The organism is Antarcticimicrobium sp. (genome assembly GCF_029212575.1).
GTDB lineage: Bacteria > Pseudomonadota > Alphaproteobacteria > Rhodobacterales > Rhodobacteraceae > Antarcticimicrobium.
On the sequence record NZ_JARGPK010000035.1, the window covers coordinates 1 to 55,778 of the forward strand.

Here is a 55,778-nt window from a genome sequence, read left to right on the forward strand (position 1 = left end):
AGGTCTGCGGGGGCGGTGTTGCCGGGCGCCTAGCTGTGAACTCTCAGCAGGTTGTTCATCCGGTTCGGAGTTAGGCTGCAATCGCCAAACTCCAGCCGAGGACCCCGAAGGATGAACAACCCGCACCAGAATGCCCGCACCGCCATTCATAGTCGAGACCTGATCGTCGACCGTCATCGGCAGGGCCGCCCGGTGGCGGTGATCGCCGCGGAGTTGGGGATTTCCACCCGTACGGTCTACAAGTGGCTGCGCCGGTTCCGGCAGGGCGGTCGGGGGGCGTTGGCAAATGCGTCAAGCGCTCCGGCGCGCTGCCCCCGTCGCCTGGCGCGGCACCGGATCGCGCTGGTTCTCTACCTGCGCAGGACGTACCGGCTGACGGCCGACGACGACGGCACGGCCAACGATGAAATGGCCGCCTATTATGCGCGCCGCGCACGGGGCGGTCTGGGGCTTATCATCAGCGAAGGCACGTTCTTCAACGACAAGTTGGGCTGCGTCGCCTATCTCAACCAACCCGGCATCGCCACCGACAAACATATCGACGGCTGGCGCAAGACAACCACGGCCGTGCATGCCTGCGGCGTTCCGATCATTTGCCAACTCATGCATGGCGGCCGCGTCAGCGCCCCCCGTTGCCTGCACCAAGGGCAATCCCCTGTCAGCGCCAGCGATGGCCAGAGCGACGGCTTCGTTCTCTACACCAACTCCGGCGCGGAAAAAGATGACCGCTTGCTGCAGGGTGATTGGCCGACCGTGACCTTCCCGCCCTGCCATACCCTGACCATCGCGGAAATCGAACGCAGTGCCGACGGTTTCGCAGACGGGGCGGCGCGGGCTGTCGAGGCCGGTTTCGACGGCGTCGAAGTGCACGGCGCCAATGGCTATCTTTTGTATCAGTTCATCGACCCGGACCTGAACCGGCGTGACGACGCCTATGGCGGAACGCCCGAACATAATGTCGCCTTCGCCAAGCTGGTCTGCCGCAAGGTGCGCGCAGCGATCGGGCCGGACAAGATCATCACCCTGCGACTCAGCCAGGACGGCGTAGACAGTTTCACCGGTGCCTGGGCCGGCGACACCGCCTACGCAAAGGCGGTCGGAGAAGCGCTGCACGATTGTGAAGCTGACGCCCTGCACTGGTCCAGTTTCGACTGGCGCGACAACCGCGATCCCAAATCCGCGGACCCGATCCCATCGATCCTATCTGACGCCTCCGACAAGCCCATCATCGTCAACGGCGGAATCACTAACGGCAAGAGCGCCGAAAGCGCGCTCACCCGGGGTCAAGGCGCGATGGTTGCGGTGGGTCGCCCGCTCTTCGCACGTCCTGACTAGCCGCACATCATTCGTTCGGGCGAAGCCTACGACTGGATGGAGTTCGACAGAAAATACGTGATCAGACCGAGTTATGACTACACCCTCGGCTATCCGGCCAATTTGCGTGAATTTGCCTGGACACCAGACCTCTCGGTGCGGCGCGACCCTGACTGGATGGGGTGATCGGAAAAACCAGGCGTTCGAACGGCGTTGATTGCGTGGGCCTCCCCCCCCCTGGGGAACATGACCCCCAGCAATTCGCATCAGTTGCCGATGGCGCGATGCGTTTTTGGGACCGCCCCAGAAATACCCCGGATTTTCGGGGGGGGGGTCGCCCATACGAGGGCTGAATCGCCCTGTTTTATTGACTCCGCCCCACGCCCCATTTTCTTCGGGAGGCAGGGGCCAGAGGTTCGAACCCTCTCACTCCGACCATAAAAACAAGGGCCGCGAGGGGGGCTTTTTCGCTTCTCGATCCGCCGGCATCTGGGGCGCGCCTCAGAAATTCGTGGCGCCCAAGTCAATCCGCCGCCGCTCTCGTCCCGGCGTACTTCGAGTGAATGTCCTGGACATCCCCGGTTTGAACGCGACATCCCATCCCCGTCGCCCGAATCCTCCAGCCGCATTGATGGCGGTGATCCGTTCGTTCGACACATTCCGCTTGACCTTGTTCTGCGGGCTGTCGTTTCCTTTGATTTCCAGGGCAGGGTTGATGCCATTGGCAAGACGGATCGGAAAACCCGGAACGTATCGCCGTCGGGATCCGGCCCACATGCAGCAGACTGTCCCCCGTCAGCGCCGCCGGGACCTCTGAATTGATTTCACAACAGAAGGTTTCTGGCTCATCGTGGCGTTCGCGAACGTCCCGATACATTGGACGAGGCTGCCTTGGGTGCCGCCAGCGAGTTTCAGCCCGGGTTCGCGTCGCCTCACGACCCGGCCAGCCAGTGGAGGGCGTAAAGGGCCGGCTTTCTTCAGCGCTTCCGACACCGGCCTGATCGACACGGATCATGGTGTGATCGTGGATGTCGAAGCGACACCTGCAAAAGGATCACGACCGGATCCGCTGCAATGGTTACGACGCCGTCTTGCATCGCTCCGCGGACGCATTCACTGTTTCCCGCCGGGAAGAACGGACGCCTTTGCGAGAGCGTTCAAGGGGTAAACCGCGGTCCTGTCCAATTTCGAATAAGGCAGGTCGTTGAGGTTTGAGGTTCCCCAGTCCGGCGTATCGACGATGATAATCTCCTCGGCGATATCCTCGTAGACTGCGCGGAAGTGGGTTTTTGAGCGCAGGACGATCACTCCGAAATCGCGCGGGTTCAACCCGAAAATCGTAAAGGCGTCTTCGTCGACGGCAAATGCGAACCGGCTGACCAGGCTGACGATGATCCCGTCGATGTCGATCAAGGCCGTATCGCCCAGATCGACCGCCTGACCTGTCAGCATCGGGCCCGAGATCCGGTATGTCTTGAGGCCGGTTTCGATCACCTTGCATCGCACCTGCAACCGTTTCCCGGCGCGCGCCGACGACCAGGCTCCGATGTGAAGAACGGTTTCCTGTCCCGCACCGGCGGAGATCGCCGCGCGCACCGCCGCCTCGTCCCAGATGAATGGCACTGCGACTTTCTTGACGCCCTTGTCGATCAACGCCTTCAGCAGGTGGGTGGAATCGTTCATGCGATCCGCGTGCTCCAGCAGCACGATCGGGGCCCGCGCATATTTGGCCTTGATGGCCGCGTAATCCACAGCGTCCGCAAGTGAATACACCGGGGCCGGGGCGCTCAGGGCGCGCCTCTCGCTCCAGATCGTTTCGGCCAATCCCTCGGCGATCGCGTCGACCTCGGATTGACCTGTTTCGCCTACAACGATCACCGAAAAACCGGTGTCTTTCGTGTCCGCGTAGGAAAATCCCGCCATGACGGAAATGTCCAGCGCGCCTGGCGCCTCGTCTTCGATCCGAGCCGCCTCGGCCATGATTGATGCAAGCGGGTCAAGATTCGTGGCCGAGAAAACGCTGGGCAGGATTAGTGGGGGCTTGGCGATGGCCATCGAAACCCTGTCCGGCCCGGCGAGCAGGCGCGACATCCAACCCACCGCCCGCTCACCGGTCTGCCCCATATCCACATGCGGCGATGTCTTGTAGGCGACGGCGGCGTCCAGCAGCGCGACCGAGGCCGGGCTGATGTTGCCGTGATAGTCGAACGCAACCACCAGCGGCAGATCGCCGATCACGCGGCGAATGTTCTCGATGAAGAGAAATTCGACATCGGTATGGGACGGGCTGACCGCCGCACCATGCAGGTGCAGGATGACGCCCGCCAGATCCCCGCGCACCGCTTCGAGCGCCGCGCATATCTCCGCACAATACCGTTCCACGGCCTCATCCGACGCCGGGCCGACCGCCCCCTGGTAGGCGTAGACGATCGGCATCAGGTCCAGACCCGCGGCCGCGCCGGCCTTGATGACGCCGCCGGGAACGGTGTTGGTCCCACAATACCGGCCAAAGATATCGGCCGCACGCGCGGCCGAGGCGTCGAACATGCCGTAGGTCGCTTCCTGCGTCAGGAAGCTGACGGATTCGATATGGAACCCGGCAAAGGCGATGCGCATGAAAGTCTCCTTGAGGTTTAAATTGATCCTGTGCGTCAGATCAGGCCGGGGCGCGGCCCGATCCCGCCAGCTTGCTGATCAACGCCAGACCGGCGCAGGCGAACGCGCCCAGCCCCGCCACGACCGGATTCGGCCACAGGCAGGCAAGCGAGGCTAACCCGATCACGACCCGCAGAGGGCGTGTCAGCGGGCTCAGGAAATAGCCCGAGAACGCCGCGCTCAGGAACAAGGTGCCCACCGCCACCGCACCGACCGTCGCGACCACCTGGACCGGGCTGCCCTGGCCCAGAAGCGCCGGGTGGAATACGAACAGAAACGGCATCAGATATTTGATCGCGGCGAAGCGCACCGTGTGACCTGCGACCTTCAGCCAGGGCGCGCCCGCGATATTCGCGGCGACAAAGACGGCGCCGCAAACCGGCGGCGTGATCGCCGAAAGGGTCGCGAAGTAGAACAGGAACATATGCGTGGCCAGAGCGTCGATCCCGAGTTTCCTGAACACCACGATCACCACCGAAACGGCCAGGACATAGGCCGCGGTCGTCGGGATGCCCATCCCCATGATCATGACGACGACCGCGGCCAGCAGCAGCGTGGGAAGCAGATGGCCGCCGCCAACGGCGAGGATCAGGTTCGAGAACTTGATCCCGATCCCAAGGTATCCGATCACCCCGACGAGAATGCCGGCGGCGACGATCAGCGCGGCAAGCGAGATGACGGCCTCTGCCGAGTCGGCCAGAGACGCGATGATGCCGGCGGATTTGGCCCGCATCTCGGACAGGCTGCGCGACAGGCCGAGATAAACCAGGATCATGCAGACCACGGTGTAGAGAACCGACAGGTAGATCGATTTCCCGGTGACGATCATCCCGATCAGCAGGGCGAAGGGGATGGTGATCGGCCCCCACACCCCGATGGGCAGAAACTCCTGAAAACTCGGGATCTCCGCCTGCGGCAGGGGTTCAAGATTTTCCCGGGCGGAGTCGAAATGCACGGCCGTCAAAACGGAGAAATAGAACAAAAGTGCCGGGGTGACGGCCAGAAGCATCACCGTGCCGACGTTCATCTCCAGCATTTCAGCCATCAGAAACAACCCGGCGCCCATCAGCGGCGGCGTGATCTGACCGCCCGATGAAGCCGTTGCCTCGATCCCGCCCGCGACTTCCGGCCGGTAGCCGAGGCGTTTCATCATCGGAATGGTGACAGAGCCCGTCATCGCCACATTGGTCACGGAAGATCCGGTGATGGAGCCCATCAGCGCCGAGGAGAGGACGGCGATCTTTGCCGGCCCGCCCCGGTATCGGCCGCCAAGAAACATGGCCAGCCGCATGAATGTATCGCTGACGCCGGTCGCCAGCATCACCGCCCCGAGCATCACGAACAGCAACAACATGCCGGTAAAGATGTCGGTCAGCATGCCCCAGACGCCATCCGTCGATAGATAGAGCATTTCGATCAACGATTGCGGTCGCGCGCCGCCGTGGCCGAGCGTTCCGGGAATGCGATCTCCGAATAGTGCATAGGCAACGAAAACAGCGATAAGGACGGTGAATGCCAATCCGATAGACCGGCGCGAAAGCTCTGCCGAGGCGACGACCATCACGACGCCCAGCCCCCAGTCCCGTGGGCCGGGCTCGTAGTCGTCGAACATGATCGGCCAGTAATGGATGAAAACGTTCAGGCAGGCCGCCCCGACCGCCGCTATTGCCAGCCAATCATACCAGGGGATGCCGCCGCGATCGCGGTCTCTGGCCGGAATGACCGCAAAGCCCATTGCGAAACAGACAAAGATGATAAGCGCATATTGCCGGATATTGGGCAGTTGCCCGAAATAGGTCGTGTAGGCGACAAACCCGAAAAGGGCCAGCGTCACCGCCTTCAGGATGCCGCGGCCCGCCGGGCCGAGCCGGTGCAGGTTGGCTTCTGCGGCCTCATCCTCGTTCGGAAACTGGGGATTTACGTCGATATACTGCGCGCCAGCCATGCGGGCCTCTCCTGGCTTGGGTCATGGCTCCCCGGACGGCGGTGCCGAACGGAGAGCCCCTGTCATTGCCGCACGCGTGGCATGCGGCGCAGCGTTGGTTACAAAAGAGGGTGGCTTACTTCATCTCGGGCGGGATCAGCGCCTCGGGCACATCCAGCCCGATCTCGCGGTAGAAGCGCACCGCACCGGCGTGCAACGGCGTCGCGGATTTATCGATCGTTATCCTGGGCAGATCGCGGTCGCCAAGGCCGGGATACGCCACACGCTGATCGTCGATCCTGTCCCACATCCCCTTGGTGATCTCGTATCCGGTTTCTTCGTCCATCTCGCTGGTCGCGACAAAGCCGATCCACATGACATTCACGTCATAGGAAGGGGCATCCTTGACCACACCGGCCGGAACGGTGCCGAAATCGATCCATGGCATTTCCGCCTTGATCCCGGCTTTCTCCTCCTCGGTCCAGCCGATCGGCCAGAGCGGGGTGGTAACATTCAGTGCGGCCGTCGCCCCGTCGAGCGTCTTGCCGCCCATGGTTTTCATCTGGCCAAGGCACCGGCCGTCCTGAATCGCCTTGATGGAGGCCTTGCTGTCTGAAAGCTGGATATCCGGCGCAAGCCCGGCGGCCTTCAGCGATCGCAGCATCACCTTCTGGGCGGTCGCACCCGGTACACCCGCGTTGAAGCACTTGCCATTCAGATCCGCCATGGTCGTGGCGCCCGAATCCTTGCGTACCATGATGTTCTGGAACGACGGAACGGCCCACCACAGGACACGGTATTTGTCATAGCCATCGGCGATGGCATCTTCGATCAGGTTGGCGGAAAACCCGGCAAAATCCATCTCGCCGCGCTGCATCGCCTTGTCGTTCTTGGCAAAACCACCCAGCGACACGACAGTGACGTTGAGGTCGTCGCTGGCGTCGCTGACCGCTTTTGCGATGGCCGTGTAATAAGGGTAAAATCCCGAAGTGGTCGTTGACCCACCCATGTTGAGCTGGGTCGTGTCTGCCATGACGGCCGTCGACAAGCCGGCCACGAGGGCAATGCCCGAAAGCCCCGAGATGAGGGAATGCATGGTCATGATCTGGGTGTCCTCTCCTGTCTGCGTGGCGGCCTGTGTCCGGCCGTTCCGTTCTGTGCAGGCGGAGGATTGCGCCAATGGGCCCTGCAGTCTATTGCATTAAATTAATGAAATAATGCAAAATTTGCATGATACGGGCTGACCGGGCCCGACACGGAGGAGCCGGCAAATGCGCCTGTCGACGCTGGAATGCTTTGTCATCCTGAACGACATGGGCAGCTTCCATGCCGCTGCGAATGCGCTGAACCTGTCACAGCCGGCGCTGAGCCGGCGTATTTCGACGCTTGAGGCCGACCTCGGGGTCAAATTGCTTGATCGCAAGCAGAAAAAGGTGACGCTGACCCCTGTCGGTGTCGAATTCCTCGAAAATGCGAAGCAAATCGTGGCGTTGAACGACAAGATGGTCAAACGCACGCGGGAGGTTGGCGTCGCCACCGGGCGGACCATTTCGGTCGGGACGATACCGTCGCTGATCGAACCGCTGGTCATCCCGGTGGCCCGGAACTTCAGCGCCCGATACAAGCTGGTGCGCCTTTCGGTGCATGAGGCGAATTCCGATACTGTGGTGAAATTCGTCGCGAACGGAGATGTGGATTTCGGGATCGGCATCGCCATGACCCGGCCCGAAGAAACCGAGTTTGTGCCTTTGTTTTCCGAGCCACTTTGCGTCGCATTCTCCAACAACCACGTTCTCGCTCAGGAGGACCGGATTGGGTGGAAAGTGCTCGAGGACTTCCCCGTCTCTTACAACTCCTCGAGCAGCGGCAACTGGCTGCAGATCCAAAGCGCCCTGAGATCGCGAGAGGTTTACCCCGACTGGCGCCATGAGTGTCTTTCGTTGATGGGGGTCCTGTCCTTCGTCGCCACAGGATCGTCCATTGCCATTCTGCCCAAGTCGCTGGCGATTTCGGATCTGACCAAGTCCCTGACATTCAGGGAAGTACCCGATGTTCCCATCGAACGACAGATTGGCGTTTTCTACAAACCGACACGCCGGTCGATCGACCTGGTCGATCGGTTTCTGACCATGATCCTGTCGACAGCTGCCGAGCCGGCCTTCCTGCAAAGGATCGGATCAAAGCCTTCGGGCCGATACAGGAAAACGCCACCAGACCGGCAGCCTGAATAGGGCGGCTTCCGGCAGGTTCATCTCTGGCTTGCAACCTGTCCGCCGGATCGAAAGGGCGATGGCTCCCCAGTTGAGATCTGTTGCGCAGACCCTGAAGGGGGTTCACCCGGTGAGGCCAGTAGGTTCGATCCGGGCCAATCGCCGACAGCCACCGTCAGGGCAACGGGGGGCCGGATCCAGTCAATAGAGGACAGACTTCACACATGCAGGTCAAAGGCTTCGATGATCGGCAAGGGTAAATGCTGTGACCATGCGGCAGTCCTGCGTCGGGAAAACAGTGCCCCACATTGTTTTCTGATCCTCCTCACCTTCTTCAAAACCAAACAGGCCGAGCTTATCTGGCGGCGGTCATGGGCGGCGCTGGAACAGGATCACCAGCAACGCCAGCAGCGACGATCCCAGCATCAGGAGCAGCGAGACGGAGTTCAGAAGGGGGGTTGAGCCTTCTTTCAGCCGGTCGAACATGGCGATGGTCAGCGGCGCGTCGGAGCCCACCAGCATCAAGGTGGTGTTGAAGTTCTCGAAGCTCATCAGAAAGGCCACGACCACCGCGCCGATCATTGCCGGGGCGAGGAAGGGGAGCGTGATCGTGCGCACCGCCGTCAACCGGTCCGCCCCGAGGTTCAGCGCCGCCTCTTCCAGCGTGCGGTCGAACTTCTGCAGCCGGGCCGAGATCACCAGTGTCGCAATCGTCGTGATGAAACTGAACTGCCCGAGGATCACCAGCAGCAGGCCGGGGCGCAGTGCCTGGATGTCCATTTGCGCCAGATCCCAGACGCCGTTGGCCAGCGTCGACGAGAACACGAGGATCGAGATGCCCAGCACGATGCCGGGGATCACCAGCGGCAAGAGCATCAGCACGTAAAGCAGCCCCTTGCCGCGGAAATCGTAGCGGTTGAACAGGAAGGCGTTGGTGGTGCCGACGCCGACCGAAAGCACCGCCACGCAGACCGCGACAAAGGCCGAGGTGCCCACCGCCCGCAGGATGCCGCGTTCGTGAAAGACGCCGATCTGCGGGCGCTCCTCGCCAAAGAACCAGTTCCAGGTGAACCCCTCCCACGGCAGCGAGGGGAACTGGCTGTCGTTGAAGGCGAAAACCGCCACCACGGTCAGCGGCAGGGCGAGGTAGAGAAAGAACAGTGCCACGTAGCCGCCATAGACCAGGCGAAAGGCGCGGGATTGCGGGATTGTCGGGATCATTCGGTCACCCCATCGTTTCCTTCAGCGTCCGCCCGGTCAGCCGCAGCATCCCCCAGACGATCACGGAAGACAGCACCAGCAGCATGAATCCGAACGCGGCCCCCAGTTCCCAGTTCGAGCGCACGATGAACTGGTTGTAGATCATCTCGGTGAACCACAGGCTGTCCTTGCCGCCCAGCATTGTCGGCGTCAGGTAGTTGCCCAGCGACAGCATGAAGACCACGATACACCCCGAGACGATGCCGGGCATGGCATGGGGGATGATGATCTCGCGCAGGACCGACAGGCCGTTGCCGCCAAGGTCGTAGCCCGCCTCGATCACACTGTCGTCGAGGCTTTCGAGCGTGGTCACCAATGGCACCACCATGAACAGCATCGACGTATAGACGAGGCCGACCATCATGGTGGCATCCGTATAAAGCAGTTCCACCGGCTGATCCGCCAGACCCGTCCATTGCAGCAGGTTCGACACGATGCCGGTTTCGCGCAGCAGGATCATCCAGCCAAAGGTCCGCACCAGTTCCGACACGTAAAACGGGATCAGGCACAGCATGAAGAGCACCTGCTGCAATCGCCCCTTTGCCATCTTGGCGATGTAATAGGCCACCGGAAAGGCGATGAGCAGCGTGATCGCCGTGGCCAGCACCGACATGACCGCGGTGCGCCAGAACGTGCGCAGGTAGAGCGGCTCTGTCAGGGCTTTTTTGTATTGCGTGAGGCTGGTCTCGTAGACGCCGAAGCTGACGCGTTCGCGCAGCGAGATCAGCAGCATGTCGACATGCGGAATGAGAATGAGCAGGCCGAGCCACAGCACCAGCGGTGAAAGCAGCAGGATGAACGCGATGCGGGACTGGTGGCGCATCACGCGGCCCCGAAGCAGGCGGCCTGATCCGCGGCCCAGCCGATATGCACCGTGTCGCCGCGTTTCAGCGACGCGAATTCGCCCGACTGGGGGAGGGTGACCTCCAGGATCTCGCCCGCATCGTCCTGCACCAGCACGCGCGAGGCCGCGCCGTTGAACAGGAGGCTGGTGACGGTACCTTTCAACTGGTTGTCGAAACGCGACAGCGCCTCGGCGCTGCCGGCAAGGCGGATCGTTTCCGGGCGGACGAAAATCTCGGCGTTGTCGCCTTCGGACAGGGCGGCCCCGGCGGCGCGCATGGCCAAACCGGTATCGGTGCGCAGTTGCATCACGCCGCCCTCGGCCCGCTCGATGCGGCCTTTCCAACGGTTCGATTCGCCGATGAACCCGGCGACAAAGGGTGTACCGGGCCGATAGTACAGATCCTGCCCGCTGCCGACTTGCTCGAACCGTCCAGCGTTCATCACGGCGATCTGGTCGGACATGACCAACGCTTCGGACTGGTCATGGGTGATGTAGACGAAGGTGGTGTCGAACGCGGCCTGAAGTGCTTTCAACTCCACCTTCATGTGCTCGCGCAGCTTCAGGTCCAGCGCGCCAAGCGGTTCGTCCAGCAACAGCACATCCGGCTCCAGCACCATGCAGCGGGCGATGGCCACGCGCTGCTTCTGCCCACCGGACAATTCGTCCACCTTGCGCCCGCCGATCCCCGGCAGGCCGATGCGGTCGAGCGCCTCGTCCACCTTGCGGTCGATCTCGTCTCTGGACATGCCGCGACGGCGCAGACCGTAGCCGATGTTCTCGGCGATGGTCATCATCGGGAACAGCGCCAGATGCTGGAACACCATGTTCACCGGTCGCTTGTTCGGCGGCGTATCCAGCACCGAGCCGCCCTTGATCCGGATGTCGCCCGAGGTCGGGTCGAGAAAGCCCGCGATCATGCGCATGATCGTGGTCTTGCCGCAGCCCGAAGGCCCGAGGATTGAAAAGAAGCTGCCCGGCGGCACCGAGAAGGAGACGTTGTCGACAGCCGTGGTATCGCCGAATCGCTTCACGAGATCGACGCACTCCAGATCAGGGGTCATGTGTATTCCGTAAAAGGGGGCGGCACCTGGCAAAGGGTGCCGCCCGGATGGTCAGTTGGCAGCCTGGACGCGGTCCAGCACTTCGCCTTCGATGGTTTCCAGCCCGGCGGGGACCGGCGGATACCACTTGATGTTGTCGATGGCCTCTTGCGGAAAGCTCGCCTGATACTTGGCCTTGAGACCGGCCTCGGCGAACTCGTCTGCCCCGGCAGAGGCGGTGAAGTTGCCTGCCGCTGCGGTGATCATGGCCGCGATTTCCGGCTGCATCACGAAGTTGATCCACGCATAGGCGACATCATCGGCCTGGCCCTTGGCGGGCAGGACAAAGGTATCGATCCAGCCCAGGGCACCGGATGCGGGCGCGACAAAGGTGATGTCGGCGTTGTCGTCGTTCAGCTTCCAGCCGCCGGTATCCCACGCCATGGACGCGGTCACCTCGCCCGAGCGGACCAGGTTCATCAGCTCGTCGCCGCCGCCCCAGTAGGTTTTGACGTTGGCCTTGCACTCGACCAGCTTGGCCTCGACCTTGCCCATGATCTCCTTGTATTTTGCCTCGTCGCCGTAGGCCGCAAAGGGATCTTCGCCCATGGCGAAGGCAAAGCCGATCAGGGTCGGACGTTTCAGGCGGTAGGACACCTTGCCGGCGACAGCCGGGTCGCAAAGGTCGGTGTAATCCTTGACGATGTCTCCGGCCTCGGCGGTGTTCATTACCAGGCCGGAGGTGCCCCAGACATGCGGCACGCCATAGACGTCACCCTTCACCGTGGTGTTTGCCATCGTGGCCTTCAGCATGGACGGGATGAACTGGTCCTGGTCCAGCTTCGAGACATCCATCGGCTTGTAGATGCCGAATTCCATCTGCGGGCCCATCACGCGGTCCTGCGAGGGCTGCGCGAGGTCGAAGCCGCCACCGCCGGTTGCGCGCAGCTTGGCGATCATTTCCTCGTTGTTGGATTTCGTCACTTCGACGGTGTGGCCGGTCTGTTTCTCGAACATCGCCACCACGTCATCGGGTGCGTAGCCGCCCCAGGTCAGAAGGCGCAGCGTGTCAGCCTGCGCAATGGAAGCGAGACCCGCCAGCAGGGTGCTGGCCAGCAGAATGGTTCGGGTCATGGGGTGTCCTCTCTGTTGTGTTCTGTGATTCCGGAAAGAGTGCTCGCATTGGACCAAATGGTCAAATTATAGTTCAACGCGAAACGCCTCGTTTTCACACGATATTGCGAAACCGATGTGACAACCCGGAGAATCTTCGTTCGTCCTGCACCACTTGCGTGGAAATCGCACGTCGCATGGTTGTCAGGCGGAACCATCGCACCGGGCCGGGCTCACCGCAAAGCTCGCCCCTCTCTGCCATGATCCCGTCGAGGCGCGTCTTCGGCGATTGGTCCGAGACAGGGGGGAGGTCGCCCCATCCCTGGGTCTCTTTCAAACCACAGCGATGATCCGGCGCAGCCCGATCCGATCCAGGGGGCAAACCCAAAAGGGTCATAAGGGATATTGACGCAAGCGCGGGCGCGGGACGCTTTATGCGTCGCCGCCGGCTCAGGTCGGCTCCCTCTAAGGTGCGACAGGCGAATTACCAGGAACGACCGCACCGCCGGGGCTTGCAACCGGGTTGCCCTATGCCTCAGGGTTCGACAGTAGACCACAGCGGATCGAGTCCATCCGGTGCCTCGCCTCACAGGCAGCCGAACGGGGCCGGAGGGACACGAGGAACGGAACCCCAGCAGAGGGCCGGCGCCCCTGAACATGCGAAAAGGTAGCGGAGAACAATGGCCGAGGCGAAAACCTACACGTACCAATCGATTGCGCGCGCCATCCAGGATCATGGGATCGACACCATGTTCGGCCTCATGGGGGACGCGAACCTGTTCATGGTCGATCACTATGTCCGCGCCTGCGCCGGCACCTTCGTTCCGGTCGCCTTCGAAGGCAGCTCGGTCCTGATGGCGCTGGCCTATTCCCATGTGTCCGGCCGGGTGGGCGTGGCCACCGTGACGCACGGCCCGGCCCTGACCAACTGCACCACCGCCCTGACCGAGGGGGCGCGGGGGCATATCCCGATGGTGCTTCTGGCGGGCGATACGCCGGTCATGACGCCGCAGAACCTGCAGAACATCGATCAGCGCGAGTTGGTCAAGGTCACCGGCGCCGGGTTCGAGCAGATCCGCGCGCCCGAGACCGCGGCCTATGACATCGCCCATGCGTTCTACCGCGCCCGGGTGGAGAAGCGGCCCATCGTCGTGAACATGCCGTCCGATTTCATGTGGCAGGAAGTGGCCCATGAAAAGACCGTGTTCCAGGCCTTCGACGCGCCGGCCTATGTGCCCGAGGGCGACGACCTCGACGCGGCCATCGGCATGATCGCCTCGGCCAGGCGCCCGGTCATCCTGGCCGGGGCCGGGGCGGCCGGGGCCCGCGACAAGCTGATCCGCCTGGCCGACCGGCTGGAGGCGCCGCTGGCCACCACGCTCAAGGCCAAGGGGCTGTTCAACCGCCACCCCTACAACATGGATATTTTCGGCACGCTCAGCACCCCGGCGGCCTATGAGGTGATCGCCAAGGCTGATTGCGTCGTCTGTTTCGGCACCAGCCTGCACTATTTCACCACCGACAAGGGTGCTCTGATGAAGGGCAAGCGCGTCGTTCAGATCAACAACAGCGTCCCCGAGGTCAGCAAGAATTTCCACCCGGATGCCGCGCTTGTGGCCGATGCGGGGCTGACCGCCGACAATATCGTCTATTGGCTGGACGAGGCCGAGATCGCGCCCACCGCCTTTACCGGCGAGCTGGACATGGCGGAACTGACGGCGCACCCGGCGGGACAGGCCGAGAAATCCGCGCCCGGCTACGTGAATTTCGTCTACGCGCTGGACCGGCTCGAACAGGCGCTGCCCAAGGATCGGGTCCTGACAACCGATGGCGGCCGCTTCATGACCGAGGTCTGGTGCCGGGTGTCCGCGCCCGATCCGCACAGCTTTATCGTCACCGCGAATTTCGGCTCCATCGGCCTTGGCGTGCCTGAGGCGATCGGCGCGAGCCTTGCCGCGGCCGGCCGGCCGGTCGTGCTGTTCACCGGCGATGGCGGCTTCATGATGGGCGGGGTGAACGAATTCAACACCGCCGTCCGCCTGAAGCAGGACCTGATCGTCATCGTCTGCAACGACTCCGCCTATGGCGCCGAGCACATCCAGTTCCTCGACCGCAGCATGGACCCCGGCCTTTCCCAGTTCGAGTGGCCGCGGTTCTCGGACGTGGCGACCGCGCTGGGGGGGCGAGGCGTCCACGTTCAATCGAACGACGATCTGGAAGCCGCCGTCGAGGCGATCGAAACCCGCGACGGACCATTGCTGATCGAGCTGCGCCTCGATCCCAACGACGTGCCCCGGATGCGGCTGTGACGCCGGCCGGGCCGGCGCGCGCCCGCTTCGGGTCTGCAGCATTGTTGTCATTTCGCTGTGGCATCTGGCAGTCTGTACATATTAGGATTTTCGCATGGCGAAAGGAGCCGGGATGGACAAGAAATACGTGATCGGGGCCGCCGTCGCTGTCGGGGCGCTGGTGCTGGTGCCGGGCCTAGCCGCGGCGCTGGCCCGGGCCGGAGAGCCGCTGAAACGCGCTGCCGTGCGCAGCGGCGCCACCGCCTGGGACGAATTCCGCAAGGCCGGATCGGAAGTCTACGAACACATGGAAGACCTGGCCGCCGAGTTCCAGGCCGAGGTCGCGGCGCGCGAAGCGCAGCCCGAGGCGGCAGAGCCGGACGCGGCATCGGGCGTGCGGGATGCCGGATAAGCTGGTCACGCTGGAGTGCCACCATTCCGTGGCCGGGCGCGCGCGGTTGCGCCCGTCGCAGGAGATGGAGGCCGAGGATCTTCTGGCTCTGTCAGACAGGGTGGTCACGCTGCCCGGTATCTCCCGCGTGCTGGCGCGGCCGAACACCGGCAGCCTGATCCTTGAATTCGACGCCGATCCCGAAACCGTCTTTGCGGCAATGGAGGCGCAGGGCATCGCACGGGTGCGCGCGCCTGCCCCGCCGCCGCCGATCGGTCAGGTCGCGCAGCTCGGCATGTTGCAGGCCGACATGAAGCTCAAGCAGAGCACCAACAGCGCGCTGGATCTGAATACGTCCATCGCGCTCTTGCTGGCGGTCATCGCGGCGTTTCAGGCCAGCCGCGGCAAACTCGCGGGGCCAGCGACCACGCTGTTGATGTCGGCGCTGTCGGCGCTGGATCGCGGCGCCAGGAAATAGGCCCGCTCAGGCCAGACGGGCGGCGGCGGAAACCACTTCCCACGGGGTGTCGATGTCGCTGCGCCCCATCTGCCCGCCGCAGGCGAGATCGCGAAAGAACCGCCCGCCGCGCTCTGTCGGCAGATGCGCCAGACCCAGCCGTTCGGCGACAGCCCCAGCACGGAAATCGAACACCTCTGACAGCCGTCGGGAAAGCGCCGCGTCATCAACCCCGCCGCTGCCGAAGGTATCGACCTCGACCGAGGCCGGGGATTCGTCGCCCAGCAGATAGGAAAGTTGAACCTCGCATTCCCGCGCCAGTCCGGCGGCAATGACGCAGCGCGCGGCCTGCCGGGCGGCGTATTGCGCGCTCCGGTCGATCCGGTCGGGCCCCTTGCCACTCAGCGCCGTGGCGCTCTGCCGGCAGTGGCCCCCATAGGTGTCGTCACCGATCTTGCGCCCGGTTAGGCCCGAATGCGCCTCTGGCCCGGTGCGCCCGGCAATGGGGACGCAGACCAGGCGGGTGGCGGCGCTCGGCACCAGCCGCGCGCCGTCGAACGCGGGCTCCAGCACCTCGACGCGCAAGGCCGCCTCGATCTGGACCGGCGTCAGGTCCGTATCCGCCCCGAAGGCCAGCGCAATGGCCGGAATGGCGACCGGGCTGCGGTTCTCAAACCGGACCGCGACCTGCGCCTGCGCATCGGACGAGAGCCAGGACAACCGCCCCTCGCACCGCGCCCGGGCCAGCGCACCGCTCAGCCGATGCGCCGCCCACTGGGCAAAGGGCATGGCCTCCGGCGTGTGGTCGCAGGCGTAGCCAAAGGCAGTGGTCATCTGTGCGCGCGGTGCATCCGGCCGCGCCAGCCCGTCGGGATCGAGATCAAGCATCACCGTCGGCGCCGCAGTCCCCGAGAGGTCATAGCCCGCGTCGGCAATCACCCCCCGGGCCAGCGTGGCCATGTCGCAGGGCGGGTCCGAGACGCCACGCAGCGAAAGGAAGACAACGCCGGAGCTGATCGCGCATTCGGCCACCGCCCGTGAGGTGGGGTTCGCGAACAGACAGGCGTCGATCACCGCGTCGCTGATCTGGTCACACAGTTTGTCGGGGTGGCCGGATGTGACCGACTCCGACGTCAGGACGAAATTCCTCATGTCGCCGCCTCCTCTTCTTCGAGCGGGTGCAGGTCCAGTTCGACGCCGCGCCGGAACAGGACCGAGGCGGCGGGAAACGCCGCTGCCGCGATGGCAACGGCGGTATCGGCCGGCCCCAGCCGCGCGACCCCCAGAAGCCGGCCCAGGGGCGGTACGAAAAACGGCAGCACCGCCAGCGCGCCGGAGCCGAGCACCGCCAGATCCAGCGCGCGGTTCTCCAGCAGTTTCGTCGGGGTCAGCTTTCGCACGTCGCCGCGCTGGCAGGTCATCGTGTAAAGCAACTGCCCCAGCGACAGCGCCAGAAAGGTCATGCCGCGTGTCTCCGGCCCGGGTCCATAGCGGCTGAGACCGATGAAATGGGCGGTCAGCGCCGAGGCCGAGATCACCGAACTGTCGATCCCCATGCGGCGGATATGCTCGGGCGGAAAGATCGGCTCACCGGCCCTGCGCGGCGGGCGGTTCATCGCGTCCGGGTCGGGATCGGCCAGCGCGAGCCCGAGACCCGGCAGCACGTCGGTGACGAGGTTGATCCACAACAGCTCCATCGGGGTTTCCAGCTCGCCCGGGCCATGCACCGCCTCGACCATGCTGACCACGATTTCCGACATGTTGGTCGTCACCAGGAATTCCAGCGCACGCCGGATGTTGCGATAGACCGTGCGCCCCTGCCCGATGGCGTCGATCAGTGTGGACAGCTCGTCGTCGCGGATCACCACGTTGGCGACATCGCGCGCCAGGTCGGTGCCCGAGGCGCCCATGGCGATGCCGATGTCGGCGGCCTTGAGCGCAGGCGCATCGTTGACGCCGTCGCCGGTCATGGCGACGATGCGGTCGGCGGCCTGCAGCGCCTGCACGATGGCAAGCTTCTGGTCGGCGCTGACGCGGGCAAAGACATGCGCCTTGCGCGCCAGCCCGGACAGCAATGCCGGGTCCATGTCGGCGATCCTTGGCGAATCGACGATGCGGACCGGGGCGCCGTTGGCGAGGTTGAGCTCGCGCGCGATGGCGCCGGCGGTAGCGGACTGATCGCCGGTGATCATCACCGTCTCCAGCCCCGCCCGGTGCAGCGCGGCGATGAAATCGGGCGCCCCCGGACGCAGCGGATCGACCATGCCAAGCAGCCCAAGCCAGGTGAGGCCGGTGATGTCCTCCTCGGCCTGCGCCGCAGCCCCCTCGGCAAATCCGAGCAGCCGCGCCGGGCGCGCGGCGAGGGTTTCGTTCAATTCACCGATGATGGCGCGGTCGGCCCCGGTCAAAGCCCGCGTTCGGTCGCCGATGCGCAGGCGCGTACACCGCGCGAGCACCGCGTCGGGCGCGCCCTTGACGATCATCTGGTTCCTGCGGGTATCATGCGTGGTCGCCATCCACGGCCGATCCGGCGCCCGGGCAATGTCGCCGACACGGGCAAACCGCATTCGCAGCGCGGTGATGTCGAGACCGCAGTCAGCGGCGAATTCCAGCAGGGCGTGCTCGGTCGCGGTCGAGCCCGTGGCTCCGTCGGCGCCATATATGCCATCGTTGTTGAGCGCCGCCGCCTCGGCCAGCGGGCCCAGCGCCGTGAGATCGGTCAGGGCAACCTCGGCCAGCCCCGGCGCGGCGACGACGACGCGCATCCGGTTCTGGGTCAGTGTCCCGGTCTTGTCGAGACACATGGTCTGCAGCGCGCCCAACGATTCCACCGCGTCGATCCGCCGGATCAGGATGCCGCGCCGCTCCATCCGTTTCAGCCCGAGCGCCATGGTCGTGGTCGCCACCACAGGCAGCCCCTCGGGCACCGCCGCCACCGCCAGCGCCACCGCGTCGCGCAGCAGCCCGGCCACCGCATAGCCGCGCATCCAGCCGACGCCGAACAGCAGCCCGCAGGCCCCGAGAGAAAGATAGGCCAGCCGCGCGCCGAGCCGGTCAAGCTCGGCCTCGACCGGGGCGCGGGGGCGCTGCGCCTCGCGGCTGAGCTGGGCAATGCGGGCGGCGACGGTGTTCTGCCCGGTGCCAACCACCATCGCGGTGCCGCGCCCCTCGGTCACGATGGTTCCGGTGTGCAGTATCGTCGGGCGCGAACCGATCGGCGCATCTGCCGCAATTTCCGCCTCGGCGACTTTCTCCACCGGCAGGGTCTCGCCGGTCAGCGCCGCCTCGTCGACCATCAGCCGCCGCGCCTGGATCACCCGGGCGTCGGCCATCAGCTGCATGCCGGGCCCGACGCGGTAGAGATCGCCGCGCACCAGGTCGGCGGCGGGAATCTCGATCTCGATGCCATCGCGCAGCACCGTCACCGTTTCACGCTTCACGTCATCGACCGTCAGCGCCTCGATCACTGCCTCGGCCTGGCCTTCGGTGACATAGCCCAGCACCGCGTTGACCGCGATCACCGTCACCGTCGCCACCGCGTCGGCGGTGCCGCCGCTCACCACGGAAACGACGGCCGAACCGGCCAGCATCATCACCGGGATACTGTTGAACTGCTCTGCCAGGCGGGCCAGGGGCGAGGGGCGCGCCTGCTGCGGCAACAGGTTGCGCCCCTCGCGCGCCAGCCGTCCGGCGGCGGCCCCCGCAGTCAGGCCGTGCTTGCCGTCGCTCTCCAAGGTCCGGGCGATGTCCTGCCCGGACAGGCTGTGCCAGGGCGTCTCCTCGGCGCCCCGGGGGGCAAGCGGCGCGGTCGCGGCCGGCGGTGGCGCGGCCCCCTCGCGTGCCTGCGCCACAAGCTCGCCCAGACGATGCAGCACGCGGTCGCGGGCATGCGCGGGGTCGTGATGCAGGATGATGCTGCCGGTGCGCGCGCGCACCTCGGCGCGCAGCCAGTGGGCCTCGGACCGCATCAGCGCGGCCAGCCGCGCCGCCAACGCATGATTGCCGCGCATGGCCGGATGCCGCAACCGCAGGCGACCCGTGGCTGTGGCGTGCTCGACGGTGAAACCTGCCGGATGCGTTCCCATGTGTCCTGCCGCAGTTGCCTGGGACGATCCCTCACACAGGGGCGGGACCGACGCCTTGATCGGCATCAATAAAGGCCGCCCGGCCCTTCGCCAAACCGAAGCGTGCGCGGAAGCCGCCCGCGCCCCCGATTGTCAAGAAACCGCAGCATTCGCGCGTTACACGGCCCGCAACGGAGGCACCTAAACAAGGGAAACACTGTACCATGAAACGCACGCTTCTGATCGCGGCGTTGACCGCCGGGCTGGCGCAGGCCGCCTTCGCCCAGGATATCTCCGGCAAGCTTGCGCTCTGTACCTTTCAGCCGAACGCCGACGCCCAGCAGACCGTCGATGCCTTTAAGGCAAATACCCCGGTGTCGAGGTCGAGTGGTTCCGCGACGGCACCACCAAGGTGATGGCCAAGCTGCGCGCCGAGTTCGAGGCGAACAGCCCGCCGCCCGGCGTCCTTCTGATCGCTGACATGGTCACCATGGAAAGGCTCGAGGCCGAGGGCCGCCTGACGCCCTATACCGACATCGACCTGTCCGCCTACGACCCGGCGAGCATGGATAACGAGGGGCATTACTTCTCGACCGAAATGGTCACCACCGGCATCGTCTACAACACCGCCACCGAGATGATCCCGACCTCCTAAACCGATCTGCTCAAGCCCGAAGCCAAGGGCAGGATCGCCATGCGCTCGCCGCTGACCAGCGGTGCGGCGACCATCCACATGGCGGCGCTGACCGCCAATGCCGATCTCGGCTGGGATCTTTACAAGGGTCTGGGCGAACAGGGCGCCAACCCCAAGGGCGGCAATGGCGGCACCTACAAGGCCGTCGCCGGTGGCGAAAAGCTCTATGGTTTCGTCGTCGACTTCCTGCCGATCCGCAACAAGATGCAGGGCGCACAGGTGAAGTTCGTGATCCCGAAAGAGGGCGTTTCGGCCATGACCGAACCTGCGGCGATCCGGTCGGCCAGCGCCATCGCCTCGCGGTGGTCATGGATGATATAGAGCGTGGTCACCCGGACTCGCTGTGAATCCGGGCGATCTCGGCCTCCATCCGGCCGCGCAGATGCGGGTCGAGATTGGCCAGCGGTTCGTCCATCAGCACGGCCCGCGCGCGCCCCCGCAGCGCCACGCGCTGACGCTGCCCGCCCGAGAGCACCGCCGGATGCCGGTCGGCAAAGGCGGTCAGATCCACCGCCCGGAGGTTCCGGTCGGCGATGCCGCGCGCCTCGGCGGTGCCGGCCCCCCTGGTCTCGGCCGGAAAGAGGACGTTGCCGCGCAGGTTCATATGCGGCCAGAGCGCGCAGGACTGGAACACGAAGCCGACGTTGCGATCCTCGGGCGCGACATGCAGGCCGGGGGCCGAAACCCGCGCCCCTTCGAGGCGGATTTCATCGGCGTCGAAGCTTTTAGTCACGCCCGAAAGATCGACAGATATCTGGTCCACACCCTTTTCCGCGAGGTCTGGCCGCAGCCGGTCGCGCTGACAACGGGCGGGTGCCGCTGTCACGAAATCTTCGCAGAACGACCCGCCGCCTCAGGCGGGAAGCGGCGCGGGCAATGCCACGCTGGGCGCGGGGCGGTCGACCTGGGCAATGCGTGGCACCGCCGCAAGCAACCGGCGGGTATAAGGATGCTCCGGCGCGGCGAGAACCGCGTTGGTCGGGCCGGTCTCGACGATCTTGCCCCGGTACATCACCGCGATGCGATGGCTGACCCGCTCGACCACGGCGATGTCATGGCTGATGAACAGGAAGGATACCCCGTCGCGCCGCTGGATCTCGGCCATCAGATCGGTGATCCGCCGGGCATTCGACACGTCCAGCGCCGAGACCGCCTCGTCGGCGACGATGATCCGCGGTCCGACCGACAGCGCGCGGGCAATACAGATACGCTGGCGCTGGCCGCCGGAAAACTGGTGCGGATAGCGCTCCGCCGCCTCGGCGGGCAGCCCTACGCGGGTAAGCAGGTCGGCGGCCATGTCGGCGCGCCCGCGCGCATTGACCGCGCCGTGCAGGAACGCCGGCTCGGTCACCACATCGCGGATCGTCATGCGCGGATTGAGCGAGGCATAGGGATCCTGGAACACCATCTGCATCCGCGCGCGCATCGGTTTCAGCCGCGCCTGGCTGACCCCGGTGATCGCCTCGCCGTCAAGCGTCACCTCGCCCGACGCCGGCTCCACCAGCCGCATGATCGACCGGGCCAGGGTGGATTTCCCGCAGCCGGACTCGCCCACCAGCCCCAGCGTCTCGCCCCGCCCGAGGGTCAGGGAAACGCCGCGCACCGCCGGGACCGGCTTGCTGCGCGAAAAGAGGCCGCCCGCCCCGTAGGACGTGACAAGGTCCGACACCCTGAGCACGGCAGGCGCCTCTGCCAGCGGCTCCGGCGCGCCGGATCCCAGCCGTGGCGTGGCCTCCATCAGTTCCCGCGTGTAGCCGTGGCGCGGCGCGGCGAAGATGTCGCCGGTGCGGCCCTCCTCGACCTTGCATCCGTTCTTCATCACCACCACGCGGTCTGCGATTTTCCCCACGACGCCGAGATCGTGGGTGATGAACAGCACCGCCATCCCCATCTCGGCTTGCAGACGGCGCAGCAGGGACAGGATTTCCGCCTGCGTGGTCACATCCAGCGCGGTGGTCGGCTCGTCCGCGATCAACACGTCGGGTTCGCAGATCAGCGCCATGGCGATCATCACCCGCTGGCGCAGCCCGCCCGAGAGTTCATGCGGATATTGGTCGAGGCGCCGCTCCGGCTCGGGGATGGTCACCCGTTCCAGCGCCGCGCGCGCGGTCTTCCGCGCCGCCGCGCCGGTCAGCCCGCGATGCAGGCGCAGGGTTTCCTCGATCTGCCGCCCGATCCGCATCACCGGGTTGAGCGAGGTCATCGGCTCCTGGAACACCATGGCGATCCGCTCGCCGCGCAGCGCGCGCAGCTCGGCCGGTGGCAGCGTGGTCACCTCGACGGGGTCGCGCGCGCCCAGGCGGATGGAACCGCCCAGGATACGGCCGCCCTCGCGATCGATCAGGCGCAGGATGGAAAGCGCGGTCGCCGATTTCCCCGACCCGCTTTCCCCGACCAGCGCCAGGGTCTCGCCGCGATGGATGTCAAACGACAGATCCCGCACCGCCAGCGTGCTGCCAAACGCGACGCGCAGCGATTTCACCGACAGGATCGGCGGGTTCGGGGCCGTCATCGTCATCCTTTTGCAAGCTCCGGCAGGAACGGCCTCAGCGGCGGGGTCCAGCGCATGGCCGTGGGCGTGACGCGGGCCTCGAACGGGTCGTCGCCGAACACCTGCCAGTGGATCTGCGGGCCAAGCTCGACCATGCCCCAGGCGCGGGCCGGCTCCCCGGCGGTGGTGAAGCTTTCTGTCAGGCTTTGCTGGGTCAGGTGGGGAATGCCGTCGATCGTGGTCAACGTGTTCCAGTGGACGTGCCCGGCGATACAGGCCAGCGGCACCCGCGCCTGCGCCAGCGCCTTCCGCGCCCGGTCCGCCTGCGGATAAGTCGAGACGGTCTCGTTGCGCTGGAAGTAATAGTTGCCAAGCTGGGCGTGACCGGAGACCGGGACATGGCTGGCGACCAGCGTCGGCTTGTCGGCGTTCTGCGCCATCCGCGACAGCCACAAAAGGTCGGCCTCGGGCAGGTTGAAACCGATCTGCGGGCCGCTGCGGTCGATCCGCGCGTCGGCACGCCAGAGGGCTAGCTGCCAGTCGCCAAGGTCGATCATCTCGTGGTCCAGCGGGGCGCCGAGGATCTCGGCGTTCTCGGCAACGCTCATATGGTCGCGGTCGTGGTTACCGCAGATATGCTGCAGCGGAGCGTCGAGCCCGGCCAGTACATCGGCTACCTCCCGTTGCAGCCGCGCGTCGGTCTCGGCGTCGGCGTCGGTGATGCGGTCGCCCAGGTCAAGCACGAGATCCGGCGCCTCGGCATTGGCCCAGGCGACGAAATCGGCAAGCAGAGCCAGCGCGGTATCGCCGCGCTTGGTATGAGAGGGGGCACCGTGGTGAATGTCGGTGACGATGGCGATGCGGGTCATTTCAGGCTCCGGAAAGGTCTTTGACAAGGGGGGACCGGGCGCAGGATGCGCCCGGACCGGGTGCGATCAGCTATCGGCCAGCGAGATGCTGCCGGCGCGGAAGTCGAGCACATAGGGGATGTGACCCGGCATCGGCGCCCAGTTGACGGACTTCTTCATGCCCCAGCTTTCGAACGGGCGGTACAGCGGCAGAACCGGCGGGTCCTGCTTAATCTCGTCCATCAGCTCGGCATAGGCGGCCTTGCGGACCTCCACATCGGTCGAAAAGCGGAACCGCTCCCATTTCGCGGCATACTCCTCGTCGGTGTTGAAGCGGCCTTCGCTTTCCGAGGGGCCGCCCGGCGCCCACATCACCCCGAAGCTGCCGAACGGGTCGGCGAAATACATCGGGTTGGACCAGTTGCGCGCCATCATCTGCGGATCGCGGCCAGTCCATTTCTCCTGCACGTCGACCTTGGCGTTGATGCCCACCGCCGACCACATCTCGGCGATGGCCTGAGCTGCCAGCAGGCCGTTGGTGTAATAGGTCGGGAACGAGGTATAGACGATCTCGCCACCGTCGTAGCCGGCCTCCTTCAACAGGTCTTTGGCCTTTTCGGGGTTGTATTCGAAGGTGGTCAGCTCGGGCATGTAGAGATCGCCAAACTCCTTCATGGTATGGGTCGAGGGCACCACGGCCTTGCCCAGCCACAGCGCCTCGTTCAGCGTGTCGCGGTCGACGGCATAGCTCATCGCCTGGCGGATGCGCGGATCCTTCAGCGCGGGGTGGTTGGCGTTCATGATCATCGCGTGGAACAGCGCCGTGACCGAGCCTTCGGTCTTGAGGTTGGGGTCGCTGTCGATCAGCGACAGCTGGTCGGGCGCCACGTTGGTGATGATGTCGGCCTCGCCGGTCTTGAGCGCGGTGACGCGGCTCGCGGTCTCGGCGATCTGCACCACGGTGGCGCGTTGCAGCGGCGCCTTGTCGCCCCAGAAATCGTCGAAGCGCTCCCAGACGATGCGCTCGCCGGGCAGGAACTCGGCCACGCTGTAGGGGCCGGTCCCGACCGGCGCCAGCGAGAAGGCTTCGAAATCGCTGTCCTCGGCAACCTTCGGATCGCCGGTCAGCGCCTTGGTATACTCCTCGGGGATGATCATGATCTGCTGCAGCGACACCAGCGTTTCCCACAGCGGCTCCTCCCGGCCGGCGTGGATGCGCACGGTATAATTGTCGATCTTCTCGGCCGAGGTAAAGTTGTTCAGCCGGTCCTTGGAGCGCACCACGTAGGGCGGGAAGGTGGCCTGGAACATGCGGTTCAGCGAGAACACCACATCGTCGGCGGTCATCGCCTCGCCGTTGTGAAAACTCACGCCCTCGCGCAGCTTCAGCTCCATCACGGTGGGGTCGATCAGCGTCCAAGAGGTGGCCAGCGCCGGCGTCCACTCGGGCTCCAGCTTGGAATGGTCGCGGTCGATCAGTGTGTCGAAGCTGTTGAAATAGAATTGCGACCCGACGTTCGAGTGATCGCGGCCGGGATCGAGGAAGGGCGCGACATTGCCAGCGCCGACGGTGATTTCTTGCGCGAATGCGGCGGGGGCGAGGCCCGCGGCAAGGGCGGTGGTCAGCAGCAGTCTGAACATTTCAGTCTCCGGTTCAGGGTTGCGGTACAGAATGACGGCCGTTTTGTACGGCTCTTGATCTTGGTTATCTCTCCTGCAGGCGAACGTCGGCGCGGTCGCGCAGCCAGTCGCCGAGGATCTGGACGGTAAAGGTCAGCGTCACGATGAGCGCGGCGGGGGCGAGCACGATCCAGGGCGCGGTCGGCATGTAGTCGCGCCCTAGCCCGACCATCGAACCAAGCGAGGGCTGCGGCGGCTGCACCCCGAGGCCGAGGAAGGACAGGGTGCTTTCGAGGATTACAATATTGCTGAGCGCCAAGGTGAACTGCACCACCAGCGGCGAGACCACGTTGGGCAACAGGTGGCGGCGCGCGATGTAGACTGTTCCGGCACCGGCGGCCCGGGCGGCCTCGATGAAGGGCTGCCCGGTCAGGCGGCGGACCTCGGCGCGGACGATCCTTGCGTATTGCTCCCAGCCCGCGACCCCCAGCACCAGGACGAGAACGGTGACATTGGAGCCCAGCACCGCCAGCACCAGCAGCGCGACGAGGGTAAAGGGAATCGCGATCTGCATGTCGACCAGCGCCATGATCGCATCCTCGAGCCAGCTGCGACGCAGCCCCGCGATCACCCCGAGCGTTCCGCCCAGGCACAACCCGATCAGCGCACCGACGAAGGCCAGCGTCAGCGTCAGCCGCATCCCGTAGAGCGCGCGGGACAGCACGTCGCGGCCCAGCTCGTCGGTGCCGAACAGATGGCCGGGGCCGGCGCGGTCGAACCCGGCAGGCGGGCGCAGCCGCGAAATCAGGCTCTGATCCAGCGGATCGAAAGGGGCGATCAGCGGCGTCAGGATGGCGGCGGCAGCCAGCAGCACCGCGAGAAGCAGCGCGATCCTCTGAATGATGTCGCCCCCTGCGGCGGCGCCCGCCCGGCGGCGGCGGTGACGTGCGACGATATCGGCAAGGCCGGTCATGGCGGTTATCCCTTCAGCTGCGCGCAAGACGGATGCGCGGATCGACCAGCGCATAGGCGACATCGGTGATCGCGTTGATCAGCACCACCGCGACGGCCACGGCGATCACGCCGAACTGCAGCACCGGGTAATCGCGCATGATCGCGGCGGTCACGAGGAGCTGGCCGATCCCAGGCCAGGAAAAGATCGTCTCGACCACCACCGACCCGGCGGCGGCGAGGCTGGCGATCTGCAGCCCGATGACCGAGATCACCGTCACCCCGGCGTTGCCCAGCCCGTGGCGCATCACCACCGCCAGCTCCGGCAGCCCCTTGGCGCGGGCGGTGCGGATGAAATCCTGCCCCAGCACGTCGAGCATGGCGTTGCGGGTAAACCGGGTCAGCGCGGCGATCAGCACCCCGGACATGGCGATGGTCGGCATGATGAAATGCAGCGCGGTGCCGTTTCCGACCACCGGCAGCCAGTTCAGCCAGTAGGAGAAGGTGAGGATCATCACCACGGCGAGCACGAAGTTGGGCACCGCGTAGCCGCTGAACGCCACCACCATCACCGCCGAGCCGATCCAGCTTTTACGATAGAGCGCGGCGAGCACGCCAAGCGGGATCGAAACCGCAGCGGTAAGACCGATCGAGGCCAGCAGAAGCTGCGCCGAGGGCCAGAGGCGCGCGGCCACGACCTGGGTGACCGGGCGGCGCTCGATGAAGCTCAGGCCGAACTCGCCCGACACCACGCCGCGCAGATAGGCGACATACTGATGCCAGATCGACCGGTCGAGCTGGAAATAGGCGATCAGCGCGTCGCGGCCCTCGTCGGTCAGCCCCTCGCCGAGAAAGGTGTCGATCGGGTTGCCGGACAGACGGGTGGCGACGAAGGTCACGGTGACGATGGCGAACAGCGTCACCGCCATCTTGATCGCCACACGCAGCAGATAGTCGGTCATCGCGCGGCTCTCCTTTGCAGGTGAAGAAACGGGATGTTTGCGGCGCGCGCGGCGCGGCCGTCGGTGGCGGCGTTGTCGCCGACGAACACGGCATCGGCCGGGGTCAGCCCGGTGCGGTCCAGCGCCATGTGCAGCATCAGCGGATCGGGTTTGCCCGGGCTGGTCCAGGTCAGACCCGGCCGGATCGCGCGCAGCGCCGCCAGAAGCGCACCGGTCTCGGCCACCGGGTGGCCGTCCTGGCCCGGGTGCGACAGATCCTCGTTGGCGACCCAGAACGGCAGGCCCGACTCGATCTGCGCCAGCAGCGCGGCCATGCCATCGACCGTGAGCGCCGGATCGCGGCAGAGCAGCACCGCCTGCGGATCCTGCGCATCCGGGACCATCCCCAGCGCACGCGCCCGGTCCGCCAGCGGCGCGGCGGCGAAAAGGCTGATCCGCGTGATCCCCGCGACCCGCGCCATCCGTTCCAGCGCAACCTCGCCGGCCAGCAAAATCCGCCCGGCCGGGACGCGCAGGCCAAGGATGGCGAGCGTCGCCGAGAGGGCCTCGGCACTGGTGTCCGAGCGGTTGGACACGACCCAGAGCCGCGCCCCGCAAGCCTGCGCAAACGCGGCCGCGTCGGCAAAGGCGCGCCCCTCCGAGATCAAGCAACCATCAAGGTCGCACAGCACGAGCCCCGCCGTTTCGACATCGGCGGGGTTGAGCCATCCAATGCCTGTTTCAAGGGCACGTTGGGGGGTGACCGCGTCCAATGGGGGCTCCTTTCCGGGCATAGCCAGGCGCGGGGTGCGCCGTTCTGCCGCCGCTTCTGAGCCACCGCTGTGACGCGGCTGTAACAATCCAAAGTCATAGCTTGGGAAAGCCAAACAACGACCATGCAAACACAGGAGAAACCCGGAATGGCACTATCGATTCAACGTCTGGATGCCGTGCGCAGTGTCGCGGAGGCCGGGTCCTATGCCGGCGCCGCGCGGCTACTGGGGGTCAGTCAGCCGAACGTCTCGACGCAGATCCGCGCGCTCGAATCGCAATACGGCGTGCGCCTGTTTCACCGCGAGGCGGGCCGGCTCGCGCCGACCGCGCTGTGCCAGCAGCTTTGCGATGCGGCCGAGCGCATGTCTGAGGCCTATGGCGATGCCGAACGGCTGCTGTGCAGCCGGTCGTCGCTGGCGCGGGGCCGCATCACCATCGGGCTGGGCAACGTGATGCCGGGCATGGCGCTGGTCGCCGCCTTTCACCGGGCCTATCCCGGCGTCAACATCCGGGTCGAGACCGGCTCGCACGAGAAGATCACCCGCGCCGTGCTGAGCCACGCGGCCGATGTCGGCGTGCTGCCCGAGGTTCCGGGAGACACGCGGTTCCGGCGCACCCACCTGGCCTCGAACGAGGTTCTGGCCATCGCCCCGCCGGATCACCCGCTGGCGGCGCGGGAAACGGTCTCGGTCCACGATCTGCGCGACCAGCCGCTGATTTTCCGCGCCGCGGGCTCCTCGACCCAGCGGTTCGTCGACCGGCTGTTCGCGCGACACGGCCCCGCGCCCGAGCCGTTCCTGACGCTGGATGCCCGCGACGGGCTTTACGAGGCGGTGGTCAACGGGCTGGGCCTCGGGTTCCTGTGGCGCAACGGCACCAGCCGCCGCGACGGGGTGAAACGGCTTCGGATCCAGGAGGCGGCCCCGGTGCGCACCCATGAAACCGCCTTTGCCCTGGTGGAAACGCAGGGCGATATCGTGGATGCGTTCTTCAATATGGCGGAAAGCTTTGCCGCATCCCAGGGCGCGGCCGCCCGGCCCTGAGCGGCCAGCGGCGCGCGCGGTTTCAGATCATCGGGAATGCCGGGAAAGGAGGTCAGCCGACCGGGCCGTTATCCGCGCGCTTGACCGCGATCACCGCCGAGCGCGGAAGGCCCGTTCCGTCCGGCCAGCTTCCGCCCGGGTGCTGGATGCCCAGGAACATGGTCCGCCGGTCGGCCGACCAGGTCAGACCGGTCACCTCGCATCCTTTCGGCCCGGTCAGGAAACGCACGATCTCACCCGTTGCCGGATCTCCGGCCAGCATCTGGTTGTTGCCCATGCCGGCGAAATCGCCTTGGTTCGTGTCCTTGCCGTCGGTCTGAATCCAGACCATGCCGCTGCTGTCGACGGCCATGCCGTCGGGCGAGTTGAACAGGTTGCCCGCGTTGATGTTCCCCGACCCGGCGTAGGCGTCCTGGTGCACGGTCGGGTTGCCGGCCATCACGTAGAGATCCCAATCGAACCCGTTCGCGGCATGGTCGCCGCCCCTTGGCCGCCATCGGACGATCTGGCCAAAGCGGTTCGCCTCGCGCGGGTTGGGCCCGTTCACCGGGGTTTCGTCGCCACCGGCATTCGGCTTGACACCGCGGGTCTTGTTGTTGGTCAGGCTGCAATAGACCTCGTCCGCGAAAGGGTTGATCGCGACCCATTCCGGCCTGTCCATGGTGGTGGCCCCGACCGCCGAAGCGGCCATGCGGGTGTGGATACAGATCCCGGGCAGTTCCATCCCGGTGGTCTCGGGCGTCAGCGAGAGCCATTCGCCGGTCCCGTCATCGTCGAAACGGGCGACATGCAGCGTGCCGTCGTCCAGCAGCCCGTCGGTCGATGCGCCGGGAACATAGGCCCCTCGGGAGACGAACTTGTACAGGAATTCGCCCCTCTCGTCATCGCCCATATAGACCACCAAACGACCGTCGGCCGCCAGCGTGACCTCGGCATTCTCATGCTTGAACCGCCCCAGGCCGGTGTGCTTGATCGGCATGGCATGCGGATCGGTCGGGTCAATCTCGACAACCCAGCCAAACCGGTTCGGCTCGTTCGGATTGCTGGAGACATCGAACCGCGGGTCCCATTTGTAATAGTGATATCCCCAGTCCCGCGGGCCGATGCCGTAGCGGGCCTGCTCCGGCGTCGAACCTGCGGCGACCTCATCCGGTGCGGTCATGCCGAAGTAGCTGTTGAAGTTCTCTTCGCAGGTCAGATAGGTGCCCCAGGGCGTCCTGCCCGAACCACAGTTGCTCATCGTGCCGAGAACCAGCGTTCCGGTCGGGTCGGCTTCGGTCCGCAGCAGCGGATGGCCGGCAGCCGGTCCCGCGATCCGGATCGGCGTGTTGTGGTGGATGCGGCGGTTGAACGGGCTGTCCTTGACCACGCTCCAGCCTGTCCGCCCCTCGGAGATTTCCATGACGGTGACACCCTGCAGGTTCTGCAGCTTGCGCACGTCCTGCGCATCGGCAGCAGTCCCGCCCTGCCCCGCGGGCAGGTTGACCCTGCGACTGGCGTATTCGTGGTTGATCGCGATCAGCTGGCGGCCCCGGAAGCTGAAGGTTTCCATGCCGTCCGTGTTTTCGCCGAAGACACGGTCAGATTTGGAAAGCGGGCCGCCATCGGTGATGTCATAGGGGTCGGCGTCGGAAAACAGCGGATCCCCCCAGCGGGCGACCACATGCCAACGATACCCGGCGGGCACATGCACGGTGGCATCGGTCTGCGCCGGGATCGGGACGAACGCAAAGCGCGAGGCGGCAGACTGCGCCAGTGCCGGGGTGGCATCGAGCAGGCCGGCCCCCATCGCGGCCGCGCCGGAGCCGAAGGCAAGAACGCCGCTCAGAAACCCGCGCCGCGAAATCGCCCGTTCCACCACATGGTCGAAATCGTTTTCCTCGGGGCGGGGGAAATGCAGCTCGTCCCATTCGTCTGCAGATACGTCGGTCATGTCGAAATCGCTCATCATGTGCCCCCTGACGTCAAATCGCTTCGGCCCGGTCCTGCGTCAGGCCTGGATGATACCTAATCACGGAGCTCAATTCTGTCATGACGTGCGACGCGGGAATATGACCACGGCCCCCGCATTCGCCCCGCGACAAGCCTTCGACGGCATGGACAGATCCCGGTTTCCTGTCGTTTTTCCTTGATTCACATGGAAAAATCAAAAGGGTTAATTTTGCTTTAACCGGATTTCGGTACGGTGACACCCGAGGCAGAAAAAAATATTCGGAAGAAACTGAATGGGCATAGCCGCTTACAAGCGGACGATTTCGGAGACGGAATCGCCGCGGCAGATCGAGCGTCGGGTATTATCTCGTGTTACCTCCGACCTGGAACAGTTCGCGTCGAGATACGATTCGGCCGAGCGGGGCATCGACCAAATCGGCGTCCTGGCCGATGGTCTGCGCGATGCGCTCTGGAACAACCAGCAGGTCTGGAAAGCGCTCCAGCACGATCTGGCCGCAGAGGGGAACACGCTTCCGCCGACCCTGCGCGCGGGATTGATCTCGCTTTCGATCTGGGTCGATACCCACACAACCGGCATCCTGAAGGGGCAAAACAAGGTGGGGCCGCTGATCGCGATCAACCAGACCATCATCCGCGCGCTGGGTGGAAACGCCCTTCAAGTGATGGAATAGCCCGTGGCCCTGCGACTGACACTCAAACCCAACGAGAAGATCGTCATCAACGGGTGCGTGATCCGCAACGCGGACCGGCGTCAGAGCCTGACCATCGAGAACCATGCCGATGTCGTGCGCGAGGCCGACCTCCTTGACGAGGCCTCTGCCGCCACCCCGGTCAAGAAAGTCTATTTCTTCATCCAGTCGGCCCTGCTGCGCCCCGATATCCGTTCGGAGCTGACCCCGGTCATTCAGAAAAGCCTGGCGGAACTGGTCCCGATCTTCAATGCGCAGATTTCCGGGCACATCTGCGAGGCGGCCAACCATATTTCGGCGGCCAACTACTACAAGGCGATGCGCGCGCTGCGCCAAGTGATCGGCTATGAAGAGGAGCTGATGTCGCTGCTGATCGGTGGCACCGGCGCCGTCGAAGCGGCCGAGTAGCAGGGGACAGGGGCATGGTTCTGAGCATTTCCGGCCTGAACAGCCAATTGGCGCTGACCCTCATCGACAGCACGCAGGACCGCCAGCTGGAGAGCCTGAAGACCCAGCCGCAGCACGCCCGCGCCGCCGAGCAGTTTCGCGAACGGATCGCCTCGATCACCTCGCCCAAGGAGTTGGTGCAGGATTACGAGGTCTACAGTTTCGTCATGCGCGCCTTTGACCTGGAGGATCAGATCTTTGGCAAGGGGATGATCCGCAAGGTCCTGGAAAGCGATCCGAGCGACGAGACGTCGCTGGTCAACCGGCTGACCGATTCCCGCTTTGGCGAATTGCACGCCGCCCTGGGATTCACCACCGCAGCCGGGGCGCAGGCGCCGGATTTCAGCGACGCCGCCTGGCAGGACGGGATCGTCGATCTCTATTTCGACCGGGCCTATGCCAATGGCTACGCGGACCAGAACGAAACTGTCGGCGCGGTACTGGAGTTCCGCGAGGAAGTCGCCGGCATCGATAGCTGGTACGACGTGCTGAAAAACGAAACGCTGACCGAGTTTTTTCAGACCGCGCTGAACCTGCCCAGCGAATTGAGCGGTCTGGACGTGGACAAGCAGGCGGGCATCCTGGCCGACAAGTACGATCTGTCGAAACTGTCCGACCCGGGCGAGCAGGAGCGGCTCATCAGCCGCTATGTGGCGATCTCCGACGTGCTCAATCCCCAGGGGTTCTCGGCCATCAGTGCCGCACTGAGCATCCTGCAAAGCTCCTCCTCGCTAAGCTCGGGCATTATCGAAGTGACCTGGGATATCGCACCGGTGTCCTTTTCCAGCTATTCGCTGTACCGCTGACCGGGCCGCCCCTATTCGATCATCTCTTCGTCGTGGTCGCTGGGCAGTTCGATCTCGCCCCGCTGGGACAGGCGCAGCGCGGCCTCGACCAGATCGGATTGGGCCTGTTTCACATCGCGTGACTTTACCGGCCCCATTCCGCGCATTTCCTCTTCCAGCATATCGCGCGACCGCGCCGGCAGCGAGGACAGGAAGTGTTCCCGCAGGTCCCTGTCGGCGCCCCGCAGCGCCAGCGGCAGCGTCTTTCCGGCCGCCTCGCGCATGACCTTGGCCAGCGGTGCGGCCTCGATCTCTATCAGGTCGCGGAACACGAACATCTTCTGCTTGATCGTCCGGAATTTCTCCGGGATCTTCTTCTCCAGCTCGCGCGACAGCCCCTCGAAGACCTTGGGGTCAAGCTTGTTGAACACGCTGACGAGCTGCTTTTCGGTCTCGGCGCCGGCATTGCGCCCGGCCTTTGTCTGCACCTCGCGGCGCAGGCTTTCCTCGATGCTGCGCAGCGCTTCGATGGGCAGTTCCTCCATCGCGACCATGCGCTCGACCAGTTCCGCCGCGCGCTCCTGGCCCAGCAGCGGCAGCACCTTGGCCGCGGCATCGGCACGGATGCGGGACAGGATCACCGCGACGGTCTGGTTGTGCTCCTTGCGCAGCACGTCGGCCAGCACCTTGTCGTCAAGCTCCGACAGATCGCCCCAGAGATCGCCGGTCGAGCTGCCCTCGATCTCCTCCAGGATTTCGGCCACGCGTTCTTCGGGCAGAAAGCCCTTGAGCAGCCCGCGCGCCGCCTCGACCGAGCCGGTGATGCCGCCGTAGCTGGTCATTTTTTCGCCGAACTCGCGCATCACCTCTTCGACGACCTCGGCCCGGACCTCCCCCATGGCCGAGATCGCACGCGTGATCTTGCGGATCTCGCGGGTATCCAGCTGCTGCATCAACTGGCCGCCGCGCTCCTCCCCCAGACACAGGAACAGGATCGCGGATTTCTCGGCGCCGCTCAGGCGGGTCTGCTTGCGAAAGGGCGAAAACTGGTTCATCGGCATTTGCCCGGACCGGGCCCGGCTGCTTCAATCATTCAAGGATAACTTAACCGGCACTATCCATGCGATACAAGGATTACTAGCAAATCCGGTCGATTTATTCTTAAAAACGCCCCATGCAGCCGTGTCCTATCCGCCTCCGGTCACGGTGAGATAGGACTGCATCAGCGATCCGGCCAGCATGTACCAGCCGTCGATCAGCACGAAGAAAATCACCTTGAACGGCAGAGACACGATCACCGGCGGCAGCATCATCATGCCGGCGCTCATCAGCACCGAGGCGACGATCAGGTCGATGGCGATGAAGGGAAGGTAGAGCAGAAACCCGATGGTAAAGGCGCGGCGCAGCTCGGAAATCATGAAGGCCGGCACCATCACCCGCCAGCTTACCCCCTCGGCCGCGTCGGGCACGACATCGGGCTCGGCCTCGCCGGCGATGTCCTGGAACAGCGCGATGTCCTTGTCGCGCGTGTTGACGAACATGAAGGCGCGGAACGGCTCGGCGATGTTCATCATCGCCTGCTCCTCGGTGATCGCATTCTGCATCAGCGGCCGCAGCCCGCTTTGCCAGGCGTCATCGAACACCGGCTGCATCACGAAAAAGGTCATGAACAGCGCCATCGCGTTCAGCACCATGTTGGGCGGGGTCTGGTTCAGCCCCAGCGCCGAGCGCAGCATCGAGAACACGATGACGAAGCGGGTAAAGCTTGTGGTGACCACCAGCAGACCCGGCGCGATGCTGAGCACCGTGATCAGCGCGAACAGCTGGATCAGCCGGCCCGACAGGCTGGCGCCGGTATCGCTGCCCGGTTCGGTGCCGCCCAGGGTGGAGGAGAGATCGCGGATCAGCCCGCCGAGGTCGGTGTCCTGCGCCCAGGCGCCACCGGCCCCCGCCAAGACCGCAAGAACCACCAGCCCCGAGACGAGGGCCGGGCGCCGCGGCGCGGCGAACAGGAGGAACCGGCCCATCCGCGCGCCTCAGACTTCGGGGATGAAGTCTTTGACGATTTCCCGCAGCGCCACGCCGATGTGGTCGCCGTTCACCTTCACCAGATCGCCGCGGGCCACCATCCTGTCGTTGATCATGATGTCCACCGGGTCGCCCACCTTGCGGTCAAGTTCGATGACCGAGCCCTTGGACAGCTCCAGCAGCTCCGAAATCGGCATCCGGCTGCGCCCCAGCACCACCCGCACGTCGAGCCGCACGTTCAGCAGCGCGTCGATATTGCGCCCGCCGCCCATCGCCGCCGCCACGTCCTTGAGCGTTGGCTTCTCTTCCGGTTGCCCGGCCTCGGGGGTGGGGTTCGCACCGGCTTCGGCGTTGCTGTCTTCCGGCGGTGTCTGGGTATCCGTGTCCGACATTTATCCGACCTTTCCCTGTTCGTCTTTCAGTTTCGCCGCGGCCTCGCGCAGCGCCGCGAGCGCGGCCTCGCAGGACCGCTCAAGGCTGTAGTCAAGGCCGCCATTGTCCCAGTCGAGGCGTGCTTCGCCGTCGCCCAGCGCGGGGTCGGCGTCCAGCTGCGGCGGCGGCTCGATGCCCCCGGACTGTGCCAGCGCCGCCAGTTGCGGCTCCAGCATCCGCGCCATCTCCGGCGACAACCGAATCGTGAGTTTCGAACTTCCGCTCGCCATGCGCAGGCCGGCCCGAATCCGCGCCTGCGCCAGGTCGACGGAATAGGCGGACAGGAACTCCGGGGCGATCCGCTCGCCGATCTCGACCAGCATGTCGACCACGTCGCGCTCCAGCGCACGGCGATGGAGCCCATCGCGTGCCAGCAGATCGGACAGCCGCGCCGAGATCACCTCAAGCGCCGCGGCGCTCTGCGCCGCCTGACCCGCCTCGGCCTCGGCACGGGCCGCCGCCGCGCCTTCTTCCCGCCCCTGCTGCAGCGCCGCCTCGCTGGCCTCGGCGATCAAACGCTCGACCTCCTCGCCGGAAAAGCTGCGCGGCGGCGCGGGGGGCGGGGCCGCCTCCTGCGCGGGTTGGGTCCGCCCCGCCTCCAGCGCCTCGGCATCGAAATCACGAAGGAACATCCTCATCGTGCATCAGCCTCTGCCACCAGCCAGCCGCGCAGCACGCGCAGCACCTCGTCAGGCTTGTCCTCGGCCAGGGCCTGGATCGCCTCGACGCGGGCCTTGATCAGGCTCCCGCGTACGCCCAGGGTCTCGACATACTCATGCGGCGCCCCGTCATCATGCGCGGGATCGAAGATGCTGGTGTAACCGGGCGCGTTGCGGGTCTCCTCGGAGACGTCGAGAAGGTTCACCCCGCCCTTGCCTGCCGGTTTTGCGCCACCGGCCCCGGCCGCCGATGCAGTGTCTGGCAGGGCGCCCTCGCCCTCGGGCGCGGCAAGCGCACCGGCGGCCTCGCCCTTCGGCAACTCCGGCGCTGCCGCCTGCTGCAAGTGGCGCAGCATCGGGCGGACGCCAAGGACCATGACCAGCGCCACGATCAGCAACCCGAGCAGCCCGCGCAGGATCGGCACGATATTGTTGCCGACCCGCTGCATCGGGGTCATGCTGACGGGGTCGCCGACCTCCATCGAGTAATCCATGAAGCGCAGGCTATCGACCGAAACCGTGTCGCCGCGCTGGTCATCGAAACCGACCGCGCTCTTGACCAGTTCGGACAGCCGGGTCAGTTCGTCGGGACTACGCTCGGAATAGGTCACGTCGGAGCCTTCGACGCTGTAGATCCCGTTGACCAGCACCGCGACCGAGACCCGGCGGATATCCCCCGCCTCGCGCACCACCTCGCGCCGGGTGTTGCCGATTTCGTACTGCACGCTCTCGCCGCTCTTGGATTGCGTGGAGGAGGCGCCATTGCCCGGATCGGTCAGCGCGGCGGGGATATTGTTTTCCACCCCGACATTGCCGCCTGCGTCGGTGCCCGAGCGTTGTTCGGTCCGGTTGTCGGTGGCGCGCACCACCTGCTGATCCGGATCGAAACTCTGCTCGACGATCACCTCGCGCGCCGACGTGAGATCCACGTTGACCCGCACGCGCGCGTTTCCGGCACCGACGCGGGCGGTCAGGATGCTTTGGATCTGCTGCGCGAGACGATCCTCGATTCCCGCCCTTGCCGATTGCAGCGTCGCCTGACCGTCGCCGTCGCCGGCCTCGGCCAGGATGGTCTCGCCGCTCGCCGAAAGTACCGTGACCCGCCCCAGTTCCAGTTCGGCGACCGAGGAGGAGACCAGGTTGCGGATCGCCATCGCCTGCTTGCGCGCGATGGTCCGTCCGGGAACCGCCCGCACGATGATCGAGGCCCGCGGCTCTGGCCGTTCGCGCGAGAACGCCTCGCGCTCGGGCAGCACCAGGTGGACCCGGGCGCTCTGCACCCCGTCGAGCGTCTGGATCGACCGGGCAAGCTCCCCCTCCATCGCGCGCAACCGGTTCACCCGCTGCATGAAAGAGTTCATCGCCAGACCGCTGGCGTCGTCGAACAGTTCCCAGCCGGGATCGCCCTCGATCGGCAGCCCGCTTTCAGCCAGAACCATCCGCGCGCGGGCCAGATCGTTACGGGGAACCGACACGCTGGCCCCGTCCTCGGCCATCCGCGCGTCGAACCCGGCGCCGATCAACGTGGTTTCTATCGACCCGGCCGCAGCCATGGAGAGGTTCTTGTACAAGGGCGCGAAGTCCTTACGGGACACCGCGGAAACCCCCAGCAGCAGGGCCAGGACGAGCCCGAGCGACACCCCGCCCAGAATCATCAGGCGGGTGCGGCCGAGCGCCTTGAGGTTGTTGATCAGATCCTGCACGCCGTTCCTCATGGGAAATGTCCCATCTGTTCTTGCAGTCACGATATTCTATTTTTGCTGTCCAAGTAAATAACGATGTCAATACTTGCGCCGAAAAGGAAAAACCGGGATGATGTACATGAAGAAGGAACGAGTCTGATCCATGGCGAAGCCGGTGAAAAAGACCCCCCGACCCGCGTCCGCCGAGCCGGACGTGGTAAAGGAAAGCAAGGCGCGCTCGGCGCGCACCTTGCTCATGGCTGCGCTGTTGCTTTCGGTCGCTTCACTCGGCGGCGGTTTTGTCCTTGCGAAGATCGCCTTTCAACAGGACGCGGCCAGTTTCGAACCCGACTATGTCGATGAAACAAAGGGCGAAAAGCCCGATGGCGAACATGCACCGGCGGAAGCGGCCGGGGATGGCCACGCCGATGCCGGAGCGCAGGACGCTGACTCCGAAGAGGAGGGCGAGGCCAGCGTGCGCGAGGGCGTCCTGGAGTTCGGGGAAATCGTGACCAACATCGAAAGCTTTGACGCCAAGGGGAGCCCGGAACCGGCGTTCCTGAAGCTGACGCTGGTGCTGGTCTATCGCCCCGATCCCGGCGCGTCCGACCTGATGAAGGAACGCCAGCCCTTCATGCGCGACCTGTTCACCGGCTATGCCCGCAGCCTGAACGAGACCGACGTGCGCGGCATGGCCGGGGTGCTGAACGTGAAGGCCGAGCTGCTCAAACGCGCCCGCGCCGCCGCCGGCAGCGATCTGCCGCAGGAAATCCTGATCAGCGATCTGATCGTGCAATAGGGGGCGCGGCATGAACAAAATCCTTTCCCAGGACGAGACCGAGGCCCAGAACGGCAATCTGATCGACGAGATCATCAAGATGTCGGATTTCAGCTTCGAACGGCTGCCGATGCTGGACATCATCGGAGAACGGCTGGCCGATTCGATCTCGGTCGCGCTGCCGCAACTGACCGGCGTGCTCTGCGAGGCAACCCTGAGCCAGCTCGACTACGTGCCGATGGGCAAGGCGATCGACGCCCTGCCGATGCCGGCGATGATGGCGGTCTGCTCCTCGCCCGGCCTGGACGGGGAAATTCTGCTGGTGATGGACGCCGCGCTGTTGCTGACCGCGATGGAACTGATGCTCGGCGGCGCGCCAAAGGGCCACAGCCCGCGCGAGACCGAACGGTTCACAGCGATCGAGCGCGGGTTCGGTCAGCGCCTTGCCGCGCTGGTCATGCACGAGTTGCAATCGAACTTCAGCCTTGCCGGCGATATCGAACTGGAGCTTGAACGCATCGCGACCGATCCCGACTCGGCCGCCGTGACCCAGCCCGCCAACCTTTGTGTCCGGCTGCATTTCACCGTTGCTCTCGCCGCGAACACCGGCGTTCTTGAGATCATCATGCCCTATGACGCGCTGGAACCGGTGCGCCCGAAACTGGGCAAGATCCACTTCGGCGAGCCCTCGGACGAGGGCAGCCCTTGGCGCGAACAGCTGTCGGGCCAGATCGAGCGCGCGACCATCGAACTGGAGGCGGTGCTGGCCGAGGTCCAGCTCTCGATCCAGCAGATCATGAACTGGAGGTCGGGCGACACCGTCAATCTCTGGATCGAGGAAGAGCACGACGCCACGGTCGTCTGCGCGGATACGCCGATGTTCCGCGCCGCGATCGGCAAACGCAACAACGGGAACACGGCAATTCGCATCACCGAGGCGCTGGAGCCGGAAGAGGAGATACCCAATGGCCGCAATGATCACTGACATCCTGATCATCCTGCTTCTGATCGGCAGCGTGGGCTACGGCGTGATGATCTCGCGCCGGGTGCAACGGCTGATGGCCTCGCTGGAGGAGCTGGAGCCGCTGGTGCGGGAGTTTTCCGAGGCAGTGGACAAATCCGAGTCCTCGGTCACCGCGCTGCGCGACAACCTTGCCGAAGGCCTGGCCACGCAGGAGGACGCCGGTGACGACAGCGCGCCGGCCTTCTCGTCCCGTCGCCAGCCGCAACGCCGCCTGCCCGGGGTGCAGGTGGTCCGCAACAAGCAGGATCTCGTGCGCCGCTTCTTCGAAACTTCGCGCAGCGAATCGAGGGCCTGACGATGGCGCGGATTTTCGGGGCCAAACTCATTCTGGGCGGCCTCGCTGTGGCGGCCTTTGCCAAGGCGGCCACCTCGCTTCCGGGCCTTCCCTTTCCCTCCGACGCGATGACGCGCCCCGACCTTCCGATACGGGTCGCGGTGGACATGGAGCCCGCCGAGCCCATCATCCTGGAAGAGGAAACCAAGGTCGTCGCCAAGGTGCCCAAAATCCCGGCCCAATGCGACACCCCCGAAGAGGTGCTGCAATCGCTGTCGCGCGAACGCGACCTGATCGCGGCCCAGAGGGACGACCTGGAAAGCCGCAAGTCAGAGCTCGCCCTCGCCCGCGAGAAACTTGAGATTGAAAAGACCGCGCTGCTCGAACTGAAATCGGACATCGAGGATCTGCTCGCCCGCGTCAAAGCCTCCGAGACCGAAGATCTCGAGCGTTTGATCGGCTTTTACGAGAACATGAAGCCGGCCGAGGCGGCGCGGATCATGGACGATCTGGATATCGAGGTGACGATCCTGGTGCTGGCCAAGATGAAGCCACGCGTGGCCGCCCCGATCCTGGCCAAGATGTCGCCGGTGCGGGCGCGGGCGGTGTCGAAGATCATCCTCGAACGGTCGCAACTGCCCGGCGATCAGGACCTGGTCGGAATTCGGCTCAAGTAACCCAGCACCCCTGGACAGTACCCCGCGCCCCGGTCCCGCGCCGGGGCGTTTTCTTTTGGCGGCGCCTCACTCCGGGCTCGTGCGCAGGACCGAACCGACGGGCAGTTTGCGATGCCGGTTCTTCTTGTGCTCCATCACGAATCCGATGATCTCGGCCACCACCTGCCAGTGTTCCACCGGCACCATATCGTCGACCTCGACCTGGTCGAAAAGCGTGCGCGCCAGCGGTTTGTTCTCGACGATCGGCACATCGTGTTCAAAGGCGATCTCGCGGATGCGGCGGGCCATAAGGTCGGCCCCCTTGGCAACGCAGACGGGGGCCGAGTCCACCCCCTGGTCGTACTTCAGCGCCACCGCATAATGCGTCGGGTTGGTCAGGATCACGCTGGCCTGCGGCACCGCGGTGGCCATGCGCTGGCGCGATCGGGCGCGCCGCTGCGCGGCACGCCGCGCCTTGATCTGCGGATCGCCCTCGGACTCCTTCATCTCGTCGCGAACCTCTTTCACCGACATCATCTGGCGGCGACGCCAGTCGAACCGGTTCCACAGGATATCCAGGATCGCCACCGGCACCAGGAACACCGTGGCGGCGATCAGCAGGCGGCGGGTTGCGTCCAGCATGTAGCCCGGCAAGGTCTCCGGCACAAATCCCGAGCCCTCCCAGATGCCGCGCACCGCCCGTTCCGTCACCCAGAGCGCCAGCCCCCCCACCACCAGCACCTTGATCAGGCTCTTGCCGAATTCCACCAGCGTATTGGCCGAGAACAGCCGCTTGAGGCCCTGCACCGGCGACACCTTGGACAGCTTCGGCTTGATCCGGTCCAGCGCCACCACGGTTTCGCCCTGGATCAGCACGCCGACCACGCCGCCGGTCAGGATCATCAGGAACAACGGCGACAGAACCAGTGCCAGCGTCAGCACCATGTCTTGCAGTACCAGCCCCAGGGCGGTCAGCCCGGCGCGGCCGTTGCCCACCTGCACGCTGCCCGCCCCCTCGATCAGCGCGCCCAGCGCGTCGGCAAGGCGCGGCCCCTGCCAGGGCAGCACGAAGGCGGTGACAAGGACCAGCGACAGAACCACCATCATGTTGCCGCTTTCCCGCGACGCGGGAACATCGCCCTGCTTGCGGGCATCGCGGAGCTTCTTGTCCGTCGGCTCTTGCGTTTGTTGGCTCTTGTCCTGGTCCTGGTTCTCGGCCATGGCGTCAGAACCTGAAAGTGCTGAGCCAGTCGGTGAACTGGCTGACGAAGAAATCGAGCATCGAGGGCATCGCCACCGAAAGCACCAGCATCCCGCTGGCGATCAGAAGCGAGGCACCGACGAAGAACACCGGCAATTGCGGCATCATCCGGTTGGCCAGCCCCATGCCGAGGTTCAGGATCACGCCCATCACGAAAAACGGCGCCGCGACCGCGGTTCCGATATACAGGCTGCGGCCCCCCGCGCGCACGATCTGTTCGGCCAGGTCACCGGGCATCACCGGCCCCGGCGGAAACACCACGTAGCTCAGCATCAGCCCGCGCAGGATGATATGGTGCGCATCGGTGGCAAAGATCGCCGCCACCGCGCCGATCAGCAGCAGCGTCGCCACCAGCGTCGCCCCCTCGAACGAGCCAAGCGAAGGGCCGAAGGCATTGGCCAGCCCCGAGACCTGCCCGACCTGGTAGCCGGCGAAATCCATCGCCGACAGCAGGACCCGCGCCACCAGCCCGATCCAGACGCCGATGGTGGCCTCGGAGGCCAGCAGCAGCGCAATGGCCACGGTATTGTCGGGCATTTCGGCGCTGACCGGGGTTACGGGATAGAGCGCGGCGCAGAGCACCAGCGCGAAGGACAGCCGCGCGCGCAGCGGGATCTGGGTTTCGCCGAAGGCGGGCATGAACATCAGCGCCCCGCCGATCCGCGCCACCACGAGCACATAGCCAAAGATTATCCCGGCGACATAGGTATCGAGCGCCACGCTCAGCCCCCCACCGTCGAGACCGTCTTGAGCGAGGCCTTGCGGTGCACCTCGTTGTGCGAAATCACCTGGGTGACCGGGCTGACCCGTTCGAGGATCTGGCGCACATAGGGCCGCACGTCCGGGGTCACCAGCAGCGCCGGCCATTCATCCCCTGCGGCGAACTTCTGAATCTCCTGCCGGACCGCCAGGACGAACTCCTGGACCCGCGCCGGCGACATCAGAAAGGCGCTCTCCTCGGCCCCGGGCGAGACCGCGTTGTTCAGCTCACGCTCCCATTCCGCGCCCAGAACGATCACCGGCACGAATCCGTTGGAATCGACCAGCGACTGACAGATCTGCTTGGACAGACGTCCGCGCACATGCTCCACGACCGCGCGCAGGTTCTGGGTCGTCGCGGCGGCTTCGGCCACCGCCTCGATGATGCGCGGCAGGTTTCTGATCGACACCCTTTCGGACAGCAGCGCCTGCAACACGTGCTGAAGCAGCACCGCGGGCGACTTGTTCGACATGTCAGTCAGCAGTTTCTGGTATTCCTTGCTTTGCCCCTCGATCAGGTCCTGGGTGGCGGCAAAGGTCAGCAGGTCCGGCATATGCTCCTTGATGACCTCGGTCAGATGGGTGGTGACCACGCTTTCGGGATCGACCACCGTGAGGCCGCGCAGCTCGGCCTCCGAGGCGCGGCCGTGATCGACCCAGATCGCGTTCAGGCCGAAGGTGGGTTCGCGCGTGCGTTCGCCCACCAGCTCGGTATCGTTGCCGCCGGGGTCGATCACCATCATCGACCCGGGCCGCACCTCGCCGCGGGCGGTCTCAACTCCCTGAAGCGAAATCGCATAGGTCATGCCCGGCAGCGCGCTGTCGTCCTTGATCCGCACCGGCGGCATGACAAAGCCGAAATCCTTGATGAAGAGCGACCGCAGGCTTTTCACCTTGCCCGGCAGCGCCGCATCGGTCGAGGAGATCAGCGGCACCAGCGCCGCGCCGAGGTCGAGCCGGAGATCGTCCAGCCGCAGCGCCTCGGTGATCGGATCCTCGGTCTGGCGCGCCTCGCCCTCGCGTTTCGCCTCGGCGACCTGCTCCCGCTCCTGCTCTTGCAGGTGTTGCTGCATCACGTATCCCAATGCTGCCATCCCGGCGGCCAGCACCGAAAATACGATCAGCGGGAACCCCGGCAGGAGCCCCACCATCAGGCTGAGCGCGGCGGCCATGTACAAAGCCTTGGGAAAATTCCCCAGTTGCGCCAACACCGCCTCGTTCGCGGCGCCGCGGGTGCCGCTCTTGGTCACCAGCAGGCCAGCGGCCAGCGACACCACCAGCGCCGGGATCTGTGTGACCAGACCATCGCCGATGGTCAGCACGGTATAGTTTCCGGCGGCATCGCCGATGCTGAGCCCGTGGCTGGTCATGCCGATCAGGATGCCGCCGATGACGTTGATCAGGGTGATGATCAGACCGGCGACCGCATCGCCGCGCACGAATTTCGAGGCCCCGTCCATCGCCCCGAAAAATGCGCTTTCCTCTTCCAGTATCCGGCGGCGGTCGCGGGCCTCTTCGTCGTTGATGATGCCGGCGCCCAGATCGGCGTCGATCGCCATCTGCTTGCCCGGCATCGCATCCAGCGAGAATCGCGCGGCGACCTCGGCGATCCGGGTCGAACCCTTTGTGATCACCACAAAATTGATGATGACGAGGATTGCGAAAATCACGATCCCGATGACGAAATCACCGGCGACGATAAACCGGGAAAACCCCTCGATCACCTTGCCGGCGGCGTCGGAGCCCTGGTGTCCCTCGCTCAGGATCAGCCGCGTCGAGGAGACGTTCAGCGCCAGCCGCATCATCGTCACGACCAGCAGCAGCGTCGGGAAGGAGTTGAAATCCAGCGGCGTCGGAATCCACAGCGCCACCATCAGGATCAGCACCGCCAGCGACAGGGAGATCGCCAGCCCGAAATCGAGCAGCACCGAGGGCAGCGGAACGAAAAGCATCGCGAGGATCAGCACCACGCCGATGGCAAAACCGATATCGCGGTTGGCCAGGCCGAACTGCGACAGGCCCTTTGCGACCGTGGTGGAGGGGTTGACGTCGCGCGCGCTCATGCCGGGGTCACTCCACCACCCGATAGGCCGGCAGGACCGGCTTCATCGGGCTGTTTGAATAGATCGAGAACCGCCGCGTCGCCTCCGAGGCCGGGGGCTCGGCGCCCGAACTCCAGAACACCGGCGGCGGCGGCAGGCGGGGCTTTTCCGGGGGCGCCGCCGCCACCTGGAACACATGCGCCTGACTGGCTTGCGCGACCAGCCCGGACAGACCGGCGCTGACCACCCGGTGATTGCGGCGCAGGGCGGTCAGGTAGACGTCCTTGTGGATGTCGGTGGCGGAATGATACCGCCCGGCGGCCTGCCACCAATCCCCTGTTTCCTTGAACAGGCCAACCAGGAACCGGGCCGCATAATCCACGTTCGTCGCCGGGTCAAAGGCCTGTTCGAGCGAGCGAAAGGCACGGCCATGCCATCTCTGGTTCACCTGCATGCAGCCGACGTCGATCGACTGGATGCCGTCCCTGCGCCTGGCCTGTACCCAGCGCAGCGCCTCCTCCCGGTTGCGGAAAAACGCCCCTTCCCCGGCGGCGTTGACAGTCCAGGGCCAGACGGTCAACCCCTCCGGACCGCGCCGCCCGGCCTCCTGCACGCCGATGGCCAGCAACAGGTTGTCGGGAATGCCGTAGCGCGCCTGGGCGTCGAGGATCGCGGCAAGACAATCGGCGCCACGCAAGGCCGGCCCGGGACGGGGTGCACGCGCAGGCGGCGGGGCGACAACCGGGGCGGAAGACCGATAGAAGCCGGCGAAAAACTCCGCCCGGGCGGGCGGGCCGCTGCAAACCAGGGCTCCGGCCGCCGCTGCCCCGACCAGCCCCAGCGCAAGCCCCCCGCCCCGGCGCATTCTAAAGCCCCCCGCTGACGATCAGGTCAAACACCTGGTCCGACAGCCGCAACAGGGTGCCGAAAATGAACGGCAAGGTCAGCGCCAGCGCGGCAAAGATCGCCACGATCTTGGGCACGAAGGTCAGTGTCATTTCCTGGATCTGCGTCAGTGCCTGGAAGAACGAGATCCCAAGCCCCACCACCAGCGCGACGGCCAGAATCGGCGCCGACCCCAAAAGCACGGTGGTGATCGTCAGACGCAGGATCTCATATGTGCTGACCGTGTCCAACAGTGGGCTCCAGATTGGGCGGGGGTGCGGGCGCCGTCAGAGCGGCATCCGCAGGACTTCCTGATAGGCTTCGACCAGCTTGTCGCGCACCGCGATCGAGACCTTGACCGTGCTTTCCATCGCCATCGTCGCCTCGACCACCTGCTGCAATCCGGCCTTGCCGGTCAGCCCGGCCGCTGCCGTGGCATCGCCCTCGCGCACCGTCTCCACCGCCTCCGCTGCGGAATTCCGCAGCATCTGGGCAAAATCCGGCGCCTGGCCCTGGCCGGACTGCGGCCCGGCGGCGCTGGAGGCGAGATCCTTGGACTTGCCATAGGCGGCCTGGATCAGGGAGTTGGGCTGGATGAAGGGGATGTCGCTCATGGCTCAGCTCTATTTCAAAAGGTCGATCAACTGGCTGCGCATCTGGCGCGCGTTTTCCAGCATGGTCATGTTCGCCTCGTAGCTGCGCGAGGCCTCGCGCATGTTGCTCATCTCGATCAGCGGGTTGACGTTGGGCAGTTTCACATAGCCGTTCTCGTCGGCCGCCGGGTGGGCGGGGTCGAACCGCAGCGAAAACTCGCCCATGTCGCGGGTGACCTCGGCCACGCGCACCATTGCCGCCCCGGTGGCCGCGTCGGAGTCCTGCCCGAAACTGATGACCTTGCGGCGATAGGGCTCGCCGCCCGGCTCCTGCGCGGTGGTGGCAGAGTTCGCCATGTTTTCCGAGACCACCTTCAGACGTTCGCCCTGGGCCCGCAACCCGCTGGCGGCGGTAGCAATGATTGACGTCAACGGATCCATCTAGGGCCCTCCTCAGCGCGTCCCGGCAACGGCCATGACCATTTCATGCGCCTTTCGGTACAAATTCGACGCCAGTTTGTACTGACCGGCGGTATCGGCCGCGTAAAGGATCTGCTCCTCCATCACGACGTTGTTGCCCGAAATGGACTCGGCCCACGTATCTTCGACCTCGCGCACCTCTGCATCTCGCAGGTCCCCGGCTTTTTCCGTGCTGGAGAGGTAGGAGTCGAAACCCTCCACCTCGCGGGCGCGGTACCCGGCGGTATCGGCATTGGCGATGTTCTCCGAAACCGCCTTTTGGCGGTCCGACAGCCATTGCAGGCGACGCGAGGCCAGCTGGAAAAGGTTGATGTTGTCGAGATTCATCATGGATCTCCCGCTTAATTCTTGGCATTATAACAAGCAGAGCAAAGATTAACAGGGTTTATTCTTGTGAGCGCCATCTTTTCAGACCTGAGGCAGGCGGTGTTTAACCTTGAAAGCACAAGGATATCCGGTCGCGTCCAATCGGTGGTCGGCCTCTCGCTGACCGTCTCCGGGCTGGAGCGCGCCGCGGGGATCGGGCAACGATGCCGTGTGCGCGGGCGCAACGGGCCGGTCACCGGCGAAGTGGTCGGCGCCGGCGCCGAAGGGCTGCGCCTGCTGCCTTTCGGCACCTGGGACGGCATCGCGGTCGGCGACCCGGTGGAGCTGATCCAGGCCGGTGACGGTATCTGTCCGGACGACAGCTGGATCGGCACGGTCATCGACCCGCTTGGCCGGCCGCTTTCCCCGTCGCCCGGCTTCCGCGCCGGCAGCCGGCGCGCGCGCGGACGCAACAGCCCGCTGCCTGCCTACGACCGGCGCCGGGTCGGCGACAAGCTGGAAACAAGGATCAAGTGCATCGACTTGTTCACCCCGATCTGCCGGGGGCAGCGAATGGGGGTATTCGCCGGCTCCGGGGTCGGGAAATCCACCCTGATGGCCATGCTGGCGCGCAATACCGACGCCGACGTGATCGTGATCGGGCTGGTCGGCGAACGCGGCCGCGAGGTGCAGGAGTTCATCGACGAGGATCTGGGCGAAAAGGGCATGGCGCGCTCGGTCGTGGTGGTGGCCACCGGCGACGAGGCGCCGCTGCTGCGCCGACAGGCGGCCTGGACCGCCACGGCGGTGGCCGAGCATTTCCGCAAGGCGGGCAAGCAGGTGCTGTTGATGTTGGACAGCGTCACCCGCTTTGCCATGGCCCAGCGCGAGATCGGTCTGTCGAGCGGCGAGCCGCCGACCACCCGGGGCTATCCGCCGACGGTGTTCTCGGAGCTGCCGCACCTGCTGGAGCGGGCCGGACCCGGCCGCCCCGGCGAGGGGGATATCACCGGGATATATACCGTTCTGGTCGATGGCGACGACATGAACGAACCCATCGCCGACGCGATCCGCGGAATCGTCGACGGGCATATCGTTCTGGACCGCCGCATTGCGGAACAAAACCGCTATCCCGCGATCAACGTGCAGCGGTCGATTTCGCGCATGCTGCCGGCCTGTCACACCGCCGAGGAATACCGGATCATGCACGCCGCCCGGCGGGCGCTGGCCCGCTACGCCGACATGGAGGAACTAATCCGCGTTGGCGCCTATTCCCCCGGTTCCGACCCGGAAACTGATGCGGCGGCGCGGTTTTTCACCGCGGCGAACGAATTCCTTTCCCAATCCCGCGGCGCCACGATGCGCGCGGAGCAGAGCTTTGCCGAGGTTTACAAAATGCTGCTGGACGCGGGGATCGACGTGCCGACCCTGCCCGACGCGGCGGCCAATTAAAAATACGAAAACCGGCCGCTCCCCTCGAAACGGCCGGCTGGGAACGGCGACAACAGTCGCCCCCCCGAAAACTCGTAAATGGACGGCCCGCCAGGAGGACTCCTGGCGAAAACCTATTAGCGGAACAGGCTCAGGATGTTCTGAGGCTGCTGGTTGGCAATCGACAGCGACTGCGTGGCCAGCTGCTGCTGGACCTGATAGGCCTGCAGGCGCGCTGCCTCTTCTTCCATGTCCGCATCAACCATCGCGCTCACGCCGGAATCCAGCGTGTCGGTGAGAGCATCCAGGAAGGTCTGCTGGCCTTCCAGCGTCTTCTCCGTGACGCCCAGGTCGGTTGCCGCATCGATCGAGGCGGCCAGCTGGGTCTCGGCGGTTGCCAGGTCAGCTGCGATGTCGGTCGAGGTGGTGAGATCAATCGCGTCAAGCGCGGTCTTGATCGCGCCCAGATCAACCTGGTTGAAGCTGATCGTCGTGGTGGCAAAGCTGCCCGACGAACGGCTGATCCCGCTGACCGCGGTCACGGCTGCGGTTCCGTTGACCAGATCATCGCCGTTGAAGGTCGACTGGTCGATGGCTGCACCGATCTGGGAAACCAGAGCATCCAGTTCCGATTGAACGTCGGCCAGGTCGATGCCGCTGCCCTGGGCGAATGCCACGCGCTCGGCGAACTGTTCGGCCAGGCCGCTTACGGTTTCGGCGCCCAGACGGGCGGTCGCAACCGAGTTCTTGGTCGAGGTCAGACCCTCATTGATCGCCTTGAACATGCCGCTGTCGCCGGACATCGTTTCCGAAATCGCGAAGTAGGCGGCGTTTTCCTTGCCCGAACGGATGGCCAGGCCGCTGGAGACACGGTTCTGGGTTTCGTTCAGGCCACGGTTGACTTCGTTCAGCGTGGACAGAGCGACCATCGCCGAGCTATTGGTGAGAATGGACGACATTTAATGCTCTCCTCAGTTCTCGTTTTTTGTTGATCAGTCTTCTGACTGTTTCCGGCTTAGCGCCGGTACTGAGGATATAAACGCGCCGATTAAGGCATAGTTAAGGCTTTCATAATTTTTTTCCTGTCCCCGCGCCTAAAATTCGCGATCTATGCGCAGTTTGCCACCCTCTTCGCCGCCGATCTTCTGCCCCGACTTGCCATAAAGCCCGCTCAGACCGTTGCGTTCGGTGGCTTTGCGGATCTCTCGCACGATGGTTCCCGCGGCGGTGGCCATGCGTTGCAACATCTCGCTGTCGGCGGTGACTGCCGCCTGCAGTTCCTGCATCCGCTCGGGCAGGCCGCGCGCAACCGCCGCCTCGTGCTTGAGGAACGGCTCGACCAGCGGCAGGCGCAATTCCAGCCATTTCAGCAGCGAAGCCTTTCGGTCGAACAGATCGCTGACGGCCTGGAACCGCCCCTCGGTCACGGCCGCGACCTCTTCGTTCAACAGCGCCACGGCCTCGCCCACCTTGTCGGAGAACGCGGCGATGTTCGCCTCGTCCTCTTCCGTCAGGATCCTTGCGGTGCCTTCCGGCGCAGCCCGGCGCGCCTGCAGGCGATCGCCAATCCGGGTCTTCCGCTTCCTTATCGCCATGTCCGCCCCCCTGGATTGACTGTCAGCCACGATACGCGTTGAGCATCTGTTCGATATTCGCACCCAGTCCGAGCCCGCCGCGCTCGGACAGTTTCTCGGCAAGGGCCTGCGACATGAAGGAGCGCCAGATCTCGGCTCCCTGCCCACCCGAGACGGGCCCGTAGTTGATCGTGCTCATCATCTCATCGACGAACTGGCTCAGGAACACGGCCTCGAATTCACGCGCCAGCCCAGCGTTCCGGGCCTTGTCGGCAACAGAGGCATCGCCTTCGACAGGGACCGGCAGCCCGGACGGGATAGGCGGGGAGGTCATCAGATGATCTCCAGGTCCGCGTGCAGCGCGCCCGACGCCTTGATCGCCTGCAGGATCGAGATGGTCTGACGCGCGCCGACGCCGATCGCGTTCAGCCCATCGACCAGATCCTGCAGGCTGACATCGCCCTGCAGGATGGTGAACTTGCTGTCACGCTCTTCCACGTCGATGTCGGTTTCCGGCACCACAACGGTGGTGCCGCCGATGCTGATCGGGTTCGGCTGGCTCACGTTGTAGCGTTCGCGCACCCGCACCGTCAGCCCGCCCTGGCTGATCGCAACCTGCCCGATCCGCACGTTCGCCCCGATCACGATGGTTCCGGATTTCTCGTCCACGACGACACGCGCGGTGCTGTCGGGCTGGACGGTCAGGCTTTCGATCGCGGCGACGGTTTCGGCCACGTCGCCCTTGCCCGGCAGGCGCACTTCGACGGTTCCGGGATCGAGCACCCGCGCCGACCCCGCCCCGAGCCGGTCGTTGACCGCATCCCCGATCCGCGCCGCCGTGGTGAAGTCCGGCACCGCCAGTGCGATGCGGAAACTGTCGAGTTCGCGCAGCTCGAATCCAACCTCGCGCTCGACGATGGCGCCGCTGTCGATGCGGGCGATGGTCGGAACCCCCTCCTGCACGCTGCCGGCGTTGCCCTGCGCGAGAAAGCCAGACACCGCCACCGGCCCCTGGGCCACGGCATAGACCTCGCCGTCGGCACCCGACAGGGGGGTCACCAAAAGGGTGCCGCCCCGCAGGCTGGTGGCGTCACCGAGCGAGGCGACGTTCACATCGATCGGCGCGCCGCGCCGGGCGAAGGGCGGCAGCTTCGACGTGACCATGACCGCCGCGGTATTCTTGGTTTTCAGCAGGTCGCCGTCGAGATTGGCGACGCCCAGCCGTTCCAGCATGCCCTTGACGGCCTCGCGCGTGAACGGGCTGTTGGTCATCCGGTCGCCGGTTCCCAGAAGGCCGACCACCAGACCGTAGCCGATCAGGTGGTTTTCGCGGACCCCTTCGAAACTGGCGATATCCTTGATCCGGACATCTGCACCGGCGGGGCACGCAAGCAAAAGCGCCGCGCCCATCGCGACCGCGCCCAGTCCGTTCGCCAGAGACCCAAATACAGACATCGACCTCACCCCTGGTCCTTAAAGAAAACCCTAGCGGTTTGTTTTTGCCAAGTCCATATACAGTTGCTTCTAAACTTGCCGGTTGGTAACTTTATTATTGAACTACCTGCCTTTCCTTGGTAGCAATAATGAATAGCGATGAATAGCAGCGGGAACGGAGGTGTTCATGCGCGCCTATGTTTTCGAACCACGCGAGAAACGGCAGGCTTCTCTGGCCGCCGAACTTGAGAACGCGGGTGTCGAGCCTCTGTTCGTGAGCGAGGATTTCTTTGAGACCGGTCTGGTTCCCTTGACCCAGCCGGGAAACGAGATCCGAGCGATCCTGATCGGAGAGTCCGACAACACGCACGCCCAGATCCGAACCATCCGCAGGGCGGGCTGCGCAAATCCGGTGATCGTGCTGCGCGACTTTCGCAACTCCCAGGATACCTCGGCAGCCCTTGATCGGGGGGCTGATGACGTCATCGTCAGCCCGATCAAGGGCAGCGAGGTCGTCTCGCGGATCAATTCCATTGTCCGCCGGTTTCACGGCCATGCCGCCGAAAGTGTCGAGGTCGGCGAGTTGACCGCGTTCTTCGACGGGCGCGACCCCATCGTTTCCGGGGCCCGCATCAAGCTGTCGAAGCGCGAGCATTCGATTTTCCAGCACCTTGCGTTGAACTCCAACAAGGTGATCTCGAAAAATGCCATCTATGACGCGGTCTATGGCATGAGCGCGGACCAGCCCTTTGACAAGGTGATCGACGTCTACATCTGCAAGCTGCGCAAGAAGATCGCCGCCGCCGCGATCAGCGGGTCGCAGTACATCGAGACCATTCATGGCCGCGGCTACAAGCTGAGCGCGCCAGAGGAAATCGATCTGGCATCGCCCGAGCAGCAAGGCCCGGCGCAGGCGCGTATTCTTGAGGCCCGCGCCTGACGGGGCAGATCAGAGGAAATTCAGCAAGGTCAGTTGCGACAGGCGCGCGGTCACGCTGTAGCTGGCCTGCAACTGGGTCTCCAGGCTTGATACCATCGCGGCCGCCTCGTAGGGATCGACGTTCTCGTAATTGCCGATCTGGGTCCGCTGCACCAGCGAGATATCGTCCAGCTGGGTCTGCGCCTTGGCCACCACCTGCTGATTGAACCCGATGCTTGCGGCGGTGCTCAAAACGCCCTGGACACCACCGCTGAGCGCATCGTTCACGGCCTCCATCCATCTTGCATAGGTGGCCTCGTCCTCGATCTGGCTGACGTCTGCGACCGCAAGCATGGCAAGCCCCTTGATCGTATCCCGGAACGCCGGGTCGTTTGCCTGGACGCCATAGGCCAGTTGCTGCCCTTCGTTGATCCGCGCCGTCACCCGGGTATTCGGATCACCGCCGGCATCCTCCAGCGGCGTGCCGTTGAAAAAGCTGGCCTCGTAATTGCGATCGGGGTCAGCGGTGTTGGTAGAGGCGAAGAACGCATCGATCTCGTCGATCATCGCCTCGGCCTCGGCCAGGGTCGTCGGACCGGATCCGACGATCTCGGACAGGATCTGTTCGGGCGAAAGCCCCGTGTCTGGATTGGCCGCGTCCCAACGGGTCAGCGGCGCCTTGTCGCTTGCGGTTCCGGAAAACAGGTGATCGCCGTTGTAGCTTATATTGAGGGAGCCGATGACGCTTTCCAGCGCCGCGCGCGACTCGGATTGCAACGCATTCGCCCCCGTCGTCGGGCGCGAGGCGTTGATCAATGCGTTCTGGAGCACGTCTTCGGAACTGGTTCGGGTCGCATCGATCGAGGCCAGCATCGCCTCCAGCTTGCTGTCCAGCACCTGGTTCACGGTAAGGTAGGTCTGCGTGTTCTCCTCGCGGGCGCGCAGGGTCAAAGCGATCGAGGCACGTGGCCCCAGTTCGGCGAACAGATCGGCCTTGCGCCCGGTCGCCAGCTCCTGGCCGGCGTTTTGCAGCTGCTCGGTCACCCGCGCCACGTGCTGGCGGTTGGTGAAATTCAACTGCATCGAGGAGATACCGCTTATGTTCCAGCTCATGTGCTACCCTCAGACCGCGGCCAACAGCGTATCGAGCATTTCCGCCACAGCCGTCAACATCTTGGAGTTGGCGGCATAGCTCTGTTCGATCAGCATAAGCTTTTGCAATTCCTCGTCGATACTCACCCCTTCGACGTTCTGTCGCGACGCCTGGACCATCTCGGCGGCCGACCGGGCCGCGTTGTAATTGTTTTCGACCCGCGCGCGCTCGGCCGATTGGCTCGAGATCATCTCGGCGGCGAAGTTCGCCACCGAGACCCCGGCATAGAGCCCGGTGGCCGGATCGGCATCGACCGGGCCATCGAGCGCATCGATGAACCCCTGGATCTGGGTCGCGTCCGCCGCCTCTCCCGGGGTGGCAACTGACATTCCGTCCCGGATGCGCCAAACCTCGCTGGCGCCGGAGCGGCTGACCGCATCGTTCACCCGTAACCGGCTGGCCAGCCCATCCAGGCTGGCGGCATCGAAGGCGCCGCCATTGTCGGTGAAAAGGCCGGCCTCGCCCGGCGCGAGCGAGGCATCGGCATCCTCGAACGCCTGGATCAGACCGCGCGCGTATTCGTCGAGCTGGAGCTGAAACCGCGGCAGGATCTCGCTGTGCAATTCTGCGTATCCCGCAAGGCTGCCCTCATCGATACCGCGGACACCCTCCCGTCCAGGGGTGATTTCGGTCCCGCCCGCGAAGAAACGCCCCTCGCCGGGCGAGTATGTGACATCCTGGACCTGATCCCCTTCAAGAAGCGCCGCCCCCCCGGTCGTGTAAACGCTGACCTGGCCATCGGAGTTTTCCGTTACCCGTATCCCGACGATCTCCGCAACCCGATCGAGCAGCCCATCCATCGCGTCCGCCGCCTGTGCCGCCTCCATGGTGCCGGGACCGAAATCGCGTTGCCTGCTGTTCAAGTCAGCGAGATCGTACAGGGCCTGGTTCAGATCGGCGACCTCGTAGCGGATCTCCATGTCCACTTCGACCCGCAGCCCGCCCAAGGTGTCGCTGGCCCCGCGGATCGACGCGGCGAGGTCCTCGGCGGCGTAGACGGCGGCCGATTGCGCCCCCGCCGAAGACGGCATGTTGACCAGGGTCGTCATCGCCGTGTTGAAGGACGAGAACTTGTCCGCAGGCGACAGCCCGTCGCCGGGCTGACCAAGATAGAGCGTATAGCTGTTCAGCCCGTCGTTGATCGCCTCCTGGTGGGCCATCTTGCCGCTTTCCGCGCGCGCCATGCGAACCAGCGCCGCATCGACGTCCCGGCGCACCTCGGACACCATCGAGCCGCCGGCGCCGGTCGTGACGATGACCGCTTCGCGCCGGACAAATCCCGGCGTCATCGCGTTCGCGATGTTGTCGGCCGTGATCCGTGACTGGGTCTGCGTGGTTGCCAGACCCGTCGCTGCCGTGTTCAGGGCACTGGATAGACTCATGGGTTATCCCCTGGAGGCAAGCTCGGATCAGCGTTTGAGCTGCGCGGTCTCGCTCATCATTTCATCCACCGTAGTCACCACCTTGGCATTGGTGGAAAACGCACGCTGGGCCTTGATCAGGTCGGTCATTTCCTCGGCAATGTCCACGTTGGAGCCCTCCAACTGACTGGAGCTGATCGCGCCCGTGGCCCCGGTATTCGCCTTCATCGCCAGGAAGGTGCCTGTGTCGACGGTCAGCCCGTAGGCGTTCCCGCGCATCTCGTAGAGCCCGTGCGGGTTGGCGACCGTGGCGACCGGGATCTCGTAAAGCGCCCGGCGCTGACCGTTGTCGAAGATGCCGTAAAGCACGCCATCCTCGTCGATCTCGGTCCGGATCACCTCGCCGACGCTGGATCCGTCGCGGGTGAAGGTCTGGCTGAAATCGCCGGCGAACTGGGTCACGCCGTCGAACTTGTCCGGGGAGCCGAGATTGACGGTGATCGTCTGCGGGGTACCGCCGCTGTCCACCGTGACCGTGGCCTTGCCAGTGGCGGTGTCAAAGGCAAATCCCGCCGGTGCGGTCGCGGTCGAGGTCACACCGGAATAGGCCGATGGCGACCCGGCCAGAGAGCCGGAATCGTTGAAATCGACGGTCACCGTTCCCAATGCGGTTCCATCCTTGTCGCTGACCGTCACGTCCCAGCGGTTGTCGGTCGCGGTCGGCTGCCAGGAAAAGCTGAGCCGTTCCGAGGCGCCAAGTGGGCTGAAATACTCCGACGAGGTGGTGAACGGCGCGCCGGGCGTGGCCAGGCCCGCCTCTTGCGCAGGCAGGTTGCCGACGGTCGAGATTTCGGTGGTCGCCGCCGCGGAAAGAGTGATGTTGCCGATGTTCACCGTCTCCATGTCGCCGAAGGTGCCGCGATCGACATCCGGAAGCGTTCCATCGAGATCGTACCGGTAGCCGGCCAGGTAATACCCGGCGGCGTTCACCAGGTTCCCGTCCTTGTCCGGCAGGAAGGACCCCGCGCGCGTCAGCATGTAGTTGGTCTGCACCGTCTCGTCCGGGCGCAGCGAGACGGCGAAGAAACCGGCGCCGCTGATCGCCAGGTCGGTCGAGGAATCCGTGGGGATCAGCCCGCCCGCGTGGGTGATGTCCATGGCCTCGACGGCGCTGACGGACAGCACGCCGTCGGCGGCGCCGCCTGAGGCCGCCGTGGTGACGAAATGGGAAAACCCGCGCTTGTAGCC

The 55,778-nt window shown here is 65.1% G+C and carries 56 protein-coding genes and 1 pseudogene (1 of these 57 running past the window's edge); 19 read left to right on the forward strand and 38 right to left on the reverse strand.

Annotated features, from left to right (window positions below; translation table 11 throughout):
- Positions 1-111: 111 nt before the first annotated feature.
- Both P1U75_RS05955 and P1U75_RS05960 read left to right on the forward strand, forming a co-directional pair.
- Positions 112-1,335, forward strand: coding sequence for a leucine zipper domain-containing protein (locus tag P1U75_RS05955; protein ID WP_300240924.1), 1,224 nt, complete (start codon positions 112-114; stop codon positions 1,333-1,335).
- 828 nt (positions 1,336-2,163) lie between these two features.
- A pseudogene (locus P1U75_RS05960) lies at positions 2,164-2,356 on the forward strand (IS5/IS1182 family transposase); the annotation flags it as partial.
- Between the two features lie 71 nt (positions 2,357-2,427).
- Here P1U75_RS05960 and P1U75_RS05965 read toward each other — a convergent pair.
- The 3 genes from P1U75_RS05965 to P1U75_RS05975 all read right to left on the reverse strand — a co-directional run bounded on the left by P1U75_RS05965 (position 2,428) and on the right by P1U75_RS05975 (position 6,995).
- Complete coding sequence (locus P1U75_RS05965) at positions 2,428-3,930, reverse strand: M81 family metallopeptidase (protein ID WP_300240927.1); 1,503 nt, start codon at positions 3,928-3,930, stop codon at positions 2,428-2,430.
- Between the two features lie 40 nt (positions 3,931-3,970).
- On the reverse strand, positions 3,971-5,914 hold the full coding sequence (locus P1U75_RS05970; protein ID WP_300240930.1) for a TRAP transporter fused permease subunit: 1,944 nt from the start codon (positions 5,912-5,914) through the stop codon (positions 3,971-3,973).
- A 115-nt stretch (positions 5,915-6,029) separates the two neighbouring features.
- Positions 6,030-6,995: a TAXI family TRAP transporter solute-binding subunit gene (locus P1U75_RS05975; protein WP_300240933.1), complete on the reverse strand. Its 966-nt coding sequence runs from the start codon at positions 6,993-6,995 to the stop codon at positions 6,030-6,032.
- 169 nt (positions 6,996-7,164) lie between these two features.
- On the opposite strand from P1U75_RS05975, the gene P1U75_RS05980 reads away from it, so the two are divergent.
- A complete protein-coding gene (locus P1U75_RS05980; protein ID WP_300240936.1) occupies positions 7,165-8,124 on the forward strand; it encodes a LysR family transcriptional regulator in 960 nt (319 codons plus the stop codon).
- Between the two features lie 348 nt (positions 8,125-8,472).
- Here the strand turns inward: P1U75_RS05980 and P1U75_RS05985 are convergent, their stop codons facing one another.
- From P1U75_RS05985 to P1U75_RS06000, 4 genes are read right to left on the reverse strand one after another with little or no spacing between them, the layout of a single operon-like run.
- Positions 8,473-9,324: an ABC transporter permease subunit gene (locus P1U75_RS05985; RefSeq protein ID WP_300240939.1), complete on the reverse strand. Its 852-nt coding sequence runs from the start codon at positions 9,322-9,324 to the stop codon at positions 8,473-8,475.
- Positions 9,325-9,328: 4 nt separating this feature from the next.
- Complete coding sequence (locus P1U75_RS05990; protein WP_300240941.1) at positions 9,329-10,186, reverse strand: ABC transporter permease; 858 nt, start codon at positions 10,184-10,186, stop codon at positions 9,329-9,331.
- Complete coding sequence (locus P1U75_RS05995; RefSeq protein WP_300240943.1) at positions 10,186-11,271, reverse strand: ABC transporter ATP-binding protein; 1,086 nt, start codon at positions 11,269-11,271, stop codon at positions 10,186-10,188. The genes P1U75_RS05990 and P1U75_RS05995 overlap by 1 nt, the downstream gene beginning before the upstream one ends.
- 51 nt (positions 11,272-11,322) lie before the next feature.
- Positions 11,323-12,384, reverse strand: coding sequence for an extracellular solute-binding protein (locus P1U75_RS06000; protein ID WP_300240944.1), 1,062 nt, complete (start codon positions 12,382-12,384; stop codon positions 11,323-11,325).
- 659 nt (positions 12,385-13,043) lie between these two features.
- On the opposite strand from P1U75_RS06000, the gene P1U75_RS06005 reads away from it, so the two are divergent.
- From P1U75_RS06005 to P1U75_RS06015, 3 genes are all read left to right on the forward strand, one after another.
- Positions 13,044-14,672 (forward strand): thiamine pyrophosphate-binding protein, encoded by a 1,629-nt coding sequence (locus tag P1U75_RS06005; RefSeq protein WP_300240947.1) that lies wholly within the window; start codon positions 13,044-13,046, stop codon positions 14,670-14,672.
- Between the two features lie 94 nt (positions 14,673-14,766).
- A complete protein-coding gene (locus P1U75_RS06010) occupies positions 14,767-15,063 on the forward strand; it encodes a DUF5132 domain-containing protein (protein ID WP_300240949.1) in 297 nt (98 codons plus the stop codon).
- Positions 15,053-15,520: an HMA2 domain-containing protein gene (locus P1U75_RS06015; protein WP_300240951.1), complete on the forward strand. Its 468-nt coding sequence runs from the start codon at positions 15,053-15,055 to the stop codon at positions 15,518-15,520. Before P1U75_RS06010 ends, P1U75_RS06015 begins: the two co-directional genes overlap by 11 nt.
- Before the next feature lie 6 nt (positions 15,521-15,526).
- On the opposite strand, the gene P1U75_RS06020 is transcribed toward P1U75_RS06015, so the two are convergent.
- Entirely contained in the window at positions 15,527-16,651 is a 1,125-nt protein-coding gene (locus P1U75_RS06020; RefSeq protein WP_300240953.1) for a methionine adenosyltransferase domain-containing protein, read from the reverse strand.
- Positions 16,648-19,584 (reverse strand): cation-transporting P-type ATPase, encoded by a 2,937-nt coding sequence (locus P1U75_RS06025; protein ID WP_300240955.1) that lies wholly within the window; start codon positions 19,582-19,584, stop codon positions 16,648-16,650. The genes P1U75_RS06020 and P1U75_RS06025 overlap by 4 nt, the downstream gene beginning before the upstream one ends.
- A 203-nt stretch (positions 19,585-19,787) precedes the next feature.
- Between P1U75_RS06025 and P1U75_RS06030 the strand changes: the two genes are divergently transcribed.
- Genes P1U75_RS06030 through P1U75_RS06040 form a run of 3 tightly spaced genes read left to right on the forward strand, consistent with a single transcriptional unit; the run spans position 19,788 to position 20,578 of the window.
- Positions 19,788-19,979 carry a hypothetical protein gene (locus P1U75_RS06030; protein ID WP_300240957.1) on the forward strand — a complete coding sequence of 64 codons (192 nt, stop codon included), beginning with the start codon at positions 19,788-19,790 and terminating at the stop codon, positions 19,977-19,979.
- A complete protein-coding gene (locus P1U75_RS06035; protein ID WP_300240959.1) occupies positions 19,979-20,218 on the forward strand; it encodes a hypothetical protein in 240 nt (79 codons plus the stop codon). The genes P1U75_RS06030 and P1U75_RS06035 overlap by 1 nt, the downstream gene beginning before the upstream one ends.
- Before the next feature lie 39 nt (positions 20,219-20,257).
- Positions 20,258-20,578 carry a hypothetical protein gene (locus tag P1U75_RS06040; protein WP_300240961.1) on the forward strand — a complete coding sequence of 107 codons (321 nt, stop codon included), beginning with the start codon at positions 20,258-20,260 and terminating at the stop codon, positions 20,576-20,578.
- 7 nt (positions 20,579-20,585) lie between these two features.
- Here P1U75_RS06040 and P1U75_RS06045 read toward each other — a convergent pair whose 3' ends face one another.
- The 7 genes from P1U75_RS06045 to P1U75_RS06075 form a co-directional block, all read right to left on the reverse strand.
- Entirely contained in the window at positions 20,586-21,020 is a 435-nt protein-coding gene (locus P1U75_RS06045) for an ATP-binding cassette domain-containing protein (protein ID WP_300240963.1), read from the reverse strand.
- A gap of 90 nt (positions 21,021-21,110) precedes the next feature.
- Positions 21,111-22,769 (reverse strand): ABC transporter ATP-binding protein, encoded by a 1,659-nt coding sequence (locus tag P1U75_RS06050; RefSeq protein ID WP_300240965.1) that lies wholly within the window; start codon positions 22,767-22,769, stop codon positions 21,111-21,113.
- Positions 22,770-22,771: 2 nt separating this feature from the next.
- The gene (locus P1U75_RS06055; protein WP_300240967.1) at positions 22,772-23,617 is read right to left on the reverse strand and encodes a metallophosphoesterase; all 846 of its coding nucleotides are present in this window, start codon (positions 23,615-23,617) and stop codon (positions 22,772-22,774) included.
- A 66-nt stretch (positions 23,618-23,683) separates the two neighbouring features.
- Positions 23,684-25,237 carry an ABC transporter substrate-binding protein gene (locus P1U75_RS06060; protein ID WP_300240969.1) on the reverse strand — a complete coding sequence of 518 codons (1,554 nt, stop codon included), beginning with the start codon at positions 25,235-25,237 and terminating at the stop codon, positions 23,684-23,686.
- Positions 25,238-25,301: 64 nt separating this feature from the next.
- Positions 25,302-26,189: an ABC transporter permease gene (locus P1U75_RS06065; protein WP_300240971.1), complete on the reverse strand. Its 888-nt coding sequence runs from the start codon at positions 26,187-26,189 to the stop codon at positions 25,302-25,304.
- A 13-nt stretch (positions 26,190-26,202) separates the two neighbouring features.
- On the reverse strand, positions 26,203-27,129 hold the full coding sequence (locus tag P1U75_RS06070; protein ID WP_300240973.1) for an ABC transporter permease: 927 nt from the start codon (positions 27,127-27,129) through the stop codon (positions 26,203-26,205).
- Entirely contained in the window at positions 27,126-27,881 is a 756-nt protein-coding gene (locus tag P1U75_RS06075) for an HAD family hydrolase (protein ID WP_300240975.1), read from the reverse strand. Before P1U75_RS06075 ends, P1U75_RS06070 begins: the two co-directional genes overlap by 4 nt.
- 147 nt (positions 27,882-28,028) lie before the next feature.
- On the opposite strand from P1U75_RS06075, the gene P1U75_RS06080 reads away from it, so the two are divergent.
- A complete protein-coding gene (locus P1U75_RS06080; protein ID WP_300240977.1) occupies positions 28,029-28,925 on the forward strand; it encodes a LysR substrate-binding domain-containing protein in 897 nt (298 codons plus the stop codon).
- Between the two features lie 52 nt (positions 28,926-28,977).
- Here the strand turns inward: P1U75_RS06080 and P1U75_RS06085 are convergent, their stop codons facing one another.
- The gene (locus tag P1U75_RS06085; RefSeq protein WP_300240979.1) at positions 28,978-30,873 is read right to left on the reverse strand and encodes a PhoX family phosphatase; all 1,896 of its coding nucleotides are present in this window, start codon (positions 30,871-30,873) and stop codon (positions 28,978-28,980) included.
- Between the two features lie 277 nt (positions 30,874-31,150).
- On the opposite strand from P1U75_RS06085, the gene P1U75_RS06090 reads away from it, so the two are divergent.
- Genes P1U75_RS06090 through P1U75_RS06100 form a run of 3 tightly spaced genes read left to right on the forward strand, consistent with a single transcriptional unit; the run spans position 31,151 to position 32,820 of the window.
- Complete coding sequence (locus P1U75_RS06090) at positions 31,151-31,549, forward strand: flagellar biosynthesis regulator FlaF (protein ID WP_300240981.1); 399 nt, start codon at positions 31,151-31,153, stop codon at positions 31,547-31,549.
- Positions 31,550-31,552: 3 nt separating this feature from the next.
- Positions 31,553-31,975, forward strand: coding sequence for a flagellar biosynthesis repressor FlbT (locus P1U75_RS06095; protein ID WP_300240983.1), 423 nt, complete (start codon positions 31,553-31,555; stop codon positions 31,973-31,975).
- A gap of 14 nt (positions 31,976-31,989) precedes the next feature.
- Complete coding sequence (locus P1U75_RS06100; RefSeq protein WP_300240985.1) at positions 31,990-32,820, forward strand: DUF1217 domain-containing protein; 831 nt, start codon at positions 31,990-31,992, stop codon at positions 32,818-32,820.
- Between the two features lie 11 nt (positions 32,821-32,831).
- Here P1U75_RS06100 and P1U75_RS06105 read toward each other — a convergent pair whose 3' ends face one another.
- The 6 genes from P1U75_RS06105 to P1U75_RS06130 all read right to left on the reverse strand — a co-directional run bounded on the left by P1U75_RS06105 (position 32,832) and on the right by P1U75_RS06130 (position 37,858).
- Positions 32,832-33,854 (reverse strand): flagellar motor switch protein FliG, encoded by a 1,023-nt coding sequence (locus tag P1U75_RS06105; RefSeq protein WP_300240987.1) that lies wholly within the window; start codon positions 33,852-33,854, stop codon positions 32,832-32,834.
- Positions 33,855-33,986: 132 nt separating this feature from the next.
- A complete protein-coding gene (fliP, locus tag P1U75_RS06110; RefSeq protein WP_300240989.1) occupies positions 33,987-34,826 on the reverse strand; it encodes a flagellar type III secretion system pore protein FliP in 840 nt (279 codons plus the stop codon).
- 9 nt (positions 34,827-34,835) lie between these two features.
- Positions 34,836-35,219, reverse strand: coding sequence for a flagellar motor switch protein FliN (gene fliN / locus P1U75_RS06115; protein WP_300240991.1), 384 nt, complete (start codon positions 35,217-35,219; stop codon positions 34,836-34,838).
- A complete protein-coding gene (locus P1U75_RS06120) occupies positions 35,220-35,897 on the reverse strand; it encodes a FliH/SctL family protein (RefSeq protein WP_300240993.1) in 678 nt (225 codons plus the stop codon). It abuts the gene before it with no gap.
- Positions 35,894-37,633 carry a flagellar basal-body MS-ring/collar protein FliF gene (fliF, locus tag P1U75_RS06125; RefSeq protein WP_300240995.1) on the reverse strand — a complete coding sequence of 580 codons (1,740 nt, stop codon included), beginning with the start codon at positions 37,631-37,633 and terminating at the stop codon, positions 35,894-35,896. The genes P1U75_RS06120 and fliF overlap by 4 nt, the downstream gene beginning before the upstream one ends.
- Before the next feature lie 66 nt (positions 37,634-37,699).
- Positions 37,700-37,858 (reverse strand): hypothetical protein, encoded by a 159-nt coding sequence (locus P1U75_RS06130; RefSeq protein ID WP_300240997.1) that lies wholly within the window; start codon positions 37,856-37,858, stop codon positions 37,700-37,702.
- Between P1U75_RS06130 and P1U75_RS06135 the strand changes: the two genes are divergently transcribed.
- From P1U75_RS06135 to P1U75_RS06150, 4 genes are read left to right on the forward strand one after another with little or no spacing between them, the layout of a single operon-like run.
- Entirely contained in the window at positions 37,857-38,399 is a 543-nt protein-coding gene (locus P1U75_RS06135) for a flagellar basal body-associated protein FliL (RefSeq protein ID WP_300240999.1), read from the forward strand. The two genes, P1U75_RS06130 and P1U75_RS06135, sit on opposite strands and share 2 nt — an antisense overlap.
- Before the next feature lie 10 nt (positions 38,400-38,409).
- Positions 38,410-39,363 carry a FliM/FliN family flagellar motor switch protein gene (locus P1U75_RS06140; protein ID WP_300241001.1) on the forward strand — a complete coding sequence of 318 codons (954 nt, stop codon included), beginning with the start codon at positions 38,410-38,412 and terminating at the stop codon, positions 39,361-39,363.
- Positions 39,344-39,697 carry a flagellar motor switch protein gene (locus tag P1U75_RS06145; RefSeq protein ID WP_300241003.1) on the forward strand — a complete coding sequence of 118 codons (354 nt, stop codon included), beginning with the start codon at positions 39,344-39,346 and terminating at the stop codon, positions 39,695-39,697. Before P1U75_RS06140 ends, P1U75_RS06145 begins: the two co-directional genes overlap by 20 nt.
- 2 nt (positions 39,698-39,699) lie before the next feature.
- The gene (locus tag P1U75_RS06150; RefSeq protein ID WP_300241005.1) at positions 39,700-40,353 is read left to right on the forward strand and encodes a hypothetical protein; all 654 of its coding nucleotides are present in this window, start codon (positions 39,700-39,702) and stop codon (positions 40,351-40,353) included.
- 66 nt (positions 40,354-40,419) lie between these two features.
- Here P1U75_RS06150 and flhB read toward each other — a convergent pair whose 3' ends face one another.
- From flhB to P1U75_RS06190, 8 genes are all read right to left on the reverse strand, one after another.
- Positions 40,420-41,553, reverse strand: a complete 1,134-nt coding sequence (gene flhB / locus P1U75_RS06155) for a flagellar biosynthesis protein FlhB (protein WP_300241007.1) — start codon at positions 41,551-41,553, stop codon at positions 40,420-40,422.
- A gap of 4 nt (positions 41,554-41,557) precedes the next feature.
- The gene (locus P1U75_RS06160) at positions 41,558-42,313 is read right to left on the reverse strand and encodes a flagellar biosynthetic protein FliR (RefSeq protein WP_300241009.1); all 756 of its coding nucleotides are present in this window, start codon (positions 42,311-42,313) and stop codon (positions 41,558-41,560) included.
- Positions 42,314-42,315: 2 nt separating this feature from the next.
- Positions 42,316-44,415, reverse strand: coding sequence for a flagellar biosynthesis protein FlhA (gene flhA, locus P1U75_RS06165; protein WP_300241011.1), 2,100 nt, complete (start codon positions 44,413-44,415; stop codon positions 42,316-42,318).
- Positions 44,416-44,422: 7 nt separating this feature from the next.
- Positions 44,423-45,091, reverse strand: a complete 669-nt coding sequence (locus tag P1U75_RS06170) for a lytic transglycosylase domain-containing protein (protein ID WP_300241013.1) — start codon at positions 45,089-45,091, stop codon at positions 44,423-44,425.
- A gap of 169 nt (positions 45,092-45,260) precedes the next feature.
- The gene (locus tag P1U75_RS06175) at positions 45,261-45,530 is read right to left on the reverse strand and encodes a flagellar biosynthetic protein FliQ (RefSeq protein WP_300241015.1); all 270 of its coding nucleotides are present in this window, start codon (positions 45,528-45,530) and stop codon (positions 45,261-45,263) included.
- Between the two features lie 36 nt (positions 45,531-45,566).
- Positions 45,567-45,893 (reverse strand): flagellar hook-basal body complex protein FliE, encoded by a 327-nt coding sequence (locus P1U75_RS06180; protein WP_300241017.1) that lies wholly within the window; start codon positions 45,891-45,893, stop codon positions 45,567-45,569.
- A gap of 9 nt (positions 45,894-45,902) precedes the next feature.
- On the reverse strand, positions 45,903-46,313 hold the full coding sequence (gene flgC, locus P1U75_RS06185; RefSeq protein ID WP_300241019.1) for a flagellar basal body rod protein FlgC: 411 nt from the start codon (positions 46,311-46,313) through the stop codon (positions 45,903-45,905).
- Between the two features lie 12 nt (positions 46,314-46,325).
- Positions 46,326-46,679 carry a flagellar basal body protein gene (locus tag P1U75_RS06190; RefSeq protein WP_300241021.1) on the reverse strand — a complete coding sequence of 118 codons (354 nt, stop codon included), beginning with the start codon at positions 46,677-46,679 and terminating at the stop codon, positions 46,326-46,328.
- A gap of 66 nt (positions 46,680-46,745) precedes the next feature.
- On the opposite strand from P1U75_RS06190, the gene P1U75_RS06195 reads away from it, so the two are divergent.
- Positions 46,746-48,110, forward strand: a complete 1,365-nt coding sequence (locus P1U75_RS06195; RefSeq protein WP_300241025.1) for a FliI/YscN family ATPase — start codon at positions 46,746-46,748, stop codon at positions 48,108-48,110.
- 116 nt (positions 48,111-48,226) lie between these two features.
- Here P1U75_RS06195 and P1U75_RS06200 read toward each other — a convergent pair whose 3' ends face one another.
- From P1U75_RS06200 to P1U75_RS06215, 4 genes are all read right to left on the reverse strand, one after another.
- Complete coding sequence (locus tag P1U75_RS06200; protein ID WP_300241027.1) at positions 48,227-49,048, reverse strand: flagellin; 822 nt, start codon at positions 49,046-49,048, stop codon at positions 48,227-48,229.
- Positions 49,049-49,183: 135 nt separating this feature from the next.
- On the reverse strand, positions 49,184-49,684 hold the full coding sequence (locus tag P1U75_RS06205; protein ID WP_300241030.1) for a flagellar biosynthesis protein FlgI: 501 nt from the start codon (positions 49,682-49,684) through the stop codon (positions 49,184-49,186).
- A 22-nt stretch (positions 49,685-49,706) separates the two neighbouring features.
- Entirely contained in the window at positions 49,707-49,997 is a 291-nt protein-coding gene (locus P1U75_RS06210; protein ID WP_300241032.1) for a rod-binding protein, read from the reverse strand.
- Positions 49,997-51,118, reverse strand: a complete 1,122-nt coding sequence (locus tag P1U75_RS06215) for a flagellar basal body P-ring protein FlgI (RefSeq protein WP_300241035.1) — start codon at positions 51,116-51,118, stop codon at positions 49,997-49,999. Before P1U75_RS06215 ends, P1U75_RS06210 begins: the two co-directional genes overlap by 1 nt.
- A gap of 166 nt (positions 51,119-51,284) precedes the next feature.
- On the opposite strand from P1U75_RS06215, the gene P1U75_RS06220 reads away from it, so the two are divergent.
- A complete protein-coding gene (locus P1U75_RS06220) occupies positions 51,285-52,037 on the forward strand; it encodes a response regulator transcription factor (protein WP_300241037.1) in 753 nt (250 codons plus the stop codon).
- A 9-nt stretch (positions 52,038-52,046) separates the two neighbouring features.
- Here the strand turns inward: P1U75_RS06220 and P1U75_RS06225 are convergent, their stop codons facing one another.
- The 3 genes in view from P1U75_RS06225 to P1U75_RS06235 are tightly spaced (at most 27 nt apart) and all read right to left on the reverse strand, a layout consistent with a single transcriptional unit that may run on beyond the window.
- Positions 52,047-53,129: a flagellin gene (locus P1U75_RS06225; RefSeq protein ID WP_300241040.1), complete on the reverse strand. Its 1,083-nt coding sequence runs from the start codon at positions 53,127-53,129 to the stop codon at positions 52,047-52,049.
- Between the two features lie 9 nt (positions 53,130-53,138).
- Positions 53,139-54,551, reverse strand: coding sequence for a flagellar hook-associated protein FlgK (gene flgK, locus P1U75_RS06230; RefSeq protein WP_300241043.1), 1,413 nt, complete (start codon positions 54,549-54,551; stop codon positions 53,139-53,141).
- 27 nt (positions 54,552-54,578) lie between these two features.
- Positions 54,579-55,778, reverse strand: the 3' portion of a protein-coding gene (locus P1U75_RS06235) for a flagellar hook protein FlgE (protein ID WP_300241046.1). 102 nt of this gene lie beyond the right edge of the window; only the last 1,200 of its 1,302 coding nucleotides appear in the window; its start codon lies beyond the right edge, outside the window; the stop codon is at positions 54,579-54,581.

Bases quoted from the DNA above. Each gene is read 5' to 3' on its own strand.
- P1U75_RS05955 (WP_300240924.1), top strand. From the start codon at position 112: ATGAACAACCCGCACCAGAATGCCCGCACCGCCATTCATAGTCGAGAC.
- P1U75_RS05965 (WP_300240927.1), bottom strand. From the start codon at position 3,930: ATGCGCATCGCCTTTGCCGGGTTCCATATCGAATCCGTCAGCTTCCTG.
- P1U75_RS05970 (WP_300240930.1), bottom strand. From the start codon at position 5,914: ATGGCTGGCGCGCAGTATATCGACGTAAATCCCCAGTTTCCGAACGAG.
- P1U75_RS05975 (WP_300240933.1), bottom strand. From the start codon at position 6,995: ATGACCATGCATTCCCTCATCTCGGGGCTTTCGGGCATTGCCCTCGTG.
- P1U75_RS05980 (WP_300240936.1), top strand. From the start codon at position 7,165: ATGCGCCTGTCGACGCTGGAATGCTTTGTCATCCTGAACGACATGGGC.
- P1U75_RS05985 (WP_300240939.1), bottom strand. From the start codon at position 9,324: ATGATCCCGACAATCCCGCAATCCCGCGCCTTTCGCCTGGTCTATGGC.
- P1U75_RS05990 (WP_300240941.1), bottom strand. From the start codon at position 10,186: ATGCGCCACCAGTCCCGCATCGCGTTCATCCTGCTGCTTTCACCGCTG.
- P1U75_RS05995 (WP_300240943.1), bottom strand. From the start codon at position 11,271: ATGACCCCTGATCTGGAGTGCGTCGATCTCGTGAAGCGATTCGGCGAT.
- P1U75_RS06000 (WP_300240944.1), bottom strand. From the start codon at position 12,384: ATGACCCGAACCATTCTGCTGGCCAGCACCCTGCTGGCGGGTCTCGCT.
- P1U75_RS06005 (WP_300240947.1), top strand. From the start codon at position 13,044: ATGGCCGAGGCGAAAACCTACACGTACCAATCGATTGCGCGCGCCATC.
- P1U75_RS06010 (WP_300240949.1), top strand. From the start codon at position 14,767: ATGGCGAAAGGAGCCGGGATGGACAAGAAATACGTGATCGGGGCCGCC.
- P1U75_RS06015 (WP_300240951.1), top strand. From the start codon at position 15,053: ATGCCGGATAAGCTGGTCACGCTGGAGTGCCACCATTCCGTGGCCGGG.
- P1U75_RS06020 (WP_300240953.1), bottom strand. From the start codon at position 16,651: ATGAGGAATTTCGTCCTGACGTCGGAGTCGGTCACATCCGGCCACCCC.
- P1U75_RS06025 (WP_300240955.1), bottom strand. From the start codon at position 19,584: ATGGGAACGCATCCGGCAGGTTTCACCGTCGAGCACGCCACAGCCACG.
- P1U75_RS06030 (WP_300240957.1), top strand. From the start codon at position 19,788: ATGAAACGCACGCTTCTGATCGCGGCGTTGACCGCCGGGCTGGCGCAG.
- P1U75_RS06035 (WP_300240959.1), top strand. From the start codon at position 19,979: ATGGCCAAGCTGCGCGCCGAGTTCGAGGCGAACAGCCCGCCGCCCGGC.
- P1U75_RS06040 (WP_300240961.1), top strand. From the start codon at position 20,258: ATGCGCTCGCCGCTGACCAGCGGTGCGGCGACCATCCACATGGCGGCG.
- P1U75_RS06050 (WP_300240965.1), bottom strand. From the start codon at position 22,769: ATGACGGCCCCGAACCCGCCGATCCTGTCGGTGAAATCGCTGCGCGTC.
- P1U75_RS06055 (WP_300240967.1), bottom strand. From the start codon at position 23,617: ATGACCCGCATCGCCATCGTCACCGACATTCACCACGGTGCCCCCTCT.
- P1U75_RS06060 (WP_300240969.1), bottom strand. From the start codon at position 25,237: ATGTTCAGACTGCTGCTGACCACCGCCCTTGCCGCGGGCCTCGCCCCC.
- P1U75_RS06065 (WP_300240971.1), bottom strand. From the start codon at position 26,189: ATGACCGGCCTTGCCGATATCGTCGCACGTCACCGCCGCCGCCGGGCG.
- P1U75_RS06070 (WP_300240973.1), bottom strand. From the start codon at position 27,129: ATGACCGACTATCTGCTGCGTGTGGCGATCAAGATGGCGGTGACGCTG.
- P1U75_RS06080 (WP_300240977.1), top strand. From the start codon at position 28,029: ATGGCACTATCGATTCAACGTCTGGATGCCGTGCGCAGTGTCGCGGAG.
- P1U75_RS06085 (WP_300240979.1), bottom strand. From the start codon at position 30,873: ATGAGCGATTTCGACATGACCGACGTATCTGCAGACGAATGGGACGAG.
- P1U75_RS06090 (WP_300240981.1), top strand. From the start codon at position 31,151: ATGGGCATAGCCGCTTACAAGCGGACGATTTCGGAGACGGAATCGCCG.
- P1U75_RS06100 (WP_300240985.1), top strand. From the start codon at position 31,990: ATGGTTCTGAGCATTTCCGGCCTGAACAGCCAATTGGCGCTGACCCTC.
- P1U75_RS06105 (WP_300240987.1), bottom strand. From the start codon at position 33,854: ATGAACCAGTTTTCGCCCTTTCGCAAGCAGACCCGCCTGAGCGGCGCC.
- fliP (WP_300240989.1), bottom strand. From the start codon at position 34,826: ATGGGCCGGTTCCTCCTGTTCGCCGCGCCGCGGCGCCCGGCCCTCGTC.
- fliN (WP_300240991.1), bottom strand. From the start codon at position 35,219: ATGTCGGACACGGATACCCAGACACCGCCGGAAGACAGCAACGCCGAA.
- P1U75_RS06120 (WP_300240993.1), bottom strand. From the start codon at position 35,897: ATGAGGATGTTCCTTCGTGATTTCGATGCCGAGGCGCTGGAGGCGGGG.
- fliF (WP_300240995.1), bottom strand. From the start codon at position 37,633: ATGAGGAACGGCGTGCAGGATCTGATCAACAACCTCAAGGCGCTCGGC.
- P1U75_RS06135 (WP_300240999.1), top strand. From the start codon at position 37,857: ATGGCTGCGCTGTTGCTTTCGGTCGCTTCACTCGGCGGCGGTTTTGTC.
- P1U75_RS06130 (WP_300240997.1), bottom strand. From the start codon at position 37,858: ATGAGCAAGGTGCGCGCCGAGCGCGCCTTGCTTTCCTTTACCACGTCC.
- P1U75_RS06140 (WP_300241001.1), top strand. From the start codon at position 38,410: ATGAACAAAATCCTTTCCCAGGACGAGACCGAGGCCCAGAACGGCAAT.
- P1U75_RS06145 (WP_300241003.1), top strand. From the start codon at position 39,344: ATGGCCGCAATGATCACTGACATCCTGATCATCCTGCTTCTGATCGGC.
- P1U75_RS06150 (WP_300241005.1), top strand. From the start codon at position 39,700: ATGGCGCGGATTTTCGGGGCCAAACTCATTCTGGGCGGCCTCGCTGTG.
- flhB (WP_300241007.1), bottom strand. From the start codon at position 41,553: ATGGCCGAGAACCAGGACCAGGACAAGAGCCAACAAACGCAAGAGCCG.
- flhA (WP_300241011.1), bottom strand. From the start codon at position 44,415: ATGAGCGCGCGCGACGTCAACCCCTCCACCACGGTCGCAAAGGGCCTG.
- P1U75_RS06180 (WP_300241017.1), bottom strand. From the start codon at position 45,893: ATGAGCGACATCCCCTTCATCCAGCCCAACTCCCTGATCCAGGCCGCC.
- flgC (WP_300241019.1), bottom strand. From the start codon at position 46,313: ATGGATCCGTTGACGTCAATCATTGCTACCGCCGCCAGCGGGTTGCGG.
- P1U75_RS06190 (WP_300241021.1), bottom strand. From the start codon at position 46,679: ATGAATCTCGACAACATCAACCTTTTCCAGCTGGCCTCGCGTCGCCTG.
- P1U75_RS06200 (WP_300241027.1), bottom strand. From the start codon at position 49,048: ATGTCGTCCATTCTCACCAATAGCTCGGCGATGGTCGCTCTGTCCACG.
- P1U75_RS06205 (WP_300241030.1), bottom strand. From the start codon at position 49,684: ATGGCGATAAGGAAGCGGAAGACCCGGATTGGCGATCGCCTGCAGGCG.
- P1U75_RS06210 (WP_300241032.1), bottom strand. From the start codon at position 49,997: ATGACCTCCCCGCCTATCCCGTCCGGGCTGCCGGTCCCTGTCGAAGGC.
- P1U75_RS06215 (WP_300241035.1), bottom strand. From the start codon at position 51,118: ATGTCTGTATTTGGGTCTCTGGCGAACGGACTGGGCGCGGTCGCGATG.
- P1U75_RS06220 (WP_300241037.1), top strand. From the start codon at position 51,285: ATGCGCGCCTATGTTTTCGAACCACGCGAGAAACGGCAGGCTTCTCTG.
- P1U75_RS06225 (WP_300241040.1), bottom strand. From the start codon at position 53,129: ATGAGCTGGAACATAAGCGGTATCTCCTCGATGCAGTTGAATTTCACC.
- flgK (WP_300241043.1), bottom strand. From the start codon at position 54,551: ATGAGTCTATCCAGTGCCCTGAACACGGCAGCGACGGGTCTGGCAACC.